Genomic DNA, 41,196 nt, shown 5'->3' with positions numbered 1-41,196 from the left:
CCCACTCTCCCCATTTCCCCATCTCCCCATCTCCCCCCTCTCCCCTCCCAGCCTCAAAGAAGCAAAAGTTAACACAAACAAAGCAAGTGCTTACGCTCGCAGAGATCCCCGCCTCTGATAAACTTGATGGCTGGGAGTGCAAAAGAGCACCGGCAAGCATCAGAAGTTGGGAGAATAAAGTTTGTGGACAATGTAATCGGTTTAGAGATTATCGAAGTAGTCGAGCAGGCAGCCATCGCTTCCGCTCGCTTGATGGGCAAAGGCGAAAAAGATGAAGCCGATCGCGTAGCTGTAGAAGCCATGCGCGAACGCATGAACAAAATTCATATGCGCGGCCGCATCGTGATCGGTGAAGGCGAACGCGATGACGCACCCATGCTTTACATCGGGGAACAAGTAGGTATTTGTACCCGCGAAGATGCCAAAGATGTCTGCAACATCGATGAATTGATCGAAATTGACATCGCTGTTGACCCCTGCGAAGGTACTAACCTGGTTGCTTACGGTCAAAACGGTTCGATGGCAGTTTTGGCAATCTCTGAAAAAGGTGGTTTGTTTGCTGCACCGGATTTCTACATGAACAAATTGGCGGCTCCTGCGGCTGCTAAGAATCATGTAGATATTCGCAAAACGCCAACCGAAAACCTCAAAATTATCTCTGATTGCCTCGGCCGCAGTATTGAAGATTTAGTGGTGGTGGTGATGGATCGCCCCCGGCACAAAGATTTAATTAATGAAATTCGCCAAGCAGGTTCAAGAGTTCGACTGATCAGCGACGGCGACGTTTCTGCTGCGATTTCTTGCGCGTTTTCTGGTTCCAACATCCACGCGCTGATGGGTATTGGCGCTGCACCCGAAGGTGTGATTTCCGCAGCAGCAATGCGCTGCTTGGGCGGTCACTTCCAAGGTCAGTTAATTTACGATCCGGCTATTGTCAAAACTGGTTTGATCGGCGAAAGCAAAGAGAAGAATATCGCCCGCCTGACAGAGATGGGCATCACAGATCCAGACAAGATTTACAATGCTGAAGAGTTGGCATCTGGAGAAACTGTTCTGTTTGCAGCTTGCGGAATTACTCCCGGAACGCTGATGGATGGAGTTCGCTTCTTTGGCGGCGGCGCTCGCACTGAGAGCTTGGTAATTTCTTCTCAGTCGAAAACTGCTCGGTTTGTGGATACAATCCATATGTTTGACCAGCCGAAATCTCTGCAATTGAAGTAGTCATTAGTTAAAGGTTAAGAGTTAACAGTTAATTTTGAAATGTTAATTTTTCACCGCTAACCGTTGACAGTCACCGATGATTAGAAATTAGCGATAAACTAAGAATTAATCACAGGTGACTGTTGATAACTAAGAAATAAATAGTGACAAATCACAGATATGAATATTGCCGTCATAGGTCTCAGCCACAAAACAGCGCCGGTTGAAGTTCGCGAAAAACTCAGCATTCCAGAACAGAAGATTGAAGCGGCGATCGCCCAATTGCGCGGCTACCCCCACATTCAAGAAGTTGCCATCCTCAGCACTTGCAACCGCTTAGAAATTTATATCGTTACCACCGAGTCAGAGCCTGGGGTGCGAGAGGTGATTCAGTTCCTTTCGGAATGCAGTAAAGTTCCTTTGCAGTCTTTGCGCCCTCACCTGTTCATTTTGCTGCACGAAGATGCGGTGATGCACTTGATGCGAGTGTCTGCTGGCCTCGACAGTTTGGTGCTGGGAGAAGGACAAATTTTGGCTCAGGTGAAACAAACTCACAAACTCGCCCAGCAGTACAAAGGTGTTGGCAGAATTTTAGAACGCTTATTTAAGCAAGCTCTTACAGCCGGGAAGCGTGTTCGCACGGAAACTAGCATTGGTACTGGTGCGGTTTCGATTTCTTCGGCGGCGGCAGAATTAGCTCACATGAAAGGTCAGCATTTAGCCACCAGCCGGATTGCGATTATCGGTGCAGGGAAGATGTCGCGCTTGTTGGTGCAGCATTTGCTGTCGAAAGGAGCGAGCCATATTGCGATCGTCAATCGATCGATGCGCGGTGGCCAGGAGTTAGCCGATCAGTTTAAAGATGCCCAATTGCACCTGCATCTGCTGTCGGACATGATGCAGGTAATTGCCGATTCTGATTTGGTGTTTACCTGTACGGCTGCTACAGTTCCGTTGTTAAATAAAGCTAAATTAGAAGCTGTTTTAGACCAGCATCGCTCTTTGATGTTGATGGATATTTCTGTGCCGCGCAACGTCGATGCTGATGCGAACGAATTGGCGAATGTGCGATCGTTTAATGTAGACGACTTAAAAGCAGTGGTAGCTCAAAATCACGAAACTCGCCGCAAAATGGCAATGGAAGCTGAGGGGCTGCTGGAACAGGAAGTAGAGGCTTACGATGTCTGGTTGCGTAGTCTCGAAACTGTTCCGACTATTAGCTGTTTGCGGGATAAAATCGAATTGATTCGGGAACAAGAGTTAGAAAAAGCTTTATCGCGTCTGGGCTCTGAATTTTCGGAGAAACATCAAGATGTGATTGAATCTTTAACAAGAGGGATTGTGAATAAGATTTTGCACGATCCGATGGTGCAGTTACGCGCGCAGCAGGATATTGAAGCGCGCCGACAAGCGATGCAGACTTTGCAAGTGTTGTTTAATTTGGATGTGGATGTGAATCAGCAGTATAGCTAGTTGACAGTTGACAGTTGACAGTTGACAGTTGACAGTTGGCGGTTGTCATTAGTCATTAGTCATTGGTGATGTTTGGCATCAGCTTTTAATGTAATTAGGGCTTACCTATTTGCTGAGAAAGTAACAAGGTTTCTTTTTATTTGTTACCAGGCTGTGCCTGGTAACGCAGATATGGAGGCTCTGCCTCCATTTTTGGATGAGGCAGAGCCTCTGGATATCGGTTCCAAGGCTCTGCATTGGAACCAGTTTTAATGATTAACAACTAATGACTATTAAGCGAATTTTTCAACTAATTTTATTGCTTGTAGGGCTGTGGTTATTTTTTGAGTTTTTATCCCGGATTGCGGCAGAAATTCTCTGGTTTCAGGAAGTTGGATATCTTCAGGTTTTGCTGTTAAAGCTGAAAACTCAGGGGCTGCTGGGGGCGATCGCACTTTCTGCATCTTCCGCGTTTTTACTGGGAAATTTAGCCCTAGCCAGCCGCCTGCAACATCCCACCGAAAACATCAAATCACCTGTTTTGGGCCAGTCGATCGCATTAAAAAATGTGCTCAACACTGGGAAAAATCCTCAACTACCTGCTGCTAAATCTCAAATTACCTTTCCCTGGCTGCTGTTGGCGGTATTGGGATTAAGTGCGATCGCAATTTTAACAATAATCCACTGTGGAATCTTAGCTGCTGATAGTATCGCCGATTTTAGGATAGTTGGTGGTTTGTCTACACCGCCAATTCAATTCGGATTTGAGTCAATCCAGCTTAAGGCGGTGCAGCTATTTTCTAACTGGTGGCAGTTGAGCTTGCTGCTGGGGCTGATGTTAGCTGTGGTAATTAAGCCGGGTTTTTGGCTGCGGGCGATCGCCCTTTTGCTCAGTTTGGCGATCGGGCTAATTGCCGCTAGTCGTTGGACAAAAGTTTTACAATATTTCCACCCTAGTAATTTTAACACAACCGACCCTCTTTTTAACCAAAATATTAGCTTTTATGTATTTACTTTCCCAATCTTAGAGTTGCTAAGCTTTTGGTTGACAGTTCTATTTTTGTACAGTTTAGTATCTTGTGCTTTAACATATTTGCTGTCGAGAAATAGCCTGAGTCAAGGGATATTTTTGGGGTTTTCGCGATCGCAACAGCGGCACTTATACGGCTTGGGAGCAGCTTTGATGCTAGCCACCACACTCCGGTACTGGCTGGGGCGCTACGCATTGCTGTATTCGCGGGGAGACGTTACCTATGGGGCGAATTATGCAGACGTGACCGTGCGACTGCCTGTCTATGGATTTTTGAGTATCTTGGCTGGGGCGATCGCACTTTTGATGCTGTGGCAGGTTTGGCAATTCACAATTCCCAATCAACTCATCAAAAAGATTATTTTGGGATGGCTAGCTTTAAGTTGTTTGGGAGGTTTGCTGCTGCCAAAAGTTGTGCAGCAACTGATAGTAAGACCCAACGAATTAGCGCGAGAACAGCCGTACATCCAGCGCAGCATTGCCTTTACTCAAGCAGCATTTGATATCAAAAAAATTGAGATAAAAACTTTCGATCCAGCCGGGAAACTTACATATGAAGACTTAGAAAGAAATCAACTAACTGTTAGCAACATCCGGCTGTGGGACAAGCGGCCGCTGCTGCAAACCAACCGACAGTTACAACAAATCAGACCGTATTATACATTTCCTGATGCGGATATCGATCGCTACACAATCAAAAAGAAAACCGCAAAAAAGGGAGAAACTGAAAGCCAGCAAGTAATTCTGGCGGCGCGGGAACTAGATTATACAGCAGTTGCGCCGGAAGCTCAAACTTGGGTGAACGAACATCTGGTGTACACGCACGGTTACGGCTTTACTCTTTCTCCGGTAAACACAGTCGGTGTCGGCGGTTTACCCGATTATTTTGTTAAAGATATTGGAGTTCCAGCCGAGACAGGAGAGACTGCTTTAGATATAACTAGCGATCGAATTCGGATGAGTCTCCCGATCGGCTATCCGCGCATTTACTACGGCGCTATCACCGATACAGACGTGATGACACCCACACAAGTCAAGGAATTCGACTATCCCAGCGGTGAAGAAAATGTTTACAACAATTACAGCGGTAGGGGCGGAATTGCGATCGGTTCTATATGGCGGCGCTTGCTGTTTGCTAGTTATCTCAAAAATTGGCAAATGGCGCTAACCCGCAATTTCACGCCAGAAACTAAATTATTGTACCGCCGAAACATTAACAAAAGAGTCCGGGCGATCGCTCCTTTTTTGCGCTACGATTCCGACCCGTATTTGGTAGTAGCAAACGCCAATCTTACTAAAGATGATATAGAAAAAAACAACGATAAAAATGGCAAAAAATTTCAGCTTTCTTTCTCAAAAACTAATAACAAGCCTCCTAACTATCTTTACTGGATTATCGATGCCTATACAGCGAGCGATCGTTACCCGTATTCAGATCCGGGTCAAAATGAATTTAACTACATCCGCAACTCCGTAAAAGTCGTCATTGATGCCTACAACGGGTCTGTTGAGTTTTATGTTGCCAATCCCTCCGATCCGATTATCAAAAGTTGGATGGCTATCTTTCCTGGAATGTTCAAACCCCTTGACAAAATGCCTCCGGCTCTTCGCAAACACATTAGATATCCCGTAGATTTGTTGAACGTTCAATCGGAACGGTTGTTAACTTATCACATGGAAGACCCGCAGGTATTTTACAATCGGGAGGATTTGTGGCGAGTTCCCAATGAGATTTATGGTGGCGAACAGCAGCCTGTAGCACCGTATTATTTGATTACGAAACTGCCGACGGAAACATCAGAAGAGTTTATTTTGCTATTGCCATTTACGCCAGTCAGTCGTAATAATTTAATTGCTTGGATTGCAGGGCGATCGGACGACGATGATTATGGTAAATTGCTGCTGTACCAATTTCCCAAACAGCGATTAGTTTATGGCCCGGAACAGATAGAAGCTTTGATTAACCAAGATCCGGTGATTTCCGAACAAATATCTCTCTGGAATCGGCAGGGTTCAAAGGCGATTCAAGGCAATTTATTAGTAATTCCGATCGAACAATCTTTGTTGTATGTGGAACCTCTATATTTAGAGGCAGAACGCAATAGTTTGCCAACCTTAGTCAGAGTGATTGTTGCCTACGAAAATCGGATTGTGATGGCCGAAACTCTTGATGCCGCACTTAAGGCACTTTTTCAGCCAAAATCTACTAATAAACCCGCAATTGTGATACCCATAAAAGGAACAGCGCCAGCTTTGAATTGATAGATAATATATGTAAAAAGCATTGCCGATATGTGTCAACTTAAGCCTGAAAACTTTTGTATCTCTCGTTTAGACGCGAGGCCAGATCCCCCTAAATCCCCCTTAAGAAGGGGAGTAGGGGTTGACTTTGAGAACATTCTTGTCCCCCCCTTTTTCAAGGGGGGCTAGGGGGGATCTGGCCTCGGCGATAGACAGCAGTATTCAGAAACCGGGTTTTTTTACGAAAATTATTTGTATTAGCCAGCAGACTAGGTGAAAAACCCGGTTTCTTTGGCCTTGATGCGTAAGTCCTGTTGATATTATGTTACGCGGTTTCAACCACAGACTTGCTCTATAATAAAAACATTGTCACCCCAAAACCGCATCAATGTTTGACAAAATCTGGCAATTCCTCAAACAATTAATTCAGCGAATCTTCGGAACAAATCGCCCGATTTCAACGCCTCACCAGCCTCCAACTCTGACGGATGCCGAATTTGAGGCGAAGTTGATGGAACTCCTGGAAGGGGTAAATGCCGGCTGGGGGAGTGGCGATGTTACGGAATTTTTACTCGCAAAACGCCTCAGAGATACTGAATTAGCCGACTGGTTGCGACGGTTTGGGGACAGATTGTTAGCAATTGATCGAGAAACAACTGAAGAGGGCGGGCACGGAGACACCGCCTCTACGGATTCGGCGGCATCGCTTCAGGAATTGGCGCGGCGGCTGGAGTTGTTGAGTAGAATTTGTGGCGGGGAATTGGGAGAGGCGGCGGGGAAAGTTGGGCGGGAGATATTAGTTAAGTTTCGTATATCTTCGGTTGGGGAGGGTGAGGGAGAAGGGGAAGTTGATGGAGAGGCTGAGGCTTGGAAAAAGCTAGGAAATGAGCAATTAGATAAAAAGGATTATGAAGGAGCGATCGCATCCTTCGACAAAGCTTTAGAAATCAAACCAGACCATGACACAGCCTGGAACAATCGTGCAGTTGTACTGTATACTTTAGAAAAGTTTGAAGAGGCGATCGCATCCTTCGACAAAGCTTTAGCAATCAAACCAGACTGTGAGTTAGCCTGGAACAATCGGGGCCATGCACTGCGTTATTTAGGAAAGTTAGAAGAGGCGATCGCATCCTTCGACAAAGCTTTAGAAATCAAACCAGATTATCACGATGCCTGGTACAATCGGGGCGTTGCACTGCGTTATTCAAGAAAGTTAGAAGAGGCGATCGCATCCTTCGACAAAGCTTTAAAATTCAAACCAGATAAACATGAAGCCTGGTGCAATCGGGGCATTGCACTGCGTTATTTAGGAAAGTTAGAAGAGGCGATCGCATCCTTCGACAAAGCTTTAGAATTCAAACCAGATAAACACGAAGCCTGGTGCAATCGGGGCATTGCACTGGATAATTTAGGCAGATTAGAAGAGGCGATCGCATCCTTCGACAAAGCTTTGGAAATCAAACCAGATTTACACGAAGCCTGGAACAATCGGGGCGGTGTAATGTATAATTTAGGAAAGTTAGAAGAGGCGATCGCATCCTACGACAAAGCTTTGGAAATCAAACCAGATTTACACGAAGCCTGGATTAATCGGGGCTTTGCCGTCGAAAGCGCACGTAGATATAACCACTTAATTTATGAAATGTTGCAGCTACAATTCCCGGCTTCTCCACCAGTAACTCGAACAATTTCAAATCCCAACCTAAATCGACGCGGCTATGAAGGAATAATATTCACATTAGAAGCAGGCTTGCAGTATTGCCAAGAAAAAACCCACCCCGAAGGATATGGAAAGCTGCATCAAGCACTAGGAAATGCTCACTATAGTCAAGGGAAAATAAAATTTGACCACCCCTATCGGAGTCAAGCCGCCACCAGCTACAAAAAAGCACTCAAAACTTTAACTAAAGAAGCTTTCCTGAAATTGCATCTAGAAGTCTTACAGGATTTAATAAAAACCTTAGTTAGCGTAAAAAACACCGAAGCAGCGGAAAAATTACGGCGAGATGCAACGGATTTATTGCATCGCTTACTGACAAATAAAAACTATTCCCAACTCAGCGAAGAAGAACTCGCCGACAAATTGGTTAGGTTTGAACAATTAACCGTAAATATTTTGATTCAGTCTGGCAAATTAATCGAAGCCTTAGAAACCGCAGAACAAGATAAAAATGTCTGCCTGTCTTGGCTGCTAAACGCCTCACCAATTCCCGATTACCAAGAAGAGACAGCAGCAACAGTCACTCACGCTCAAATTCAGCAACTTCTCAATCCTACAACCTGCGCGATTTACTGGCATCTCAGCGATGCAGCATTAACAACATTCATCATCAAATCCGATGGATTGCTGTCACCCGAAGACTGTTATACCAAATCCCCAGATGAATTTGAAGAATGGGTAAAAAAATGGAATCAACAATATGCCGATTATCAAGATAAATCCAAGGAAAACGCCAATAAACAAAACCATGCTTGGCGCGCGGGAATGCCCAGTAATTTTGCACGCCTCAAAGATATTTTGCAGATTGCCCACATCGAACAGCAATTACAATCAAACGGCATTACCAACTTAATTCTGATTCCTCACCGCGACTTGCACCGCTTCCCAATTCATGCTTTATTTAGCAGTGAATTTGTGATTACCTATTTGCCTAGCGCTCAATTTGGGCTGAATTTAAAACATCGGTTGAATTCCGAAATTTCTCGCTTATCTCCAAGTTCAGATCCCCCTAAATCCCCCTTAAGAAGGGGGACTTTGAACACTCCGGTTTCTCCCGACACAACGGGGATTTTAAACACTCCTGTCTCCCCCGGCACAATGGAGACTTTGAACACTCTTGTCCCCCCCTTCTTAAGGGGGGCTAGGGGGGATCTGGCCTCGGCTATAAACGATAAAAACTCTATCCTCAGTATTGAAAATCCCGACAGTATAATTATTGATGAAAACGGCCAACGAAAGAAATTGCTTCCTTTACCAGCCGCCGAAATAGAATCCGAAATCATTTGCCGAATGTTTCCCAACCCTACCCGACGGGGAGAAGACAAAGCTACCCTCGATGAAGTCACCAAATTATTGCCACAGCCCCACAACATTTTTCACTTTACCGGACACGGTAGCTATGATTTTGACAATCCTCAACAATCAACTTTATACTTAAGCGATACTCACCGATTAACAGTTAAAGAAATCATCCAACTCAACCTCAGTAACTACAAATTAATCTGCCTTTCCGCCTGCGAAACCGCCGTCACAGACAAACAAACAATTCTCGCCGAATATGTAGGATTAATCAGCGGTTTCATGTGCGCGGGAGTTGGCTGTGTCGTCAGTACCCTGTGGCCAGTCGAATCCGGGGCGAGTACGTTATTAATGATAGACTTTTACCGACGGTGGCGAGAAGGTGGCGATTCCCTACCCGTCGCTTTAGCAAATTCTCAAAAATGGCTGCAATCAGCCACAGGTGAAGATTTAGCCACTTGGTGTCAGCGGGAAATTGACAAGATTTCCGAAAACAGCAGCGAACTTTCTGAAGATGAAGTTAGCCTGCGCCGATTCTTTAAAAGCAATCGGCAAAACTTGGCTAAAATGGAATTAGACCAACCTTATCAACATCCGTATTACTGGGCAGCCTTCACTCTAACGGGATTATGATGAAAAACAATAATGACGATATTTTCACAGCTTTTATTGGCGCGGTACTCCAACAAACAGAACCGCTACCCGCAGCAGTTCAATCAGAGTTTAATAAAATTGATGAAACTTTCACAACTATCGATATTGAAAGACTTGCCGAATTGCATCCCCCTCTGCTAGCTGCTTATGAAAAGACTCATAATTGGTTGATATATCATAGCAGTGAACGTAGCAAAGGATTAGATGTTTTACCCGATAGTGAATTTGAAAAAGAAAACACTACTAACCCCGAAATTAGTAACGTCGCCAGCGATATCAGCGATTTAACAAATTTACCAAAAATCATCGAAAAAATCGACACCAAAGTTAAGCCGCGAGGGTTACGAAAAATTCTCGGAAAAATCTTGCAAGCTGGGGATTCAGTGCAAGCAAGTCGGGATACAATTTTATCATCAATAGCAGACAGTTTCGCCCATGACTAACGAAAATTGGCTGATTTACCCTACCGTCGATTTATTTGTCTACGATTTAGCCGACGGTATCGGACAAACTGAGGAAAAAATCAGCCAAAACCGCCAGCAGTTTTGGCAAAAAATCTATGGCGATAAACTCTCGCAGCCCCAGCAAGCACAACTCGAACAAACTGAAACCGAAACCGGTGATTACATCGATTTACTCGGCAACAAACAAGTAGCAGAATTTGAATCTCCCCTCGATGGCTATGCTTATCCTGTCAAATTCGGCGATACTTATGCGGTGCAGTTTGACTTATCCGGCAAAATAGAAACCGACAGCGACAAGAAATTTGCACCGAAAGAAATTGATTGTTTAGAATGGCTGAAATCAACCATCATCTCGCGCTTCAATCAACCTGCTACTATCGGTCAAAGTTGGCTAGTTTGGGGTGAATTGACTAGCGGCCAATATGCTTTAGAAACTGCAAAAAATTGCTACGACCAACTTAAGTTAGTCCCGACTGCTAAATGGGATCGGGATTTAAAAGCATCAGGGCAATTTTTAGGGGCAAATTTTTATGAATTGTGGCTACCTCCGGGAGATAGAGGCAATATCAGCCAAAATTATCATGTTTTAATTTGCTTGTTTCCTAACAGTGGCGAGGCATCAATTCCCACTACTCGCCAAACAATGACTAAACTTTATCCGCAGTTTATCCGATTATTTGGATACCGCAATAAAGTGATTTGGGCTTACCACCAAAGCCGCCAACTTAAGTCGGATCTCAAGGATGCTTCCCGGAAGATTCAAGAAATAGTCAGCCAACTGCCAGAACAAGTCAATGCTGCTAAAGTTGACCTGAAACAATTGCAGGAAAATCTGGTTTATTGCTTGACAATTTTCTCGATTTATGCTAATTATATTAGTCGATTGGAAGAACAAGAAAATACAATTAAAACTAATCTAAATAACTATAAGAAACGGCTAAAAACAATAGCCAAGAGAATGGAAAAGCCAGAAAATGAGTTAGATTTTATGACGAATTTCAGCGATTTTGCTGAAGAAAAGTATGTCACGCAAGTTAAAGCGGATAATAGAAGTTTGAGTGCGGGATTGCGGTTGTTGGAAAATGCGATCGAGACTGTAGAGGGGATTATCGAGATTGAGCGGGCTAGGAGCGATCGCACTTTAAACTTTACCATTGGTACAGTGGGCGTGGGCATTGGCACCAGCGGAGTCGCCGCCAGCATCTACGCCAGCCAAATCAAAAGCCCCGCTAGCCCAGAAAATCCCATGTCTGCGAATCAAGTTCTCGTGTTGAGTCTGCTTCTGGGAATTGCAGGAGGCTTAGTCAGTGCGGGTTTATTAAAATTATTTGACCGAATTCGGGGATCGAAATGAACAATTCTGAGGATTTTTGTTAGTTAGCCGCCTTAACATCCTGCCACCAAACTTGGACGTAAGGCCAGAATATTTTATCATCATCGAGCTTGACTGTCACTTCGTAGCGATCGATCTGAGTGAGTTCGCCCGTTTTACCATTCAACTGCAATTGTTTCGGATCGTCGGTGCGAATTTCTACTCTTTGATTCAACAGCGGCTGCATCTGCTTTGAAGAACCCTGAAACGGATTTTTGCCTCTAAGCACATAGCCACCAATCAAAGATAAGTACATTGAAGCTAGGAAAAATACCGTACATAAACTCACAATTAACAGTATTTTTTGTTGCGAAAAATTGGTATAAACGCTCGCAACTCCCACTACCATAGTTCCGAAAAATAATAAACTTGGCAGGTACAGCCCATCTCCCAAAAATAGGCTACAAAAAATCATCAGCGGTATCTGAAAACCAAATAATGCAGCTACCCAACTCCACCCAGTCAGCAATGATTCAGATAGTAGCCAATTCATTGCTACAGTAAGGGCGATCGCAATTCCTATGGCCCAAACGGATGTCCCAGAATCGTAATATCTGATGGGAAGAACTACATAAAAGAATGTAGCATAAGCAAAACCCGCCAAAGCTAAGGCCAATCCACTAATTATTTCGTTCCAATTCAACTCCTGTCCCTCTCTCTTATTTAGGGTCGATCGACTTAACAAACTCTCGCACAGGCGACGGTAGAGCCGGCACAAAAGTCTTTCTAAAACCCCTAACATCGAACACTCGCCACAAAATACCCACCGCTACTGTCAAGAAAAATAACGCTCCCAAAAAATTAAACGCATTAGAGAGAAAACCGCTGTCCCTTTTTTTCGGCGCCGTAATATGTTTCATCCGATATACAGCCGGCTCATAATCTCTGGACTCCTCGCGACTGGGTATCGGCTTTTTGGCGCGCGAACTCGCACGAGGGCTCCCACTCAAACCCGTGTGATTAGTTTTAGTAGAATTGCTGGGCGACTTCAACTCGGAATCGCCACGCATCGTGAACTTGCTAGTAGAAGTCCCCGTTTTGCCAACACCAGCATTTTGAATTCTACTATTAGAGCGCTGACTTGATTGCCGATCGGCTAAAGTTCGCATCAAACTTTGCAATTGCTGAGTCGCCGCCGGCGGGCGTTCCCCTTTCCTCGCCCAATTTAACAGCATCGCCGCAGTAATACCGCAAAGATTCGCAGCCCCCACAGAAGCTATCCGCTTCAGCAGAGGCTGACTGTTGGACACAAAAATCACCAGTGCATCGGGGTGTTCCTGAGCCAAACCGTAAACGCACTGAGCTGTAGCTACAACCAGCATTGCTTGTGCGCTTTGATTTTTAATCGAGGGTTCTAGGGCCCGATGCGTTTCTTGAGCATCAGTCACAATCCACCCACTGTCTGCAAAAAAGCGCATAAACTCCCTAGCCACTTGCTCTTGAGCTTTTTCTACCGCTTTCCCTGTCAAATAATCTATTTCGTCATACACTACTTCTGGGAGATAGCAACTTCCCACCTTGGCATATTCTTGCCACACTTGGGTTCTGCCAGCCATCAAAAGATCCGCATCAAAAGTTACAAATACAGGAGGAAGTTGATTAGCCATAACTTTAGCCTAGTGCTTACATAAGTGATTTTTACTTGCTAAATTAAGTTTAAACAAATTCCGAGCTTTTCTATTGGGTCAATTGATAAATATCTGGGGTGCGCTTGGGCGCACCCAGCCCACCAATGGTCTGATGATTAGTTGCCAATTCCTAAACGCCCAGCTAAAGCCGGAGTCAAGGGCAAGAGTACAGAAATCATCAAGAACAAAGCCAACAAACCCAAAGCTGCGCGAGCGTCGTCAGGTTCAGTCAGCTCGTTGAGGCTCGGCCTCTCCAGATTCCGTTGTAAAATCAGAATCACGATCGCCCAATACAGAGCTAAAGGATTAACTAAAGAAGCGATCGCCAGCACCACAAACGTCGCCAAAGTAGCGCGACTGGCAATTTTCCTGCCGTAGATTGCTTGCACGATTCTACCCCCGTCCAACTGTCCCGCCGGCATCAAATTAATCGCCGTGATTACCAAGCCCAACCAACCGATAACTACCAGCGGATGAACATCAACAATCTGCTGCTGCAAGGCAGAACCCAAAACCACTTTTGCCAAAGTTCCCACCAAAACCGAGCCCTTAAAATATTCTGCGGGAATTTGAAACAAGCTACCGGGGTGAGAAAGTAGCAAACCCGTTACCAGCATTAGCAGAGAAATTATTCCCCCAGCGGCTGACCCGGCAAAAGCAATGTCAAACAAAACTTTACGGTTGGGAAGCAGCGACTCAAAACGATCGATCGCCCCAAAACAACCTATCTGGAATGTTGGTATAAAAAACGGCCAACTTAAGCCCACCTTGTACTGATTTGCCAGCACTCGGCGAGCAATTTCGCCTGAGCCTAAAACCGCCCAAATTCCGAGCGCAATTGGCAGAACTTCTAGATATCTACCAGGCGAGTCAAAGAAATCGAAACCCAGCAGCAAACCGCCTGTTTCCAAGCTAGTAGCAATTGTTGCGAGTAACAGCACGACTGCGAGAATTTTTTGAGATACGGTAGTTGGCTGCGGGTCGTTGGTGCTGGGTAAGATAATAACTACGGGCTTGTCGTCCTGATTTTCTACTAAAAACAGGCGGTAGCGATCGTTCAATCTTTCTTGCAAACTTGCCGTCAAACGCGAGTGTACTTGTTCCGAGTCTCCCCGGAGATTGCCTTTCAAGATTACGCCATCTTGATAGGGAATCGTTTCTGTAGCAAAGAAAGTATCGATGCCAAAGATGCCTTGAATTGCCTTAAGATCTTCAACTGGAACGGGAATTATTTCTAATTCATTAGTTGCACGCGATGTGACGATCTTAATTGTTTCTTTCGCTGGTACCGGCTGTTCGTTTGGCTGGGAGGTTCCATCGCTTTGGGACTTTAGCTCAGCAGGAGCGGGGCGCGAGTCCAGCACTGCATCGGCTGCCGCCTTACGCAATTGCCGGCCGAGATAAATGTACAATCCCGTGGATGCCACCAGCAGCAACAATACCGCAACTAAATTGAGGTAAATCCCCGCTGCGAACAAACCAAAGAATAGTAGCCAGGGACTCATCAGCACCACTGACTGCAACCAAGCCAAAATTCCCAGTTTGCCAAAAGGTTTGGCGCGATAAAATCCCCAACCCAGAATTCCCACAGCAACCAATAACAGCGCAATTGTTGCGGTATTTTCCGATGCAATTATCGGCAGTCCGGTTGCTTGCGCCAATACCGGCTGTAATTGGCCGATCGCGCTGCGGTCGAGTAATAACATTAAATTTTGGGGTATGTGAAATAAAATTGCTGGGAGCATTATCCAAACTTGTCCGAAACTAGCCCGATCACTAAGGATAACCTCTGAGGGCTACTCGGCCCACAACCGGCTGCTGCGGTTTTAACTTCTGGGCTATTGACACAACAGACTTTTTATGATACCACATCGGTTGTCTCAAACATCTACTCAGATGGGCGGGAGTGTCGATCGCCCGGAAGCGGGAAGATTGGCAGCCGCGAAAGCAGGCGACGCTTCTGGGCAGATTTGACTTGGTTGCGGATTCGGGCATCGGCAACAAATCCGCAGCGGATCAGGCTCAAACCATTGATGCTATTGGGTTTTGTTAATGGGTACGGCAGGACTTGAACCTGCGGCTCGCTGCTTAGAAGGCAGCTACTCTATCCAACTGAGTTACGCACCCAACTTAAAAAATCGTTAACAATATGATTGTATCGGTGAAGTGTGCGATCGAGCAAGTAAATTTTTTTTGACTTACACAGAAACGGTTCTATCTAAAAAAACTATGATGTGGAGTGCGGCGCGATCGGGAGTGAACACCCTGGTGATGGCCCGTGGGTTGAGGATAGCAATTCACACAAGCTGGAGGGACTCACTTGCAAACAGCACAATTGTTAACATTCGATAGTTGCCAATCCTAAAACGCAGGCCGCATTATCGAAAAACCAGAGATCCCCTGATTTTAGGCATGAGTTGACGCCAGCGTGACTAACTTGCTGATGTTGAGTGATGTTTGCCAACATTCTGCTCGACTTGATATTTGATAAAAATGTGGTAGAACTAGGATTGAAAGACTCAGGTGAGAATCCCTGATGGTACGGAGCCTATATATAAGCTTCCTCTACGGCATCAAAGCAAAACAGTCAATCGCCCGATCGGCACGACCTCGAAAATCAAGCGTTGCCAGTACAGCAGTCGTAAGTTGTGCGCGGGGGAATTTCCTTGTTGCATTAGTTTATATGCCAGGGTTGAGAGACAATCTCAGCTTAGATATTTGTTAGCATTTGTTAACAAAAAAGTATCGGAACGCTTGAGGAGGGCAATCCTGCTAATTTAAGCGGACTTGTCGAATCAAGCATCCCCAAGCCTAAAAGCCTGGAGAGCTTCAAAAGCAAAGCACCTCGGCCATGACAGGAGTCAAATCGCAGTGTCATGTTTATTCTGAAACGGCAGGATGTTGAAATATCCAATTTTCAACACCCAAAACGGGATCAACAAATTCCCATTCTCAATTATCAGGGGCAGACTTTTCGCCTAATCAGCGCCTTCAACGGCAAGCAAGCAGAAGACGCCAGAGCCTTGTGGCGGGATTTAACCGACAACCGAGGCAAAGCCTGTGTTCTGCTAGAAGAGCCGGATAGATACAGCGTCTGGGGAAAAGTTCGTTTAGATCAGCTTGCCGGTGAAGAACCGGCGGGTACAGAATCCGCTAAAGCACCGCTATTCGCGCAGGGCTGTCTGCTGCTCCTCCAAGCTGTTTACTTCGATGTAGAAGACCTCTTAGGCGCAAGGCAAGCCGCATCGTTTCAGAAAGATATCGCCAAGGTATTTCAGCAAGGAAACTTCCCCCAGGCAGACTCCGCTGATGCGATCAAAAATTGGCTAACCGTTAGTCCCTTGCAAAATCATAAGGTGCCCCCTTGGCAAGAGCAAAATCTCAAGACCTTATTGCAAGAACTTCACCGTTTGGGCAAATCATATTTTGGCAATACCGACTTTGCTGAGGGAGTGAGCGATGTGCTGCAAGATATGCCAGCACAGGATCGCACTCAGTTTTTAGATTGGCTGAAACAATCAGCCCTCAACAAGTTGTGGATCGCAGGATAGAAAATCTCTGACAATTGCTCTAACAATTGGGTGTAGATAATCGATCTGAGATAATTGCACTCTTTGGGGGCAAGGAAGATACAGGTTGGATGGCCAACTTGTATCGATGCGACATAATTGTTAAATCAGTTAGGAACCCAGCTAGACTCTGGCAATTTAACTAAATTTCGATCGCAGTCCCCACCCACAATCATTGATATGAGTGGGGGAGTGCGAAAGCAAAAAACAGAGAAAGCAACATTTGAGGGTATAATTTCACAGATTAATTTGGTACGGTAAAAGCCTTAATGGTGAAGACATAGACCGTATCTCTATCATCTATTACGTGGAAAAAGATCGACTAAGAACTAATTATTTGAATTAGTAAATAGATATTATTCTTGCTTAGTCTTTCGAGAGTGTACGAGGGCAAAAAACCCGAAGACACGCTGAAGACGCCAGTTTTTCCGGGAGCGTCAGATCAAGGTTCTTTGGCGAAAGAATCCTCATCTACAATCAAAAATTGAGATGGGGTGCATTCAACCGCTAGTTAGGTATCGTGAAATCCCTATGAGTAGCACTTCAGAAAAGTCATCTACATCTACATCTTTACTATCAGCTCAGAGCCTAGTGATTGTGGGCATTGTCTGGGCTGTCATGGCGCTGCTGTTCTTTTTGCTGTTCAGCGTCCCCCTTTCAAAAGAAGATGGTTTACCGCCTTGGTACTCGATCGGCACTTATGTTTTTGAATGCGGGGCATACCTCGGAGCGTCTTTAGTCTGTTTCAGAAACTGGAAATGCCCCCAGATGGCTAGCGGGCGCAACGTCTGGCTGGGCATTGGTTTGGGGATGCTCTTCTATTTTATCGCCGGCGTGCTGTTCGGGATTTGGGAACTCTATTTCGAGTTAGATCCAGACGTGTCCCCAGCAGATGCGTTTTATCTGGGCAGCTATGTGGTGCTGATCGGAGGCATGGTTGTAGCTGTGACTTCCAAGCGTCTGAATCTAGAAGTTTGGCAGTGGGGTTTGTTAGCCGGAATAGCAGCCTTTGGGATTGCTATAGCTATCTGGGTTGCTGCACCGGACTCTTGGAGGACACAGCTAGGAATGGCTCCGGCTGCTCCTCAGGAATTAGTGACAGGATCTGCACCAGCAACTCCTGCCAAAGGAAAAGCGCCTGCTTTGGACAATTCGGCCCAGTCAAAGGCAAAAGGAGCGGCCGCGACTGCTGATGAACCTGCATCGGAAGAAGAATCAGCAGAAGTACCTAAAGCTCCCGCATGGGTGATGGCACTTGACAAACAACTGTCACCTTACGCCTATGCGATCAATTTGTTTTACATCGTCGGGGACGTTTTGCTGCTGATTATTGCTACTGCACTGCTGCTGGCGTTTTGGGGAGGACGTTTTTCCCAATCTTGGAGAATGATTGCGGCTGCAACTTTTTCGCTTTACATCGCAGATATGTACTTTAAATGGCGAGATACTCAGGCTGAGGGTAGTTATCAAAGCGGCAGTTTGCTGGAAGTCTTTTTTGTTTTCAGTGGCATCCTGTTCGGAATTGGAGCTGTCTTGGAACATGACATCTCAACCCGTTCTCGTCAGAGCAGGCGGACTCGTCGCTCCGCGTAGCAATGGGAGATTGGGGTTGCTTCGGCAAGAGATGGAAACGCGAAAGCTGTTTTGCCCTTGCCGGCATCTGTCAACTTTAAATCGAAAATGAAAAATCACAGTTCGCCGATCGCACTTCCTGCGTTTTTTCACATTTTTTTGCTGGAAAATTTGGCATGACGCCCACAAAACTATCCGATTCAGACAAACGCGAACTCCTGCGGCTGTACCGACAGTCGGACGAGAATACTATCACTCTGGCAAAGCGCTACGGAGTGAGTAGTTCGACTGTGAGGCGCATCCTTCAGGGGGCTTTGTCGGAGTCAGAATACGAATTTTTGGTACAGCAAAAACAAAAGCGTTCGTCCGATCGCACCAGCAGCGTTTCTGAACCAACAGAGGCGACTGCTGAATCGTCGGCTGCCAGCTCCATCGCCCCTGTAGATACTCCCCTGTCTGAGTCACTCCTCATCGCGCAATCAGCCCCCAATTCGAGGCCGACGATCCGAAAGCGTTATATATCAGCCGCCCAACCTGTCCCAGAAATCGAAATTTCAGGAACTTTAGAGTCGGATTTGGACGTTTCTGATGTGCCAGATGCCCAAGAAAATATTGCCTCGCGCAGCCACCGTGCTGTTGTGACTGGAGAACTACAGGCAATGCTTGATGGTGAAGATTTTAGCGATTTCGATGAGGATGAGGATGAGGATGAGGATGAGGATGAGGATGAGGATGATTTAGATGACGACTTCGACGAAGATTTAGAGGATGAAGATTCTCTGTTTGAAGGGAGTGTGCTGGGTTCGATGTCGGGGGAGTCGATGGAGCTGCGGGCGGAGGGGCCGATTCAAGTTTTGCCTTTAAGCCAAGCGTCTCTGCCCAAAATTTGCTATTTAGTAGTCGATCGGGCGGCAGAATTAATTACTAGACCTTTGAAAGCATTTGGGGAACTCGGTCAAATTCCGGCGGCGGAAATTCGCGAGAAAACCCTACCAGTTTTTGACAATCACCGAGTGGCCCGCCGATTTGCTACTCGCAATCAAAGAGTTTTCAAAATTCCAGATGGCAGGCTGCTGCAAAAAGCCGCACCTTACTTGCTAGCCAAAGGAATTACTCGGCTGCTGATTGACGGTCAGGTTTATTCCATCTAAGGTTTGAAAAATTAACTTAATATTCTACGGTGTCCGAGTCTTCGGGATTTGCTTGAAATTTCGGACGCGAGTCTTGGGAATCTGAAAAATTCCACAGCGGTTGTAGCAGTGCACCGCCGAGCAGTCCCGCACTAATGCTGATTGCCAATACTAATCCTACTGGAATTTGTATGGATTTAAACAAGATAAAGCTTAAGGCGACTGGGGCGGCGTTCTGCACTGAGATTATGGCGATCGCGCTAACTAAAATTGCTACTAAAAAACTAATTGTGAGCAGAGGAATTATTTTCATAAAAGGCTTGAAAAGCTAAAAATTTAACTAATAAACTCGTTTTATAATTTGAATATGTGTCCACAAAATTAACTACCCATTATTTAATAATATACAACAAGATTCGGGAATAAGTCAAGTAAGTGCGGGGGAAGTTATAGCCTTTCTCAAAAAGATCAGGTACGCTTCCGGGATATGGCATAGGGCATAGGGCATGAGGCTCTCCTCACTTTTTTTAGAACCGCTATATGGTGTGGGGTGGGCCGGACAACCCGCCGGGAACAGGCAAGATGCCTGTTCCACAATCACATGAATTTTGTGTATTTATTACTTGTGGCGTGGGCTTTGAGCATCGCCCGAAACAGGCAAGATGCCTGTTCCACAAATTAAAATTATGGGATTAGAAAATAAATCAACGGCATCCCAGAGAATCGCGAGTAGAAATCCCAGTTTGAGAATTAATCCCGCTGGCTTTAGTGCACAATTCTTTAACTTGTGCGCCGTCCATAATTGCATCAGTAAAATCAGCGCCTGTGATATTAACTCCGTCAAAAGTAGAACGCAGCAAAATTGTTTCGACTAAAATTGCATCGCTTAAATCAGCCTTAGTAAATTTAATTTGATCTATCATGGCATTAGTTAAATTTGCTCCGTGCAAATTCGCCTCAGTCATCACCGAAGCGCTCATAATTGCTCCCCGCAAATCGGCATTAGAAAAATTAGTTAAGTCCATATTAGCGTTAGAAAACTCGGCGGCGCGCAGCATTTGACCGGAAAAATCGCGTCTTGTCAGTTCCGCGTTGCTAAAGGACAGCGGCGGTGGGTAATATTTAGATTGAGCTTGGGCTGCGCGCGGCAGGATGAAGATAGTTAGCGCTAAGAGGAATGCTGCTAGTTGCCGGAGTTTCATATGTCTGATATTCTCGTAAGGTGGGTATTTTGTAGTGTATCCCGAACTTTGGTCGATCGCCTAAACAGTTACAATCTCAATTAATAGTGATGGAGATGAAAAACAAGATATGCTAAGTTTTTTCTTAACTTGGATAGTAGCCGCAATTTCGCTGGTGATTACCGCTAACATTGTACCAGGTATTGTGGTGGTTAGCTTTCCGGCGGCGATGGTGGCTGCTGTGGTTATCGGATTGGTGAATGCGGTTGTCAGACCAATTATTACATTGCTGACCCTGCCTTTGACTGTTATTACTTTAGGTTTGTTTTTGTTTGTTGTGAACGCAATTTCCCTGTCCCTGGCTTCGTGGTTGGCGGGTGCGTTCAGTATCGGCTTTGCGGTTAACGGTTTTTGGCCTGCTTTGTTCGGTTCGATTGTGTTGTCGTTCGTTTCTGGGCTGATTGGTCGTTTTGTGAATACGGGTACTTTGGATTAGTAAGATATTATCCTAGATAGTCGATCGGGCAAACTGCAACTGCTACTGTAACAGAGCCTAGTTTTTTGTCCGAGCGAAATATTTTTTTCGGAACTAAGAGGGGATGCGAACCGCAGATAAACGCAGATAAACGCAGATGATTGATGGATATCTGCGTTTCTTGGTGTTGATGGGCGGTTGAAATTTGGGCGATCGCGCAAAGTGCAGCCGCTTCTGCTACGCTGGGCGTGCCGACTGCTTTTGCTACCAGATTTGAAGGATTCGGGACTTCTACGGAACTCAAAATGTCAGCAGCAAAGGTTTTTAATGGCCAATTTCGCGATCGACAAAGTTCCAGCAAGCCAAGTTCACCTGCTTTAGTGTCTATTGAAGCAATTCCTGCGATCGCACCTTCAGCTAAATGATAACTGCGACAAACATTTTGAATCGCAGCTTCGATTAATTCTCGCGAAGTTCCAGCCTTGCAACCTATCCCTACCCACAACACTCTCGGATGCCATTGAACCTTTGGCAAAGCAGATTCCGGCGCAAATCTTCTCTGGGTAAAACTAATCCAAATTCGCCCTTTGATAGGTGACAAATTTTCGCTTTCCCAACACAAAGAATATTTTTCAGGTAAACTGTTTTGCCACAAAGTAGAACCAACTTCTTGAATTACTTCTACAGTTTCCCCTCTCTTCATAGCTGCCGCCACTCCCATCCAGTCCCCTGTCCCCCGATTCCAACCGCTGGGAATATCTAGCATATCTAAAGTAAATTTATCGCTCATGATTCAGTTATGTATTCGGTAGTTTCACCGAGGCCGCAATCTTTAATTGTTTTTTAAGATCATTAATTAAAAAAGTTTGTATAATACTTTTAGCACAAACTGCAAACAAAAAACATTTAATATGGTAGAACTGAACCAGTTACTATTAGAGTTTGAAAGCAACCTCACATGGGAAGCAGTGACGAAAGAATGGAAAGAACGTCGCGACAGTTGGATGAGTGAAGTGCAAGCAGCAGTAGAACCCTCACAGCTAGCAGAATATCTAATTGAATTGGAATCAGACATCCAGCGGGAAGCAGTGCAAAATTACTGGAAACTTTGCCGGGAAAGTTGGGTAGAAGACTGTCATGTAGCATCGACTCTGGAAGAAGTATCAAGTTTATTGCTGGAACTAGAAAGCAATACAACTTGGGAAGTATTGTCCGATGAATGGCAGGAAATTCGGGAGAATTGGGTACAGCAAGTGTACGAGTTTAACGACGAGTAATAATTCAATCAATTAAAATCTATTTGCAGGGTTAATGATGTCCCTCCTGTGCGGTTGATTGTCTCGCTTCCCTCAATTACTTTAAATCCCGATCGCTGGTAGAGATTCAGGGCCGAATTTGAGCTTCTAACACTCAGCGATACCGATCGATAAGATGCTTTGGCTGCTGACAACAGACGATCCAACAACTGCGTTCCTATACCCTGATTTGTATATTCTGGAAGAACCGCGATCGCCAATTCCGGGATATCGTCTACCCAGCCAAATCCCTTGTCATCCCCTGTAAATAAACGCAGCCAGGCCGCTCCTACGGGCTGGCTGCTGTTTAATTCAATTCCTACGAATCCCGTATCGTCTGCACGTCCCCAATCCTTGACATATCTCGCAATTAAAGGATGATTCACAACAGCTTGCACCGTTGATTCACCTTCTTCTGCCATGTGCGCCGCGACGTACAGCATTTGCCACAAAAAAGGTTCGTCTTCCTGCATTAGCGGCCGAATAGAATAGTCCAAGATTTTGTCCATAAGTAGAAGGAAGTTCGGCAACGGATTCTGTAACGGATGTAACGGATGTATGGAAGAATAAAGAAGGAAAAAAGACGCGAACTACTAATGACTAATGACTAATGACCAATGACTAATGACTAATGACCAATGACTAATGACTAATCCTTAACTAAAACCCCATTCAGAAAAATATCCGCTAATCCTTCGGCTATTTCCTGCATTTCTTGCGGAGAAGCATTCGGTTCCCCAATCGTATTTTGACTAAAACCGGCTACTGCAAACATTCCCAAAAATACCTGAGCGACAATCTTCGGATTCATCTTGCGATAAACTCCTTTTTCCATCGCCGTCTCAAAAAAAGCCTCAGCCACAACGCTCATTTTTCCGATGACTTCCAACTGAATGCGATCGCGCAAATCCGGGTGAAACTGCGCCTCCAAAAAACACACCCGCATCATATCGCTATTCTCGCGGATATTTAGCATCCGTCGGCGCATCACCTGAGCCACTGCTTTGTAATTGCCCATCTCGCTCAATTCGGTTAGCAAATCTGTCAATATTTCCACCCATCCTTCCGTCGCTACCTGAATCAAAATCGCTTTTTTATTATCAAAATGCCGAAATAGCGTACCCTCCGCCACCCCTGCTGCCGCTGCTAAATCGCGAGTTGTCGTACCGTCGTATCCGCTGCGGGCAAACAACCGCACAGCCGCTTGTAAAATCCGCTTTTTGGTTTCTGTTTCTGAAGGAGGAGACTGATTAAAAATTCGCATGGCTTTGCAATCGGTAATTGGCGACTTAAGTAGAAGGAAGAAGGAAGAAGGCAGAAGGAAGAAGGCAGAAGGAAGAAGGAAAAAGGAAGAAGGAAAAAGGAAGAAGACATACATAGCCAGCTTTTTAGCGAGCCGTATTTTACGTTTACTTAGGTGGATTCACTTGGAACTGCGGGTTTGGGACGGGCGGGTGAAATAATGTTACGCTTTAAGTTGTGCGCGACTTTAATCCCAAACTCAAAACTCCTTGCCGGGCCCAGACCCTTTTTGAGATTTGCTGTATCAGCCTAACATCTGCGGCGCAACAGATCGCTTATGCCTCCAAAAATCTTTATCCTTAGAAAAGAGTCTCTGGCATTGAGCGCAAACATTTTTTTGTTTGACAATCCAAAATCTAAAATCTAAAATCTAAAATCGAATGACCCCGCAGTTCCAAAAACCACGCGCGACGAAGCTATCCCCTAGGGAATCGCCCCGCAAAACTCGATTTATCGCCTCCCTGCTGGCTGCTGTACTGCTGTGGTGGGGACTTTCCCCCCAAATCGCCCTCGCCCGCGAGAACCCCGCTAACGGCTCCCAAACAGTGTCTGTGCAACCGTCGCTCGATCGCGTAATCAAGCAAGTCACGGAATTTAAGCTCGACAATGGCATGACATTCGTCGTGCTCGAAAGGCCCAGATCTCCGGTAGCATCGTTTCTAATTTACGCTGACGTGGGAGGGGCAAACGAACCCGACGGCCAAACCGGAGTCGCCCACTATCTCGAACATTTAGCCTTTAAAGGTACGCCAAAAATCGGCACTACCGACTACAAAGCCGAAAAGCCGCTGCTAGAAAAACAAGACCAACTCTTCGAGCAAATGCAAGCAGCGAAGGCGATCGGCAAAACTGAAGAAATCGCCAAATTCAAAGCAGAATTTGACAAGGTTGAAGCCGAAGCTGGGCAATTTGTCAAGCGCAATGAACTCGGCAAAATAGTCGAACAAGCAGGCGGAGTCGGATTAAATGCCGCCACTTCTATCGACTCGACTATGTATTTTTATAGTCTCCCAGCTAACAAATTAGAATTGTGGATGTCGCTGGAATCGGAGCGATTTCTAGAACCAGTTTTTCGGGAATTTTATAAGGAAAAACAGGTAATTCTAGAAGAACGGAGGCTGCGAACTGAAAATTCGGCGATCGGGCAAATGGTCGAAGTTTTTGCTAACAAAGCTTTTTCTGTTCATCCTTATCGTCGCCCGGTAATTGGCTACACTGAAGACATTAAAAACCTCACCCGCAGCCAGGTGCAGAATTTTTTCGATAGTCACTACATCCCCAGTAAACTGACTGTGGCTGTGGTAGGAGACGTGAAAGTTGCGGAGGTGAAGCGTCTCGCTCAAATTTATTTCGGGCGCTACAAGGCGAAACCAGCGCCTCCTGAATTGCAAATTGTGGAGCCTCCCCAAACGCAAACTAAGGAAGTGACGCTGAAGTTAAAAACTCAACCTTGGTATTTGGAAGGATACCACAGACCAGCGATGAATCATCCCGACAATGCGGTTTATGAAATCATTGGTTCTTTGCTCAGCAGTGGCCGCACTTCTCGGCTTTATAAGTCTTTGGTAGAACAACAGCAATTGGCGTTAGCTGCTCAAGGTTTCAGTGGTTATCCGGGGGATAAATACCCGAATTTGATGTTGTTTTATGCTCAAACTGCTCCGGGTAAGACTGTTGATGAGGTGGCGGTGGCTTTGAGCAAGGAAATCGATCGCCTAAAAACGGAGCCGGTGTCTGATGCAGAGTTGGAGCGGGTGAAAACTCAGGCGAGAGCTGGTTTATTGCGATCGCTCAATTCTAATATGGGTATGGCATTTTCGTTGCTGGATTATCAAGTTAAAACTGGTTCGTGGAAAAATTTGTTTAAGGAGTTGGATGCGATCGCGGCTGTTTCTCCTGCTGACATTCAACGTGTCTCTCAGGCTACTTTCCGCCCGGAAAACCGCACGATTGGTAAGCTTTTGTCGCTCTAAGAAGAAGGAAGAGGGAAGAAGGAAGAAGGAAGAAGGAAGAGGGCATTGGTGTCAATTTAAGCTGAAACCTAGTGCCGATATTCTGTCTAGCGATTAGGTCTAGATCCCCCCTAGCCCCCCTTAAGAAGGGGGGGACAGGAGTATTCTCAAAGTCCCCCTTGCTTTCGGGGGATTTAGGGGGATCGGGCCTCGGATAAAAGCTAGATTTACTGGTTCCTAGGCTCTGCCTGGGAACGCAGATCCAGAGGCTCTGCCTCGAATTGTCAACATAGGAAACATTGGAAAAAGAATGAAAAGGACTAAATTGAGACTGAAGAAAGTAAAGTTATTTTTGCTCTCGCTTTGCTTTTTTACTGTTTCACTTGGCACGTTTAATTTGTTGCCTTCCTTAGCGGCTGGGCCCAAACACTATGACGAATTAAAATTCCCGGCGCTGGCTGAAATTAAACTGCCTAAATACACTCGCTTTGAGCTGAAAAATGGCATCCGCGTGTATCTGATGGAAGATAGAGAATTGCCGTTAGTTGGGGGGACAGCATTATTTCGCACGGGCGATCGTTTTGAACCTGCTGATAAAATTGGATTGGGAGGTTTGACGGGAGAAGTGATGCGAACTGGTGGCACAAGTCGGCATACGGCTGATGAATTAAATCAGTTGTTAGAACAGCGTGCTGCTTCGGTAGAAACAGGAATTGAGGCTACTTCTGGTAACACTAATTTTAGTGCTTTAACTGAAGATTTGGAACCTGTTTTTGACTTGTTTGCAGAAGTGATTCAGGAGCCAGTTTTTGCTAAAGAAAAGTTCGATTTAGCGAGGAATCAAGAGCAAGGTGGTATCGCCCGCCGCAATGATGATCCTAATGATATTACGAGCCGCGAGTTTCAAAAGTTGATTTATGGCGATCGCAGTCCCTACGCGCGCACGGTAGAATACAAGACTATCGCCAATATTTCCCGCGACGATTTGGTGGGTTTCTACCAGAAGTATTTCCACCCCAAGAATATGATTTTGGGTATTTCTGGTGATTTTGATACTGCTAAAATGCGATCGCTCGTGGAGCAAAAATTCGGCAATTGGCAACCGACTCAGAGTGCAGAAGTGCCTGCACTACCAACGGTATCTCCCGCAAATCAAGGCGGCATATTTTTGGTGGATCAGCCCCAGTTGAGTCAAAGTTACGTGCAGATGGGGCATTTGGGCGGAATGCTCAGCAGTCCAGATTACGCTGCTTTGGACGTGATGAACGGGGTTTTGAATGGTTTTGGCGGGCGTTTGTTCAATAATGTGCGATCGCGCCAAGGCTTAGCGTACACTGTTTATGCGGCTTGGAGTCCGAGATATGACTATCCTGGGACGTTTGTGGCTGGGGGCCAAACGCGATCGGACGCGACAGTACCGTTTATCCAGGCAATTCGCGCTGAGATCGATCGTATCCGCACCGAAGCAATTACCCCAGAAGAATTAGCTTTTGCTAAAGATTCTACCCTCAATTCTTTCATCTTCAAATTTGAAAATCCCAGTCAAACTTTGTCGCGACTAATGCGATACGAATACTACGGTTATCCCGAAGATTTCATTTTTCGTTACCGCCGCAGCATCGAAGCAGCCACAATTGCTGACGTGCAGCGCGTAGCCAAGACTTACTTGAAACCGGAGAATCTGGTGACATTAGTAGTGGGAAATACTGCGGCAATTCAACCGCCGTTATCGAGTTTAGGAACTTCGGTGAAAGTGCAATCTGTTGACATCACAATTCCCTCAGCGACTTGACGATGATTCGTGTGACGCACCAGACTATTGTGTGGTGCGTCACTGTGAGATTGTGGATATAATTTTGGGATTTATGATTGCGAACCCTAGGGCTACTGAATAATATAATGAATATCAACACGCAAGAGCAATTCGAGTTAATTCTAGGTTCTAGTATAGAGAATCAAGAATTTGTCAGATTAACTTTAGGAAAATATAGAGGAGGAGAAGACGGTTTAACTAAAATCATTGTGAGAATCGTACAATTTAAATCAAGCATAAAACTTTCTTTTACCTATAGCTATAAAACTAAGGAAATAGTCAAAAATCACCCAATCGAAGAGGGGATAAATTTGATAAAAACCCTGATTGGGAGTGAATTTATGAGTATTAGATTATTCTCGGTCAAGCAAGATGTTCAACTTGAATATGGCAAAGATCAGAATCCTAAACTTAAATGTATTAAGCCTACTTTTACCAATCCTGTTGATACGACTCCGCAGGAACATGATCACAAGAAAAAACGCTATATTGAATCCGAAAATAATGTATATCTCACAGCATTAGGCATTACCAATAGTCAAGGTAATGTCGTAAAAACGATGGAAGATAAGTTTAGACAGATAAATAAGTTTGTGGAAATTATACATGGCTTACTTGAATCATCAGCATTGGCAGCGAAGAGTCATATCTCTGTAGTTGACATGGGTTCAGGCAAGGGATACTTGACCTTCGCAATATATGATTTTTTGAACAATATTTTAGATAAAGAAGCATCAGTTGTCGGTATAGAAAGCAGAATACATTTAGTAGATTTTTGTAACTCTGTTGCCCAATCAGTTGACTTTAAAGATTTACATTTTAAACAAGGAAATATCAGTAACTATAGCGCAGAAAAATCAGACATAACCATCGCGCTTCATGCGTGCGATACTGCAACAGATGATGCGATTTATAAAGGGATACAGTCTGATTCTTCTTTGATTATCTTAGCACCATGCTGCCACAAGCAAGTTAGGAAACAAATTCATCCGAATCTGGTTTTGAAGGATCTGCTGAAGTCTGGCATTTTGCTAGAGAGGCAATCGGAAATAGTAACTGATGGATTAAGAGCACTTCTACTGGAATTGTCTGGCTACAAGACCAAGGTTTTTGAGTTTATAGCTGCTGAACATACGAGTAAGAATATAATGATTGTCGGAATCAAAAGCAATCAGAGTATCAACAAGGAGCAGATTATTGGACAAATCAAAGACATCAAAAAACTTTATGGCATCAATTTTCACTATTTAGAAACTTTACTATTTCCTGAACTCTTGCTTTCCTCCGATCTAGCTAAGGAATTAAATTGAATAACATCAACGATGTTATAGTAAACGACTGAGTGAATATGAATTTGTTGATGTTTCATTGATGTCAAATGTTATACCGATTTGTTTTTTGTGTGTCGCCCATCATTTGTTGATTTGAATCATTTATTAAGCTGTCGCCCATTTAAATTACATATTCGGTACGGCGTCGGAGCAACGTACCACAAGAGTTTGATTGATTTTTCACACACAATTTAAATTTAGAACAGCTTACTAGCTTAACTGTAAGGATTTAGATAAAAAATATTTCATTAAACTCAGCTATCAGTCAATACGGTTCACTTAACACTATTTATGCCCCGGAGATCCCCCTAAATCCCCCGAAAGCAACGGGGACTTTGAGAGCTTTCTTGTCCCACCCCCTACTCCCCTTTTTAATGGGTGTGCCAAGGAGATCTGTCTTAAGTGAACCGTATTGAGCTATCAGTTCGATAATCGGAAATTCTGGGAAGATTCGGCTATTTAAACAATTATAGCGGTTATCAAAAAAGTGAGGAGAGCCTCATGCCCTATGCCCTATGCCCTATGCCCTATGCCCTATGCCGTTCGCGTACCTCATTTTTTTGAGAAAAGCTATACCATATCCTAGGGATGAATCTGGCTCAAAATCACCCGCAATCTGTCATAATCATCCTTCAACAAAACACTTAAATTCCTCCCGGCTTCTACCAACCAAGCTCGATCGCGCATCCGCAACTGATAAATCTCTCGAATCGTCGCCGCCGCCAGTGCATCCACAGGCGCATTAGTCACCCCCAGCAGCGTCCTCAAAAAATCCAACTGCACCGTAAAATCAATCACCTCATCCGATTCGCAGCGATAAACAGCCTGGTGAATTTGCGGCGGGCGTGGCGGCAAATACTGATAAATTGTACCCCTCGATTGGCCGTGGCCGTTGAACCTTTCCGGTGGCTTCTCAAACCCCACAATCGCCACTCGAAACTCGGTTTTGAGCATCGCAAAAATCTGCGGTTGTTCTTCCCGCAACTCTTCTAAGGACAAACCCAAGGCGCGGGCTCTGTGCACCGAGTCGATCGGGCTAGTGGTAGCATGATAAACCACGCCATAGATTTGATTTTTTGACTCTTCATCTTCCGCCTTCACCCAACTCCCAAAAGGCGGCATCGCCGGAAAACTCAAGTCTTCCGGTTCCAAACATTGAGCCAAAAACTCCGAAGTTGCTGTCTCGATGACTTCAGCAATGCGATCGGGATGGCGCTCTTTTGTGCCAAATTGGGGTAAAGGTAAACGCATAGTTTAGTCAGTTGACAGTTGACAGTTGACAGTTGACAGTTATTATTTTTGAATCTCTCCCAATAATCAGTAACCAATAATTACTGACTACTGATTACTGACTATTGACTACTGACTAATTACTATTTCGCGCGGCCAGCCGTAGCATCCACGAGATCCAACTGCGAAAGGCGGAACGTGATCAGCTTGTCCCAATTGCCACCTTCAAACAGTACCGCGACTTTCCCGTCGGTAACTCGCTGCACAAGTCCTTGAAAGCCGTAGTAAATCTCGCCCTTATCTTTAACTCGAACTGCCGAACCTGGAAAAATCATAATTGTTTCAAAGTTAAGTTTGACTGTTTATAGTTTACCGTTTCTGGTTTCTAGGACGCACTGCGACTCTGAGAAACCGGGTTTTTATCAATTCTAGGGCTGCAACCTGTGTTTTTTCCTAAAAAACCCGGTTTCTCGACACCCGTGCGTCCTGGACTAACTTTGTTAAGCTAGGGCTGCTACAGAAACCTTACCAGCAATCCGACCCGCGATCGCCCGCAACTCCCTCGCCGAAGCAGAACCCGGTTGTCCCACCACAATTGGCACACCCGAATCGCCACCTTCCCGCAGCGGAATTTCCAGCGGAATGCGGCCTAACAGCGGCACTCCCAACTCAGCAGCCGTCCTTTCCCCGCCGCCGGAACCGAAAATATCATATTGCTTGTCAGGCATATCCGGCGGCACAAAATAGCTCATGTTTTCCACAATTCCCAATACCGAGACTCCCAACTGCTGGAACATCTTCAATCCCTTGCGTGAGTCCAACAAAGCCACCGTCTGCGGCGTCGTCACAATCACCACACCGGCCATCGGCACCGCTTGGGCCATTGTCAACTGCGCGTCTCCAGTACCCGGAGGCATATCGACAATCAGATAGTCTAAATCGCCCCAATTCACCTGATAGAGGAATTGCCGGATGATCCCGTTCAACATCGGGCCGCGCCAAATCACAGGTTGGTCTTTCTCAATTAAAAATGCCATCGACACCAATTTGACGCCGTAGTTGAAAGCTGGTTCGAGGCTTTCCCCGCTTTTTCCGTCCCTCACCATCACTTTCGCGTCCCCCAAACCCAACATATTTGGGTCGTTGGGCCCATAAATATCGGCATCGAGTAAACCCACCTTAGCGCCAGTTTGCGCCAGTGCTACAGCTACATTTACCGCCACCGTGCTTTTGCCAACGCCGCCTTTGCCGCTGGAAATGGCGATAATATTTTTGACTCCTTCTATGCCTTGGCGATCGACCATTCCCTTCTGCTGCGGCGTCTCCGCTGTCACCTCCACGGTCACTTTTTCGACTCCTGGCAACTGTTTGACCGCTTTTTGGCAATCTTCGACAATAAATTCTCGCAGCGGGCAAGCAGGCGTTGTCAGCACTAGAGTAAAACTGACGACACCGCCGTCAATTTTAATGTTACGAATCATGTTCAATTCCACCAAACTTTTTTGCAGTTCGGGGTCTTGCACGGGTCGCAGGATTTCTAAGACTGAACTAATATCGAGTGTATTGGGCATTGTGTTCTCCACCATAGCTCTGCAATTGGGTTAGCGAATTTTCGATCGCAGGTTTAAGTATATTTTTGTTGCTATTTTTTAATGTATCTTCATTGCGATCATTTGCAGACCTACGGTGGCATAATTACATGGCGACTGGATTTGGGAATCATCGCCCATCTCAGACTTAAATCTGACAACAGAAATTTTATGACAGTTTCTACAACACTTAAAACAGCCACTTCCCCGTTTTTGCCGCCCGCTGATTCTAGAGCTAGAGTCAGCCAATTTATGAAAAGCCTACAAGACGAAATTTGTCAATCCCTCGAACAGCTCGACGGTGGTGGCAAATTTAAAGAGGACTCTTGGGAACGCTCCGAAGGCGGGGGCGGACGTTCTCGCGTCATGCGCGAAGGCAATGTGTTTGAACAAGGCGGAGTTAATTTTTCCCAAGTTTGGGGCGAAAGTTTGCCGGCTTTGATTCTTGCGAAGCACCCAGAAGCGGCAGGTCACGATTTTTACGCCACTGGGACTTCGATGGTGCTGCACCCCCGCAATCCTTATTTGCCTACGGTTCACCTCAATTACCGCTATTTTGAGGCTGGGCCGATTTGGTGGTTTGGCGGCGGTGTGGATTTGACTCCTTATTACCCGTTGGCTGAGGATGCAGCTCATTTTCACAAAACTCTGAAAGCAGCTTGCGACAAACACCACTCGGACTATTATCCGACTTTTAAACTCTGGTGCGACGAATATTTCTATCTCCCACACCGCCAAGAAACTCGCGGCGTGGGCGGCCTGTTTTTTGACTACCAAAGCGCTCAAGGCGCGCTTTACCGCGACCATAACGTCAAAGGCAAAGCCGCTGAGTACAGCAAGAATGCCGGCAACCCGGAACCCCGAAGCTGGGAGTCGCTGTTCGCCTTCGTACAGGACTGCGGCCGCGCATTTTTGCCGGCTTACACCCCAATTGTTGAAAAGCATCGATCGAAAGCATACGGCGATCGCGAGCGCGATTTCCAACTTTATCGCCGCGGCCGTTACGTTGAATTTAACTTAGTGTACGATCGGGGCACGACCTTTGGCTTACAGACCAACGGACGCACCGAATCGATTCTGATGTCCCTGCCGCCTCTGGTACGCTGGGAATATTGCTTCGAGCCAGAACCCAACTCTCCAGAAGCCGAACTCTACTCGAAGTTCTTAAAACCGCAAGATTGGGCGAATTGGATGCCTCAGCAGTCACCGACCTGAGTTAAACTACTGAGAAAGTAACCACCGCGATAAATAGTAATAATTTTGAGGGAAGGGTCAGTGATTCATATTGATCAAAAAACCCACACGCTTCAAGACGGTACAACAGTTATCGTCTTAGCACCGACAGGACGGTTGGACATCACGACAGCTTGGCAATTCCGCCTCAAGTTGCAAGAGTGTATTTCCAAACTCAGCCGTCATGTCGTCGTGAATCTTGGTCAGGTAAACTTTATCGATAGTTCTGGCCTGACCTCGTTGGTAGCCGGTATGCGCGATGCGGATAAAGTTAAGGGCAGTTTCCGCATTTGCAATGTTCATCCAGAAGCCAAACTGGTGTTTGAAGTCACCATGATGGATTCTGTGTTTGAAATCTTTGACACGGAAGAAGAAGCTCTAGAGGGGGTGCCACGCGCAAGTTAAGAAGACCGGGCGGTTGAAACCGCGTCTAGACAAACAAAACCTGCCTCCGCAGGTTGAAGAAAACCGGGCGATTGAAATCGCGTCTAGACAAACAAAACCTGCCTCCGCAGGTTGAAGACCGGGCGGTGAAAATTACGTCATCGAAAAATTGGGCGGAGCGTAGCGGAGGGTTGAAACCTCCCCCCTTTTAGGGGGACTTTTAGTCTCTAATTAAAAGTCTACCGCAGGGCTTGCGGGAGGCAATAGCCAAAGCCTGTGGAACGAGCATAAGACCGGAAAACCCTTCGGGAGGTGGAGGCAGTTGCAATGAAACAGGAACCCAAATAGCGATGTTTGGGAATCGCCGCACTTTTAGGGCGGTGAGAATGTCAACTTCTTCTTTAGTCCGCGGAGGCGGACTTTGTTTTTGTAGGCGCGGTTTCAACCGTACGTCCGATCTTTGTTTGTTTAGAGGCGGTTTCAACCGCCGTCCGATCTGATCCCAAGCGTATTAGCCAATATTTCAGAAGCAAAATCCTGACGCTTCACAAATCTAAAAGGGCCCATTAAAGCTCCCCAGATAGCCTTGCCTGTCGTGGGGCTTATTCCTTTGTCATAGCTGAGAAATTCCTCCTCTGCGGCTTCAAACCCCAAGTCTACTTGGTAACTTTGCCCGCCGTAGGTAAATCCACAACGAGTTCCCTCCGGCAGAGATGCCCGAAAACGATAGCGATTTGAGCCTAAATTTTGCACCGCAATGGAAAGAGTGCAACCGGGGAGAAGTTCGATTTGCTCGCCCTTGAGTTTTGCCAGTAAGTCGGGGTTGCGACCGGCTCCTTTGACGGTTTCGATATCCTTAAACATATAATACTGAGCTTCTATAAGTCCCGGTGCTGTCTTCACGTGCCTCAGTTGCACGATTCGCGGGCGGTAGGGCTTGTCTAATTCCAGAATGTTGGCTTGTTCGGCAAACAGGGCAATGCTGGGTTCGGAAAATAGAGGCACGGGCAATGGTCTTTGCCAGAAACGCAGGTGAACGTACCAAGCCGGGTCTGCTAGGGCTTGTTCCCGGTTGTCAAATTCACCGGCCATGTACTGGGCTAACGTTCTTAGTTCAGGAGAAATTGTCATTTTTGTGGGATTTTTGAGGATTTGGGCTTGACATTAAAAATTTATTGTGATATGGCTGGCGAGAGATGGGCTGGACAAGTCAAAAGATTAGATTTCTGAGCGATCCCAGCTAAGCTATGATTGTAAAGATACTTGGCTTTTGTCCTCGTAGTGCGACCTATTAATTGTTGCTGCCGATCGCCCGCAAAATCTTTTTCATAAAATTTTGTCTGTCTTCCCGGCTGCTGCACTTTGAAAAAAACTGGCAAATTTTGTCAGCGCGATCGCCAATCGACTCCCCCGACTTTACTCATGCCGCGCTCGCCCATAGGCTGCGGCAAAATTATTTATCTATAAAACTCAGGTGAACAATAACCGTACTGTTTCAGATACTAAGCGAAGTTTCTATACGATTCACACTCGACCAATTAACTCAATTTACCGTCGAGTGGTGGAAGAGTTGATGGTAGAAATGCACTTGCTTTTGGCGAATGTCGATTTTCAATACGACCCGATTTATGCTTTGGGTGTGGTGACAGCTTTCGATCGATTCATGCTCGGTTACGCCCCAGAAGCAGATAGACTTTCGATTTTTAACGCTTTGTGCAAGTCCCTAGAAGACGATCCCGATCGCTACAAGCAAGACGCTCACAGATTGGAAAGCTTGGCCGAGCGACTTTCCGGGTCTGAGTTGCTGTCGTGGCTCGATCGCTCAACCAGCTTTGAGGATACAGGAGATTTGCAAGCGTCTTTAGGGGCGATCGCCAGCAACGCTCAATTTAAGTACAGTCGCTTATTTGCGATCGGCTTGTTTTCGCTGTTAGAAAAAGCTGACCCCGAAATGGTAAAAGACCAAGAAACGCGAAATGGCGCGATCGCCAAAATCAGTGCGGCCTTGCACCTCCCTGAAGACAAAGTTAGCAAAGATTTAGATTTGTACCGGAGCAATTTGGAAAAAATGGCCCAAGCGCGAATCGTGCTTCAAGATGTCATCCAAGCGGAACGGAAAAAACGTGAAAAGCGAGAAATAAAAGTTACTGCCGCCCCCTCAGCAGACTCTTCTGAGAGCAATAATTAATCGTTTGAAGTCATTGGTCATTGGTCATTAGTCAGTGGTCATTAGTCGTCAGTCGTCAGTCGTCAGTCAGAGGGAAGAGAGAAGAAGGAAAAGGGAATTGTTTGTTTTAGGTAACAAACCAAGAAAACTCTTAAAAATTTTTTTCTTTAATTATGACGAAGGCATTCTGATGAATCCCTTCTGCTTTCTGGCTTCTGCGGATCAATGAATGTTTGTGGCTCACAAATTAAAAATCCCGCTTTCTGAATAGAGCGGGATCGACTTAACCAAAATAGAGCTGTTGGAGGTGGTACTACGGCTGGAGTTCAAAGTTAACAGCGTTAGCTTGCAGCCAATTGCTGAGATTAGACAGAACTTCGCTTCCAGAAGACTTGCCCAAAGCTGTGGGGTGGACGGGATCTGGTCTGTCCAAGTTGCGGTCGATCGCTGCATTGACTTCTTTGGAAATCAAATCGTGAAGTTGTTCTTTAGCCCTAGCCCTTTGAAAGTGAGCTCCCTCTTCCGTCGTAGCGTACAGAGGCGGCAGCCTATTTAAAGCATAAGCTGCAATATCTCCTACATCCAAATTCAGCTCGCTCGTCGCTTCAATTTCTGCCACCCTAGCGATCGCATCGCTGAGCACCAACTCTTCCATCACATTGATGAACTGTTTGCGTGGCAAAACCACAACTTCCCCAGTCAACAAAGCTCCCATCAGGCGATCGAGAGCCATGTACTCTTCGATCGACAATTCAGAAGCCGTATTGCAGATCCGTCCCACTTCAGCTTCCATAGCCGGCGTTAAATAGCCGTCTTGCAAAGCCTGTTCAACAATTTTTTCAATACTCATATATGCTTCCCGCTCAACGGCATCATTAATACAGTTTTGTTTTTTAAAGACGCAATTGCTGGCGTCTTCAGATTCGAGTTTCGATGGTGGAGTTGAGAATTTTCATACAAATCCTAACTCAATACCGATCGCCTAGAACACTTATCTGTGTACCCCAGCCACAAACTTACCCCATAATTGACCGTTAAATTCGTCAAAATCGGTAAAAAGTCCTACTCAATTCCCTGAAGCCGCCAAGGTACCGGATCGATCGACTGCCCGTGCACATAAAGTCCCCAGTGCAGGTGAGGGCCTGTCGCAGCCCCCGTTGACCCCAGAGCACCAATTACTTGACCCGCTTTTACGAAATCACCTTCCTTGACATCAATCCGGCTGAGGTGCATCAAAATACTTGCTACCCCTTGACCGTGGTCGATACCAACCACATTACCGTGGATTTTGAACCCTTGGGATTCCCGTCCCACGAGAGAAACCCTACCAGCGGCCGGTGCGACTACAGGGGAACCGTAAGCGCCGCCGTAATCCACGCCACGGTGGTAGTAGTCTTTAGCAAATACTCCATTATAGTATCGCTGCACGCCGTAAATAGTGGTAACTTCGCCAGAGTTAGGGCGCAATAATTTGCCATCCCAAAATTTTTCGGGTGTCACCAGTGCTTTAAAGGCGTCCACGGGATCGAATTCGGCATCTGTACCTTCTTCGTCTTTACCGGGTGGCAGCCAGATGGATTGAGTGGGAAAATCTCGATCGCGCACTTGCACGTTCAACTTCTGCACTTGTCCGTCACCGGAGACTTGCAGAAGGCGGGCACCGGGTTTCTCTACCGGCGTCGTCGGTAGCAGGGCCCGAAAGCGGCCGTTGCCGATCGGAAACGCGGGGTAGTTTTTCTGCTGTAAAGAAACTGTTGGAGTTTCCCCGCCGTTACCGTCAACCTGAATGATTACTGACAGCGTATCTCCCAGTTCGGGATTTTGTGGTGTCACGACTACCTGCAAAGCTTGCACCGGCAGGGCCAAACTCAGAAAGCCGGCCACCATAGGCGCGATCGAACTTATCGTTAGCTTATTTGCTTTCAACTGTCGCCACCGGGAAATAGCACCCACAGATATGTTCGCACTTTGCCCGCAGTTGCCTCGATTCACAGTCATGAGCATAGTTAGGCTTCCTTAACCTTTGTCAAGCTAATGTTACACAAAGCTGGCAAATTTAGCACTTTTTTTGTGATCCGATAGCCTCAGATGTAGGGTGCGTCGGGATCGCCAATATTCGCATCAAATCGACAATCTCACCCCGACGCACCACACAATTAGCCTGCTTGTGTCTTTGGAAGGCTCATTTTTTCAACTATATTTTTCCGCAGATAAACCGTCAGAGGTTTTTCGATCAAAGAGTAGAATATGCAGCCGACAACTACGGCAAACAATGCCACCAGAGCCGGAGCAAAGAAACCGTCGAAATATTTTCCTAAATTCGCCTTTTGCACAATTTTTGTACTTGCTGATATCACTGGGCTGTGGAGCAGAAATATTGAATATGAGGCATCGCCTAGGAAGATGAAAAGAGCAGGAATTCTCGGAGAATCCTTAAGGTCGATCGAACTTGCAGCAACGATCAACAGAGCGGCCAGCACTGCAAAAGTTTGGATCCGATCGAACTCAATGTTGCCCCAAGCTACCAGTATTGCTAATATAAGATATCCTAAATTGGCTATCCCAAATAATAACCATCTGTAATTGGTAATTTTATTGTTATATTTAATCACTATATAAGCAGCCAATCCACCCAAAACAAATTCTAGATTCATATTACCAAATACTAGATTTAGTAAGAAAAAAGTATCGGAAAATTGTATGACTTTAGAAAAATGTAGAAGTGTAATCAATAGCCAAGCCAAAAGTATAGGCACTGACTGTTTAGGCTTGAACCAGATAGCTATGCTGAACAATACGTAAAAATACATTTCGTAAACTAAAGTCCAACCTACATCCAGAATCGGCTTGTCATTTTGAGGAATCAAGAGCAGCGACAGAATTATCTTTCCAAAATTTAAATCTTGAGCATTAGCAAAACCGGGAATAACTAGAAAGAAACACAAAACTATCAGAGTAATTATCCAGTAGATCGGGTAAATTCGCACGCAGCGCTTGACTAAAAATGATTTTAACTGGTCTTTTTTCCCGATCGCCGATCGATGAACATACACCATGATAAAACCGCTCAATACAAAAAAGTAATCAACACCACTCCAGCCAGCCTGAAATAGATTAAAAAAAGTAACTTGATTTAATCTCTCCGTGCTCATCTGGTTGACATGAAACATTACCACCAATAACGCCCCAATCCCTCGATAAACTTGCAAGAGATTGAGCTTTTTGTGAGGAGTAGAACTCTTTGTCATGAAAAAATACCTTGTTCAACAGTGGCAGTTGGGCTTGCTACTCAACTATAATCAACGCCCCCAACATAGTCAACACATTAAACACTATAATATAACTTTACACTTTTTTCATAAAGTTGTGCAAGAAGACTTCCGACTGATCGTTGACTTAGTTATAGTTCTCGCTGCTGCCGCAGCAGGAGGACTCTTTGCATCGCTGTTGCGACAGCCGGTAATTCTCGGATACCTCCTGGGAGGGATCGTAATTGGGCCGGCTGGTTTGGGGCTGATTAAAGAATTAATTCAGGTAGACACCCTCGCTGAATTCGGTGTTGCCTTTCTGTTGTTTGCTTTGGGAGTAGAGTTTTCCTTTGCCGAATTAAATCGAGTTAAAGCAATTAGTCTGGGCGGGGGGGGCTTGCAAATTGTGCTGACGATCGCCTTTACTACTGCAATTTCCTTGGCTGTAGGCTGGGTAGAATCCCCCGCCCAAGGCGTGTTTTTAGGGTCGATTCTGTCGCTTTCCTCGACAGCAGTTGTACTCAAATGCTTGATGGAACGCAATGAAGGCGGTACTTCCCATGGGCAAGTCATGCTGGGAATCTTGGTAGTTCAAGATTTGGCTTTGGGGCTAATGCTGGCAGTTTTGCCGGCCCTCAATCAGCCCGCAGAGGCGATCGGCATGACGGTAGTCTGGGCTCTGGTGCGGATCAGCTTATTTGCTGCTGGTGCAGTAGTGGCGGGCATTTGGATCGTACCGCAATTGCTGCGCTACCTCGCGAGAACGGAAAGCCGGGAACTGTTTTTGCTGGGAGTTGTGGTTTTGGCTTTAGGGATTGCGCTGCTGACAGAATATCTGGGTTTCTCGATCGAGATGGGCGCCTTTGTGGCGGGTTTAATGATTTCGGAGGTGGAATATGCCGACCAAACTCTAACTTACGTTGAGCCTTTGCGAGATATTTTTGCATCCTTATTTTTTGTCACCATCGGAATGTTAATCGACCCGATGTTTCTCTGGAGCCATCTAGAATTAATTCTCGGACTGGTATTTCTAGTATTTGTCGGCAAATTCTTGATAATCACGCCGCTCGTTCGACTATTTGGTTATCCGCTAAAAACAGCATTGATCGTAGGTTTGGGCTTAGCTCAAATCGGAGAATTCTCCTTTGTACTCGCTAGTTCCGGTCAAATGATGGGACTGGTTTCGCGAGAAGTTTATCTATTAATTTTAGGAACGACAGCAGTCACCTTGGTGCTGACTCCGTTTGTATTGAGAAGCGTGCCGCAATTATTGAATTGGGCGGAAAATTTCGGGCCTTTGCAGCGATATTTTGACGAAACATCTCAACCTGTGGAAATCGCGGAAAATTTGCCGGAACAAAATCATGTTGTGATTTGCGGCTACGGGCGAGTTGGCAGAAATTTAGTCAAAATGCTGCAGGGCCGCAACTGTTCAATTGTGGTGATCGATGAGTCAGAAAGGAGAATTCAAGATTGCAGAGTGCTAGGAATTCCCTACATTTACGGGAATGCTGCTAGCTTGCACGTCTTGGAATCTGCCGGGATCGAACGGGCCGCTTCAATGGCGATCGCCCTTCCCGATCCCATGAGCACTCGCTTGTGTCTGAAGCGGGCTTTAGAATTAGTTCCAGATTTGGATATTGTCGTGCAGGCCAACAAAGATAAAGATATCGAACTGCTTTACCAACTGGGGGCGTGGGAAGTTGTGCAGCCGGAGTTTGAGGCTAGTTTAGAACTGTCTGCCCACTTGCTGGCTGGCATGGGCGTCTCAACAATGGCAATTGGACGGGAAGTGCAGCAAATTCGCAGCAGCCGTTATCTGGAATTGCGGCCAGCGCGCGAACCTTTGGCGATTTCGCGGGATTTGAAGGTGGCCGTTCAAGATATGAACAGCGAGTGGTACAACTTGCCGCAGGGTTCTCCTATCGCCAGCATGACTCTGGAAGAAACTAACTTGCGGCAGTTGACAGGGGTCAGCGTAATGGCGATCGTCCGCCAAGATGGCGAGGAAATTGATTATCCCAACGGCAAGACAGCTTTGCAGTCTGGCGATCGAGTTTTGGTAGTGGGAGAACCGGAAGAAATCATCAGCTTTGAGTTGCTGGCGAAGGGCGAAGTTGCAGTGCCGCAGGGCGGTAGTTCTTGCCAGTGGCTGAGGCTGCCAGCCAACAGCCTTTGGGCGGGCAAAAAACTGTCAGAGGTAGATTTGCTGATCCAGTACGGGGTGCAGGTGCGGGCAATCCGCCGGGAGGGGAAATTTACTCGCTGGCCGGACGCAACTACCAGTTTGCAAGAGGGCGATCGTTTGTTGCTGTGTGGGGGCTTCTACGAGCTCGGTTTGATGCAGCGGACGGCCTCACCGCCGGTTCGGCAACCAGCCTTAAAGCTGCCTTTTCTCACCGCCCAAGTCAGCGAAAAGCTGTTTAGCGATTAGTCAGTTGGCAGTTGGCAGTTGGCAGTTGTCAGTTGACAGTTGACAGTTGACAGTTGACAGTTGACAGTTGACAGTTGACATTAGTCAGAAGGAAGAAGGAAGACGGAAGACGGAAGACGGAAGACGGAAGACGGAAGACGGAAGACGGAAGACGGAAGACGGAAGACGGAAGACGGAAGACGGAAGACGGAAGACGGAAGACGGAAGACGGAAGACGGAAGACGGAAGACG

Annotated in this window: 34 protein-coding genes and 1 tRNA gene; 19 read left to right on the top strand and 16 right to left on the bottom strand. The window is 45.9% G+C overall.

The window, feature by feature from the left end; translation table 11 throughout:
• The first annotated feature begins 183 nt into the window (after positions 1-183).
• The 6 genes from glpX to K4039_RS20275 all read left to right on the top strand — a co-directional run bounded on the left by glpX (position 184) and on the right by K4039_RS20275 (position 11,414).
• On the top strand, positions 184-1,221 hold the full coding sequence (gene glpX / locus K4039_RS20300; protein ID WP_106333211.1) for a class II fructose-bisphosphatase: 1,038 nt from the start codon (positions 184-186) through the stop codon (positions 1,219-1,221).
• A gap of 159 nt (positions 1,222-1,380) precedes the next feature.
• Positions 1,381-2,673 (top strand): glutamyl-tRNA reductase, encoded by a 1,293-nt coding sequence (locus K4039_RS20295; RefSeq protein WP_265237929.1) that lies wholly within the window; start codon positions 1,381-1,383, stop codon positions 2,671-2,673.
• 265 nt (positions 2,674-2,938) lie between these two features.
• The gene (locus tag K4039_RS20290) at positions 2,939-5,944 is read left to right on the top strand and encodes a UPF0182 family protein (RefSeq protein WP_265237928.1); all 3,006 of its coding nucleotides are present in this window, start codon (positions 2,939-2,941) and stop codon (positions 5,942-5,944) included.
• Positions 5,945-6,311: 367 nt separating this feature from the next.
• Positions 6,312-9,575 carry a tetratricopeptide repeat protein gene (locus K4039_RS20285; protein ID WP_265237926.1) on the top strand — a complete coding sequence of 1,088 codons (3,264 nt, stop codon included), beginning with the start codon at positions 6,312-6,314 and terminating at the stop codon, positions 9,573-9,575.
• The gene (locus tag K4039_RS20280) at positions 9,572-10,039 is read left to right on the top strand and encodes a hypothetical protein (RefSeq protein WP_265237924.1); all 468 of its coding nucleotides are present in this window, start codon (positions 9,572-9,574) and stop codon (positions 10,037-10,039) included. Before K4039_RS20285 ends, K4039_RS20280 begins: the two co-directional genes overlap by 4 nt.
• Positions 10,032-11,414 (top strand): hypothetical protein, encoded by a 1,383-nt coding sequence (locus K4039_RS20275; protein ID WP_265237923.1) that lies wholly within the window; start codon positions 10,032-10,034, stop codon positions 11,412-11,414. Before K4039_RS20280 ends, K4039_RS20275 begins: the two co-directional genes overlap by 8 nt.
• A gap of 19 nt (positions 11,415-11,433) precedes the next feature.
• Here the strand turns inward: K4039_RS20275 and K4039_RS20270 are convergent, their stop codons facing one another.
• The 4 genes from K4039_RS20270 to K4039_RS20255 form a co-directional block, all read right to left on the bottom strand.
• Positions 11,434-12,075: a hypothetical protein gene (locus K4039_RS20270; protein WP_265237922.1), complete on the bottom strand. Its 642-nt coding sequence runs from the start codon at positions 12,073-12,075 to the stop codon at positions 11,434-11,436.
• Between the two features lie 16 nt (positions 12,076-12,091).
• Positions 12,092-13,039 (bottom strand): PIN domain-containing protein, encoded by a 948-nt coding sequence (locus tag K4039_RS20265; RefSeq protein WP_265237921.1) that lies wholly within the window; start codon positions 13,037-13,039, stop codon positions 12,092-12,094.
• A gap of 137 nt (positions 13,040-13,176) precedes the next feature.
• The gene (locus K4039_RS20260) at positions 13,177-14,805 is read right to left on the bottom strand and encodes a site-2 protease family protein (RefSeq protein ID WP_265237920.1); all 1,629 of its coding nucleotides are present in this window, start codon (positions 14,803-14,805) and stop codon (positions 13,177-13,179) included.
• A gap of 308 nt (positions 14,806-15,113) precedes the next feature.
• Positions 15,114-15,187 (bottom strand) — tRNA-Arg (locus K4039_RS20255).
• A 749-nt stretch (positions 15,188-15,936) separates the two neighbouring features.
• On the opposite strand from K4039_RS20255, the gene K4039_RS20250 reads away from it, so the two are divergent.
• From K4039_RS20250 to K4039_RS20240, 3 genes are all read left to right on the top strand, one after another.
• Positions 15,937-16,611: an Npun_F0813 family protein gene (locus tag K4039_RS20250; protein ID WP_265237918.1), complete on the top strand. Its 675-nt coding sequence runs from the start codon at positions 15,937-15,939 to the stop codon at positions 16,609-16,611.
• Positions 16,612-17,160: 549 nt separating this feature from the next.
• Positions 17,161-18,222, top strand: coding sequence for a hypothetical protein (locus tag K4039_RS20245; RefSeq protein WP_265237917.1), 1,062 nt, complete (start codon positions 17,161-17,163; stop codon positions 18,220-18,222).
• A gap of 155 nt (positions 18,223-18,377) precedes the next feature.
• A complete protein-coding gene (locus K4039_RS20240; RefSeq protein ID WP_265237915.1) occupies positions 18,378-19,352 on the top strand; it encodes a hypothetical protein in 975 nt (324 codons plus the stop codon).
• Positions 19,353-19,368: 16 nt separating this feature from the next.
• On the opposite strand, the gene K4039_RS20235 is transcribed toward K4039_RS20240, so the two are convergent.
• Positions 19,369-19,644, bottom strand: a complete 276-nt coding sequence (locus tag K4039_RS20235; protein ID WP_265237913.1) for a LapA family protein — start codon at positions 19,642-19,644, stop codon at positions 19,369-19,371.
• Positions 19,645-20,035: 391 nt separating this feature from the next.
• The gene (locus K4039_RS20230; protein WP_265237911.1) at positions 20,036-20,533 is read right to left on the bottom strand and encodes a pentapeptide repeat-containing protein; all 498 of its coding nucleotides are present in this window, start codon (positions 20,531-20,533) and stop codon (positions 20,036-20,038) included.
• 109 nt (positions 20,534-20,642) lie between these two features.
• Here K4039_RS20230 and K4039_RS20225 point away from each other — a divergent pair, with 109 nt between their 5' ends.
• Positions 20,643-21,008 carry a phage holin family protein gene (locus tag K4039_RS20225; RefSeq protein ID WP_265237910.1) on the top strand — a complete coding sequence of 122 codons (366 nt, stop codon included), beginning with the start codon at positions 20,643-20,645 and terminating at the stop codon, positions 21,006-21,008.
• Between the two features lie 7 nt (positions 21,009-21,015).
• On the opposite strand, the gene K4039_RS20220 is transcribed toward K4039_RS20225, so the two are convergent.
• Positions 21,016-21,777 (bottom strand): cobalamin biosynthesis protein, encoded by a 762-nt coding sequence (locus tag K4039_RS20220; protein ID WP_265237909.1) that lies wholly within the window; start codon positions 21,775-21,777, stop codon positions 21,016-21,018.
• A gap of 121 nt (positions 21,778-21,898) precedes the next feature.
• On the opposite strand from K4039_RS20220, the gene K4039_RS20215 reads away from it, so the two are divergent.
• Positions 21,899-22,264, top strand: coding sequence for a hypothetical protein (locus K4039_RS20215; RefSeq protein WP_265237908.1), 366 nt, complete (start codon positions 21,899-21,901; stop codon positions 22,262-22,264).
• 8 nt (positions 22,265-22,272) lie between these two features.
• On the opposite strand, the gene K4039_RS20210 is transcribed toward K4039_RS20215, so the two are convergent.
• Positions 22,273-22,791 (bottom strand): GNAT family N-acetyltransferase, encoded by a 519-nt coding sequence (locus tag K4039_RS20210; RefSeq protein ID WP_265237907.1) that lies wholly within the window; start codon positions 22,789-22,791, stop codon positions 22,273-22,275.
• 140 nt (positions 22,792-22,931) lie between these two features.
• Positions 22,932-23,546, bottom strand: coding sequence for a TetR/AcrR family transcriptional regulator (locus tag K4039_RS20205; protein ID WP_265237905.1), 615 nt, complete (start codon positions 23,544-23,546; stop codon positions 22,932-22,934).
• On the opposite strand from K4039_RS20205, the gene K4039_RS20200 reads away from it, so the two are divergent.
• The 4 genes from K4039_RS20200 to K4039_RS20185 all read left to right on the top strand — a co-directional run bounded on the left by K4039_RS20200 (position 23,545) and on the right by K4039_RS20185 (position 28,659).
• On the top strand, positions 23,545-23,745 hold the full coding sequence (locus K4039_RS20200; RefSeq protein ID WP_265237904.1) for a hypothetical protein: 201 nt from the start codon (positions 23,545-23,547) through the stop codon (positions 23,743-23,745). The two genes, K4039_RS20205 and K4039_RS20200, sit on opposite strands and share 2 nt — an antisense overlap.
• Positions 23,746-23,964: 219 nt before the next feature.
• Positions 23,965-25,557, top strand: coding sequence for a pitrilysin family protein (locus tag K4039_RS20195; RefSeq protein WP_265237902.1), 1,593 nt, complete (start codon positions 23,965-23,967; stop codon positions 25,555-25,557).
• 289 nt (positions 25,558-25,846) lie between these two features.
• The gene (locus K4039_RS20190) at positions 25,847-27,328 is read left to right on the top strand and encodes a pitrilysin family protein (RefSeq protein WP_265237900.1); all 1,482 of its coding nucleotides are present in this window, start codon (positions 25,847-25,849) and stop codon (positions 27,326-27,328) included.
• A 107-nt stretch (positions 27,329-27,435) separates the two neighbouring features.
• Positions 27,436-28,659, top strand: coding sequence for an SAM-dependent methyltransferase (locus K4039_RS20185; protein ID WP_265237898.1), 1,224 nt, complete (start codon positions 27,436-27,438; stop codon positions 28,657-28,659).
• Between the two features lie 603 nt (positions 28,660-29,262).
• On the opposite strand, the gene K4039_RS20180 is transcribed toward K4039_RS20185, so the two are convergent.
• The 3 genes from K4039_RS20180 to K4039_RS20170 form a co-directional block, all read right to left on the bottom strand.
• Positions 29,263-29,931: an HAS-barrel domain-containing protein gene (locus K4039_RS20180; RefSeq protein ID WP_265237897.1), complete on the bottom strand. Its 669-nt coding sequence runs from the start codon at positions 29,929-29,931 to the stop codon at positions 29,263-29,265.
• A 122-nt stretch (positions 29,932-30,053) separates the two neighbouring features.
• The gene (locus tag K4039_RS20175) at positions 30,054-30,245 is read right to left on the bottom strand and encodes an NAD(P)H dehydrogenase subunit NdhS (protein ID WP_106149246.1); all 192 of its coding nucleotides are present in this window, start codon (positions 30,243-30,245) and stop codon (positions 30,054-30,056) included.
• A gap of 165 nt (positions 30,246-30,410) precedes the next feature.
• Positions 30,411-31,481, bottom strand: coding sequence for an Mrp/NBP35 family ATP-binding protein (locus tag K4039_RS20170; protein WP_265237896.1), 1,071 nt, complete (start codon positions 31,479-31,481; stop codon positions 30,411-30,413).
• A 189-nt stretch (positions 31,482-31,670) separates the two neighbouring features.
• On the opposite strand from K4039_RS20170, the gene hemF reads away from it, so the two are divergent.
• Together hemF and K4039_RS20160 are read left to right on the top strand one after the other, a co-directional pair.
• Positions 31,671-32,714, top strand: coding sequence for an oxygen-dependent coproporphyrinogen oxidase (gene hemF, locus K4039_RS20165; RefSeq protein WP_265237894.1), 1,044 nt, complete (start codon positions 31,671-31,673; stop codon positions 32,712-32,714).
• 60 nt (positions 32,715-32,774) lie between these two features.
• Positions 32,775-33,137 (top strand): STAS domain-containing protein, encoded by a 363-nt coding sequence (locus K4039_RS20160; RefSeq protein ID WP_265237893.1) that lies wholly within the window; start codon positions 32,775-32,777, stop codon positions 33,135-33,137.
• A gap of 459 nt (positions 33,138-33,596) precedes the next feature.
• On the opposite strand, the gene K4039_RS20155 is transcribed toward K4039_RS20160, so the two are convergent.
• Positions 33,597-34,247 carry a chromophore lyase CpcT/CpeT gene (locus K4039_RS20155; RefSeq protein WP_265237892.1) on the bottom strand — a complete coding sequence of 217 codons (651 nt, stop codon included), beginning with the start codon at positions 34,245-34,247 and terminating at the stop codon, positions 33,597-33,599.
• A 343-nt stretch (positions 34,248-34,590) separates the two neighbouring features.
• Here K4039_RS20155 and psb29 point away from each other — a divergent pair, with 343 nt between their 5' ends.
• Positions 34,591-35,304 carry a photosystem II biogenesis protein Psp29 gene (gene psb29, locus K4039_RS20150; protein ID WP_265237891.1) on the top strand — a complete coding sequence of 238 codons (714 nt, stop codon included), beginning with the start codon at positions 34,591-34,593 and terminating at the stop codon, positions 35,302-35,304.
• Positions 35,305-35,596: 292 nt separating this feature from the next.
• On the opposite strand, the gene K4039_RS20145 is transcribed toward psb29, so the two are convergent.
• From K4039_RS20145 to K4039_RS20135, 3 genes are all read right to left on the bottom strand, one after another.
• Complete coding sequence (locus K4039_RS20145; RefSeq protein ID WP_265237890.1) at positions 35,597-36,133, bottom strand: late competence development ComFB family protein; 537 nt, start codon at positions 36,131-36,133, stop codon at positions 35,597-35,599.
• A 212-nt stretch (positions 36,134-36,345) separates the two neighbouring features.
• Positions 36,346-37,287: a M23 family metallopeptidase gene (locus tag K4039_RS20140; protein WP_375339819.1), complete on the bottom strand. Its 942-nt coding sequence runs from the start codon at positions 37,285-37,287 to the stop codon at positions 36,346-36,348.
• A gap of 152 nt (positions 37,288-37,439) precedes the next feature.
• Positions 37,440-38,531 carry an acyltransferase gene (locus tag K4039_RS20135; RefSeq protein WP_265237889.1) on the bottom strand — a complete coding sequence of 364 codons (1,092 nt, stop codon included), beginning with the start codon at positions 38,529-38,531 and terminating at the stop codon, positions 37,440-37,442.
• Between the two features lie 118 nt (positions 38,532-38,649).
• On the opposite strand from K4039_RS20135, the gene K4039_RS20130 reads away from it, so the two are divergent.
• The gene (locus tag K4039_RS20130) at positions 38,650-40,965 is read left to right on the top strand and encodes a cation:proton antiporter (RefSeq protein ID WP_265237931.1); all 2,316 of its coding nucleotides are present in this window, start codon (positions 38,650-38,652) and stop codon (positions 40,963-40,965) included.
• Positions 40,966-41,196 lie beyond the last annotated feature (231 nt).

This window comes from Lyngbya sp. CCAP 1446/10 (assembly GCF_026130175.1).
Classification (GTDB): domain Bacteria; phylum Cyanobacteriota; class Cyanobacteriia; order Cyanobacteriales; family Microcoleaceae; genus Microcoleus.
Note: the sequence above shows the minus strand (reverse complement) of the source record. Positions and strands in the feature narration are given on the sequence as shown.

Excerpts from the sequence above, each read along its gene's own strand:
- K4039_RS20140 (WP_375339819.1), bottom strand. The coding sequence starts at position 37,287 with ATGCTCATGACTGTGAATCGAGGCAACTGCGGGCAAAGTGCGAACATA.
- K4039_RS20200 (WP_265237904.1), top strand. The coding sequence starts at position 23,545 with ATGGCTTTGCAATCGGTAATTGGCGACTTAAGTAGAAGGAAGAAGGAA.
- K4039_RS20205 (WP_265237905.1), bottom strand. The coding sequence starts at position 23,546 with ATGCGAATTTTTAATCAGTCTCCTCCTTCAGAAACAGAAACCAAAAAG.
- K4039_RS20230 (WP_265237911.1), bottom strand. The coding sequence starts at position 20,533 with ATGAAACTCCGGCAACTAGCAGCATTCCTCTTAGCGCTAACTATCTTC.
- K4039_RS20235 (WP_265237913.1), bottom strand. The coding sequence starts at position 19,644 with ATGAAAATAATTCCTCTGCTCACAATTAGTTTTTTAGTAGCAATTTTA.
- K4039_RS20260 (WP_265237920.1), bottom strand. The coding sequence starts at position 14,805 with ATGCTCCCAGCAATTTTATTTCACATACCCCAAAATTTAATGTTATTA.
- K4039_RS20210 (WP_265237907.1), bottom strand. The coding sequence starts at position 22,791 with ATGGACAAAATCTTGGACTATTCTATTCGGCCGCTAATGCAGGAAGAC.
- K4039_RS20190 (WP_265237900.1), top strand. The coding sequence starts at position 25,847 with ATGAAAAGGACTAAATTGAGACTGAAGAAAGTAAAGTTATTTTTGCTC.
- K4039_RS20135 (WP_265237889.1), bottom strand. The coding sequence starts at position 38,531 with ATGACAAAGAGTTCTACTCCTCACAAAAAGCTCAATCTCTTGCAAGTT.
- K4039_RS20290 (WP_265237928.1), top strand. The coding sequence starts at position 2,939 with ATGACTATTAAGCGAATTTTTCAACTAATTTTATTGCTTGTAGGGCTG.
- K4039_RS20180 (WP_265237897.1), bottom strand. The coding sequence starts at position 29,931 with ATGCGTTTACCTTTACCCCAATTTGGCACAAAAGAGCGCCATCCCGAT.
- K4039_RS20225 (WP_265237910.1), top strand. The coding sequence starts at position 20,643 with ATGCTAAGTTTTTTCTTAACTTGGATAGTAGCCGCAATTTCGCTGGTG.
- K4039_RS20280 (WP_265237924.1), top strand. The coding sequence starts at position 9,572 with ATGATGAAAAACAATAATGACGATATTTTCACAGCTTTTATTGGCGCG.
- K4039_RS20295 (WP_265237929.1), top strand. The coding sequence starts at position 1,381 with ATGAATATTGCCGTCATAGGTCTCAGCCACAAAACAGCGCCGGTTGAA.
- K4039_RS20240 (WP_265237915.1), top strand. The coding sequence starts at position 18,378 with ATGACGCCCACAAAACTATCCGATTCAGACAAACGCGAACTCCTGCGG.
- K4039_RS20185 (WP_265237898.1), top strand. The coding sequence starts at position 27,436 with ATGAATATCAACACGCAAGAGCAATTCGAGTTAATTCTAGGTTCTAGT.
- K4039_RS20155 (WP_265237892.1), bottom strand. The coding sequence starts at position 34,247 with ATGACAATTTCTCCTGAACTAAGAACGTTAGCCCAGTACATGGCCGGT.
- K4039_RS20250 (WP_265237918.1), top strand. The coding sequence starts at position 15,937 with ATGTTTATTCTGAAACGGCAGGATGTTGAAATATCCAATTTTCAACAC.
- K4039_RS20145 (WP_265237890.1), bottom strand. The coding sequence starts at position 36,133 with ATGAGTATTGAAAAAATTGTTGAACAGGCTTTGCAAGACGGCTATTTA.
- K4039_RS20245 (WP_265237917.1), top strand. The coding sequence starts at position 17,161 with ATGAGTAGCACTTCAGAAAAGTCATCTACATCTACATCTTTACTATCA.
- K4039_RS20285 (WP_265237926.1), top strand. The coding sequence starts at position 6,312 with ATGTTTGACAAAATCTGGCAATTCCTCAAACAATTAATTCAGCGAATC.
- K4039_RS20215 (WP_265237908.1), top strand. The coding sequence starts at position 21,899 with ATGGTAGAACTGAACCAGTTACTATTAGAGTTTGAAAGCAACCTCACA.
- K4039_RS20220 (WP_265237909.1), bottom strand. The coding sequence starts at position 21,777 with ATGAGCGATAAATTTACTTTAGATATGCTAGATATTCCCAGCGGTTGG.
- K4039_RS20170 (WP_265237896.1), bottom strand. The coding sequence starts at position 31,481 with ATGCCCAATACACTCGATATTAGTTCAGTCTTAGAAATCCTGCGACCC.
- K4039_RS20275 (WP_265237923.1), top strand. The coding sequence starts at position 10,032 with ATGACTAACGAAAATTGGCTGATTTACCCTACCGTCGATTTATTTGTC.
- K4039_RS20195 (WP_265237902.1), top strand. The coding sequence starts at position 23,965 with ATGACCCCGCAGTTCCAAAAACCACGCGCGACGAAGCTATCCCCTAGG.
- K4039_RS20265 (WP_265237921.1), bottom strand. The coding sequence starts at position 13,039 with ATGGCTAATCAACTTCCTCCTGTATTTGTAACTTTTGATGCGGATCTT.
- K4039_RS20175 (WP_106149246.1), bottom strand. The coding sequence starts at position 30,245 with ATGATTTTTCCAGGTTCGGCAGTTCGAGTTAAAGATAAGGGCGAGATT.
- hemF (WP_265237894.1), top strand. The coding sequence starts at position 31,671 with ATGACAGTTTCTACAACACTTAAAACAGCCACTTCCCCGTTTTTGCCG.